59 protein-coding genes (2 of these 59 running past the window's edge) are annotated in these 57671 nt (G+C 23.3%); 24 read left to right on the plus strand and 35 right to left on the minus strand.

The genetic code is table 4. From position 1 onward, the window contains the following. Both AACK83_RS08175 and AACK83_RS08180 read left to right on the plus strand, forming a co-directional pair. A protein-coding gene (locus tag AACK83_RS08175; protein WP_338957628.1) for a hypothetical protein crosses the window boundary here: on the plus strand, positions 1–486 show its 3' portion. Its footprint begins 144 nt before the window's first position; the window shows 486 of its 630 coding nt (coding positions 145–630); the start codon falls outside the window, past its left edge; the stop codon is at positions 484–486. 620 nt (positions 487–1106) lie between these two features. Further along, complete coding sequence (locus tag AACK83_RS08180; protein ID WP_338957629.1) at positions 1107–1847, plus strand: SDR family oxidoreductase; 741 nt, start codon at positions 1107–1109, stop codon at positions 1845–1847. 179 nt (positions 1848–2026) lie between these two features. On the opposite strand, the gene AACK83_RS08185 is transcribed toward AACK83_RS08180, so the two are convergent. From AACK83_RS08185 to plsX, 9 genes are all read right to left on the minus strand, one after another. Next, a complete protein-coding gene (locus AACK83_RS08185) occupies positions 2027–2557 on the minus strand; it encodes a hypothetical protein (RefSeq protein WP_338957630.1) in 531 nt (176 codons plus the stop codon). 613 nt (positions 2558–3170) lie between these two features. Continuing rightward, positions 3171–3431, minus strand: a complete 261-nt coding sequence (locus AACK83_RS08190) for a hypothetical protein (RefSeq protein ID WP_338957632.1) — start codon at positions 3429–3431, stop codon at positions 3171–3173. 15 nt (positions 3432–3446) lie between these two features. Next, positions 3447–3716, minus strand: a complete 270-nt coding sequence (locus AACK83_RS08195; RefSeq protein ID WP_338957634.1) for a hypothetical protein — start codon at positions 3714–3716, stop codon at positions 3447–3449. A gap of 14 nt (positions 3717–3730) precedes the next feature. Further along, positions 3731–3970 carry a hypothetical protein gene (locus AACK83_RS08200; RefSeq protein ID WP_338957635.1) on the minus strand — a complete coding sequence of 80 codons (240 nt, stop codon included), beginning with the start codon at positions 3968–3970 and terminating at the stop codon, positions 3731–3733. Between the two features lie 170 nt (positions 3971–4140). After that, positions 4141–5826: an FtsX-like permease family protein gene (locus tag AACK83_RS08205; protein WP_338957637.1), complete on the minus strand. Its 1686-nt coding sequence runs from the start codon at positions 5824–5826 to the stop codon at positions 4141–4143. 119 nt (positions 5827–5945) lie between these two features. Further along, positions 5946–7679 carry an ABC transporter permease gene (locus tag AACK83_RS08210; protein WP_338957639.1) on the minus strand — a complete coding sequence of 578 codons (1734 nt, stop codon included), beginning with the start codon at positions 7677–7679 and terminating at the stop codon, positions 5946–5948. A 117-nt stretch (positions 7680–7796) separates the two neighbouring features. Then, positions 7797–11360, minus strand: coding sequence for an ABC transporter permease (locus tag AACK83_RS08215; protein ID WP_338957641.1), 3564 nt, complete (start codon positions 11358–11360; stop codon positions 7797–7799). Between the two features lie 2 nt (positions 11361–11362). Then, a complete protein-coding gene (gene rnc / locus AACK83_RS08220; protein WP_174481262.1) occupies positions 11363–12082 on the minus strand; it encodes a ribonuclease III in 720 nt (239 codons plus the stop codon). Between the two features lie 28 nt (positions 12083–12110). Then, positions 12111–13139 carry a phosphate acyltransferase PlsX gene (plsX, locus tag AACK83_RS08225; protein ID WP_338957644.1) on the minus strand — a complete coding sequence of 343 codons (1029 nt, stop codon included), beginning with the start codon at positions 13137–13139 and terminating at the stop codon, positions 12111–12113. A gap of 925 nt (positions 13140–14064) precedes the next feature. Here plsX and AACK83_RS08230 point away from each other — a divergent pair. The 4 genes from AACK83_RS08230 to udk all read left to right on the plus strand — a co-directional run bounded on the left by AACK83_RS08230 (position 14065) and on the right by udk (position 17333). Continuing rightward, a complete protein-coding gene (locus AACK83_RS08230) occupies positions 14065–15885 on the plus strand; it encodes a hypothetical protein (protein ID WP_338957645.1) in 1821 nt (606 codons plus the stop codon). Positions 15886–16007: 122 nt separating this feature from the next. After that, on the plus strand, positions 16008–16169 hold the full coding sequence (locus tag AACK83_RS08235; RefSeq protein WP_338957646.1) for a hypothetical protein: 162 nt from the start codon (positions 16008–16010) through the stop codon (positions 16167–16169). Positions 16170–16267: 98 nt separating this feature from the next. Further along, a complete protein-coding gene (ruvX, locus tag AACK83_RS08240) occupies positions 16268–16693 on the plus strand; it encodes a Holliday junction resolvase RuvX (RefSeq protein ID WP_174481257.1) in 426 nt (141 codons plus the stop codon). Between the two features lie 16 nt (positions 16694–16709). Further along, complete coding sequence (gene udk / locus AACK83_RS08245) at positions 16710–17333, plus strand: uridine kinase (RefSeq protein WP_338957647.1); 624 nt, start codon at positions 16710–16712, stop codon at positions 17331–17333. A 187-nt stretch (positions 17334–17520) separates the two neighbouring features. Here the strand turns inward: udk and AACK83_RS08250 are convergent, their stop codons facing one another. After that, positions 17521–18366, minus strand: a complete 846-nt coding sequence (locus tag AACK83_RS08250) for a hypothetical protein (RefSeq protein WP_338957648.1) — start codon at positions 18364–18366, stop codon at positions 17521–17523. A gap of 410 nt (positions 18367–18776) precedes the next feature. Between AACK83_RS08250 and AACK83_RS08255 the strand changes: the two genes are divergently transcribed. Continuing rightward, entirely contained in the window at positions 18777–20702 is a 1926-nt protein-coding gene (locus AACK83_RS08255; RefSeq protein ID WP_338957650.1) for a hypothetical protein, read from the plus strand. 86 nt (positions 20703–20788) lie between these two features. Here the strand turns inward: AACK83_RS08255 and AACK83_RS08260 are convergent, their stop codons facing one another. Then, complete coding sequence (locus AACK83_RS08260) at positions 20789–21781, minus strand: OTU domain-containing protein (RefSeq protein WP_338957651.1); 993 nt, start codon at positions 21779–21781, stop codon at positions 20789–20791. Positions 21782–22078: 297 nt separating this feature from the next. Between AACK83_RS08260 and AACK83_RS08265 the strand changes: the two genes are divergently transcribed. After that, complete coding sequence (locus AACK83_RS08265) at positions 22079–22546, plus strand: hypothetical protein (protein ID WP_338957653.1); 468 nt, start codon at positions 22079–22081, stop codon at positions 22544–22546. 97 nt (positions 22547–22643) lie between these two features. Here the strand turns inward: AACK83_RS08265 and AACK83_RS08270 are convergent, their stop codons facing one another. Beyond that, positions 22644–25712 (minus strand): DNA polymerase III subunit alpha, encoded by a 3069-nt coding sequence (locus tag AACK83_RS08270; protein ID WP_338957655.1) that lies wholly within the window; start codon positions 25710–25712, stop codon positions 22644–22646. Positions 25713–26079: 367 nt separating this feature from the next. Here AACK83_RS08270 and AACK83_RS08275 point away from each other — a divergent pair, with 367 nt between their 5' ends. Continuing rightward, positions 26080–26319 carry an ankyrin repeat domain-containing protein gene (locus AACK83_RS08275; protein WP_338957657.1) on the plus strand — a complete coding sequence of 80 codons (240 nt, stop codon included), beginning with the start codon at positions 26080–26082 and terminating at the stop codon, positions 26317–26319. A 580-nt stretch (positions 26320–26899) separates the two neighbouring features. On the opposite strand, the gene thiI is transcribed toward AACK83_RS08275, so the two are convergent. From thiI to AACK83_RS08310, 7 genes are all read right to left on the minus strand, one after another. Continuing rightward, positions 26900–28072: a tRNA uracil 4-sulfurtransferase ThiI gene (gene thiI / locus AACK83_RS08280; protein WP_338957658.1), complete on the minus strand. Its 1173-nt coding sequence runs from the start codon at positions 28070–28072 to the stop codon at positions 26900–26902. A gap of 23 nt (positions 28073–28095) precedes the next feature. After that, on the minus strand, positions 28096–29784 hold the full coding sequence (locus AACK83_RS08285; protein ID WP_338957659.1) for a hypothetical protein: 1689 nt from the start codon (positions 29782–29784) through the stop codon (positions 28096–28098). 50 nt (positions 29785–29834) lie between these two features. Continuing rightward, the gene (locus AACK83_RS08290; RefSeq protein ID WP_338957660.1) at positions 29835–30608 is read right to left on the minus strand and encodes a type III pantothenate kinase; all 774 of its coding nucleotides are present in this window, start codon (positions 30606–30608) and stop codon (positions 29835–29837) included. 2 nt (positions 30609–30610) lie between these two features. Beyond that, entirely contained in the window at positions 30611–31285 is a 675-nt protein-coding gene (locus tag AACK83_RS08295) for a diadenylate cyclase (protein ID WP_252320291.1), read from the minus strand. Between the two features lie 213 nt (positions 31286–31498). After that, positions 31499–32029: a hypothetical protein gene (locus AACK83_RS08300; RefSeq protein WP_338957662.1), complete on the minus strand. Its 531-nt coding sequence runs from the start codon at positions 32027–32029 to the stop codon at positions 31499–31501. 189 nt (positions 32030–32218) lie between these two features. Beyond that, complete coding sequence (gene gmk, locus AACK83_RS08305; RefSeq protein ID WP_338957663.1) at positions 32219–32797, minus strand: guanylate kinase; 579 nt, start codon at positions 32795–32797, stop codon at positions 32219–32221. 14 nt (positions 32798–32811) lie between these two features. Further along, positions 32812–33369, minus strand: a complete 558-nt coding sequence (locus tag AACK83_RS08310; protein ID WP_338957664.1) for an RsmD family RNA methyltransferase — start codon at positions 33367–33369, stop codon at positions 32812–32814. Positions 33370–33470: 101 nt separating this feature from the next. Between AACK83_RS08310 and def the strand changes: the two genes are divergently transcribed. Together def and AACK83_RS08320 are read left to right on the plus strand one after the other, a co-directional pair. Beyond that, positions 33471–34061: a peptide deformylase gene (def, locus tag AACK83_RS08315; protein ID WP_338957665.1), complete on the plus strand. Its 591-nt coding sequence runs from the start codon at positions 33471–33473 to the stop codon at positions 34059–34061. Between the two features lie 160 nt (positions 34062–34221). Beyond that, positions 34222–35934, plus strand: a complete 1713-nt coding sequence (locus AACK83_RS08320; RefSeq protein WP_338957666.1) for a ribonuclease J — start codon at positions 34222–34224, stop codon at positions 35932–35934. A gap of 72 nt (positions 35935–36006) precedes the next feature. Here the strand turns inward: AACK83_RS08320 and AACK83_RS08325 are convergent, their stop codons facing one another. From AACK83_RS08325 to AACK83_RS08345, 5 genes are all read right to left on the minus strand, one after another. Continuing rightward, positions 36007–36204 carry a hypothetical protein gene (locus AACK83_RS08325; RefSeq protein WP_338957667.1) on the minus strand — a complete coding sequence of 66 codons (198 nt, stop codon included), beginning with the start codon at positions 36202–36204 and terminating at the stop codon, positions 36007–36009. Between the two features lie 88 nt (positions 36205–36292). Further along, entirely contained in the window at positions 36293–36853 is a 561-nt protein-coding gene (locus AACK83_RS08330; protein ID WP_338957668.1) for a hypothetical protein, read from the minus strand. A gap of 148 nt (positions 36854–37001) precedes the next feature. Next, positions 37002–37301: a hypothetical protein gene (locus AACK83_RS08335; protein ID WP_338957670.1), complete on the minus strand. Its 300-nt coding sequence runs from the start codon at positions 37299–37301 to the stop codon at positions 37002–37004. A 299-nt stretch (positions 37302–37600) separates the two neighbouring features. Continuing rightward, the gene (locus tag AACK83_RS08340) at positions 37601–38320 is read right to left on the minus strand and encodes an ankyrin repeat domain-containing protein (protein WP_338957671.1); all 720 of its coding nucleotides are present in this window, start codon (positions 38318–38320) and stop codon (positions 37601–37603) included. Between the two features lie 69 nt (positions 38321–38389). Continuing rightward, entirely contained in the window at positions 38390–38815 is a 426-nt protein-coding gene (locus AACK83_RS08345) for a GNAT family N-acetyltransferase (RefSeq protein ID WP_338957672.1), read from the minus strand. Positions 38816–38980: 165 nt separating this feature from the next. Between AACK83_RS08345 and AACK83_RS08350 the strand changes: the two genes are divergently transcribed. The 9 genes from AACK83_RS08350 to AACK83_RS08385 all read left to right on the plus strand — a co-directional run bounded on the left by AACK83_RS08350 (position 38981) and on the right by AACK83_RS08385 (position 43393). Next, positions 38981–40180 (plus strand): hypothetical protein, encoded by a 1200-nt coding sequence (locus AACK83_RS08350; protein ID WP_338957673.1) that lies wholly within the window; start codon positions 38981–38983, stop codon positions 40178–40180. Positions 40181–40288: 108 nt separating this feature from the next. Next, entirely contained in the window at positions 40289–40429 is a 141-nt protein-coding gene (locus AACK83_RS08355) for a hypothetical protein (protein ID WP_338957674.1), read from the plus strand. 61 nt (positions 40430–40490) lie between these two features. Continuing rightward, positions 40491–40655: a hypothetical protein gene (locus AACK83_RS08360; protein WP_338957675.1), complete on the plus strand. Its 165-nt coding sequence runs from the start codon at positions 40491–40493 to the stop codon at positions 40653–40655. A 117-nt stretch (positions 40656–40772) separates the two neighbouring features. Continuing rightward, positions 40773–41063, plus strand: coding sequence for a SemiSWEET family sugar transporter (locus tag AACK83_RS10645; protein WP_174481052.1), 291 nt, complete (start codon positions 40773–40775; stop codon positions 41061–41063). After that, positions 41056–41361, plus strand: coding sequence for a SemiSWEET family sugar transporter (locus tag AACK83_RS08365; RefSeq protein ID WP_281748102.1), 306 nt, complete (start codon positions 41056–41058; stop codon positions 41359–41361). Before AACK83_RS10645 ends, AACK83_RS08365 begins: the two co-directional genes overlap by 8 nt. A 42-nt stretch (positions 41362–41403) precedes the next feature. After that, positions 41404–42117: a glycerol-3-phosphate 1-O-acyltransferase PlsY gene (plsY, locus tag AACK83_RS08370; protein ID WP_252319945.1), complete on the plus strand. Its 714-nt coding sequence runs from the start codon at positions 41404–41406 to the stop codon at positions 42115–42117. Between the two features lie 167 nt (positions 42118–42284). Further along, on the plus strand, positions 42285–42551 hold the full coding sequence (gene rpsO / locus AACK83_RS08375) for a 30S ribosomal protein S15 (RefSeq protein ID WP_252319942.1): 267 nt from the start codon (positions 42285–42287) through the stop codon (positions 42549–42551). A gap of 210 nt (positions 42552–42761) precedes the next feature. Then, positions 42762–42914: a hypothetical protein gene (locus AACK83_RS08380; protein WP_338957678.1), complete on the plus strand. Its 153-nt coding sequence runs from the start codon at positions 42762–42764 to the stop codon at positions 42912–42914. 50 nt (positions 42915–42964) lie between these two features. Continuing rightward, the gene (locus AACK83_RS08385) at positions 42965–43393 is read left to right on the plus strand and encodes a hypothetical protein (RefSeq protein WP_338957679.1); all 429 of its coding nucleotides are present in this window, start codon (positions 42965–42967) and stop codon (positions 43391–43393) included. A 72-nt stretch (positions 43394–43465) separates the two neighbouring features. On the opposite strand, the gene AACK83_RS08390 is transcribed toward AACK83_RS08385, so the two are convergent. The 3 genes from AACK83_RS08390 to AACK83_RS08400 form a co-directional block, all read right to left on the minus strand. Then, positions 43466–43702, minus strand: coding sequence for a YneF family protein (locus AACK83_RS08390; RefSeq protein WP_252319938.1), 237 nt, complete (start codon positions 43700–43702; stop codon positions 43466–43468). Positions 43703–43715: 13 nt separating this feature from the next. Then, positions 43716–45722, minus strand: a complete 2007-nt coding sequence (tkt, locus tag AACK83_RS08395) for a transketolase (protein ID WP_338957682.1) — start codon at positions 45720–45722, stop codon at positions 43716–43718. Between the two features lie 291 nt (positions 45723–46013). Continuing rightward, entirely contained in the window at positions 46014–47147 is a 1134-nt protein-coding gene (locus AACK83_RS08400; protein ID WP_338957684.1) for a hypothetical protein, read from the minus strand. Between the two features lie 405 nt (positions 47148–47552). Here AACK83_RS08400 and AACK83_RS08405 point away from each other — a divergent pair, with 405 nt between their 5' ends. Then, complete coding sequence (locus AACK83_RS08405; RefSeq protein WP_338957686.1) at positions 47553–48812, plus strand: hypothetical protein; 1260 nt, start codon at positions 47553–47555, stop codon at positions 48810–48812. 97 nt (positions 48813–48909) lie between these two features. Here AACK83_RS08405 and AACK83_RS08410 read toward each other — a convergent pair whose 3' ends face one another. The 8 genes from AACK83_RS08410 to AACK83_RS08445 all read right to left on the minus strand — a co-directional run bounded on the left by AACK83_RS08410 (position 48910) and on the right by AACK83_RS08445 (position 55469). Continuing rightward, a complete protein-coding gene (locus AACK83_RS08410) occupies positions 48910–49311 on the minus strand; it encodes a hypothetical protein (protein WP_338957688.1) in 402 nt (133 codons plus the stop codon). Continuing rightward, complete coding sequence (locus tag AACK83_RS08415; RefSeq protein WP_338957690.1) at positions 49280–49906, minus strand: hypothetical protein; 627 nt, start codon at positions 49904–49906, stop codon at positions 49280–49282. The genes AACK83_RS08410 and AACK83_RS08415 overlap by 32 nt, the downstream gene beginning before the upstream one ends. Before the next feature lie 140 nt (positions 49907–50046). Then, positions 50047–50196, minus strand: coding sequence for a hypothetical protein (locus AACK83_RS08420; protein ID WP_338957692.1), 150 nt, complete (start codon positions 50194–50196; stop codon positions 50047–50049). A gap of 217 nt (positions 50197–50413) precedes the next feature. Further along, positions 50414–50536 carry a hypothetical protein gene (locus tag AACK83_RS08425; RefSeq protein ID WP_256468302.1) on the minus strand — a complete coding sequence of 41 codons (123 nt, stop codon included), beginning with the start codon at positions 50534–50536 and terminating at the stop codon, positions 50414–50416. A 303-nt stretch (positions 50537–50839) separates the two neighbouring features. After that, on the minus strand, positions 50840–51202 hold the full coding sequence (locus tag AACK83_RS08430; protein WP_252318892.1) for a hypothetical protein: 363 nt from the start codon (positions 51200–51202) through the stop codon (positions 50840–50842). A 24-nt stretch (positions 51203–51226) separates the two neighbouring features. Then, positions 51227–51646 carry an HIT family protein gene (locus AACK83_RS08435; protein WP_252318901.1) on the minus strand — a complete coding sequence of 140 codons (420 nt, stop codon included), beginning with the start codon at positions 51644–51646 and terminating at the stop codon, positions 51227–51229. 51 nt (positions 51647–51697) lie between these two features. Beyond that, positions 51698–53413 carry a hypothetical protein gene (locus tag AACK83_RS08440; RefSeq protein WP_338957695.1) on the minus strand — a complete coding sequence of 572 codons (1716 nt, stop codon included), beginning with the start codon at positions 53411–53413 and terminating at the stop codon, positions 51698–51700. Positions 53414–53429: 16 nt separating this feature from the next. After that, positions 53430–55469, minus strand: coding sequence for a hypothetical protein (locus AACK83_RS08445; protein WP_338957697.1), 2040 nt, complete (start codon positions 55467–55469; stop codon positions 53430–53432). A gap of 305 nt (positions 55470–55774) precedes the next feature. Here AACK83_RS08445 and AACK83_RS08450 point away from each other — a divergent pair, with 305 nt between their 5' ends. The 3 genes in view from AACK83_RS08450 to AACK83_RS08460 are tightly spaced (each overlapping or abutting the next) and all read left to right on the plus strand, a layout consistent with a single transcriptional unit that may run on beyond the window. Further along, positions 55775–57058 carry an aminotransferase class V-fold PLP-dependent enzyme gene (locus tag AACK83_RS08450; protein ID WP_338957699.1) on the plus strand — a complete coding sequence of 428 codons (1284 nt, stop codon included), beginning with the start codon at positions 55775–55777 and terminating at the stop codon, positions 57056–57058. Next, on the plus strand, positions 57045–57503 hold the full coding sequence (gene sufU, locus AACK83_RS08455; protein WP_174481014.1) for a Fe-S cluster assembly sulfur transfer protein SufU: 459 nt from the start codon (positions 57045–57047) through the stop codon (positions 57501–57503). The genes AACK83_RS08450 and sufU overlap by 14 nt, the downstream gene beginning before the upstream one ends. After that, positions 57493–57671, plus strand: the start of a protein-coding gene (locus AACK83_RS08460; RefSeq protein ID WP_256468307.1) for a 5-formyltetrahydrofolate cyclo-ligase. It continues 376 nt past the right edge of the window; 179 of the gene's 555 nt are visible here — the first part of the coding sequence; its start codon is at positions 57493–57495; its stop codon lies beyond the right edge, outside the window. The genes sufU and AACK83_RS08460 overlap by 11 nt, the downstream gene beginning before the upstream one ends.

Below are 57671 nucleotides of genomic sequence, written 5' to 3' on the forward strand. Positions count from 1 at the left end.
GATGTTAATCAAATTAAAGAAAACTTAAATAGTATGACTATTTATATTACTCAACTTTTAGACTTATCACCACTCACTAGAATTTTCTTATTAAAAAATAATGACTATCCAAGTGGAATGTTTGCAGTAAGGGATAGAAAAACAACAATAGAACAAAAATATAACATTATCGCTGAACAAGTAGCATTAGATTATATGCGTAATTTGTTTCAAGCAGCTTATAATCAAGCTAGTATTAATAAAACCTGAGAATGATTCATTAATGATTTAAACAATGTTACTATTCCAAATTTAACAAATTCATTTAAAGAACATTTAGAAAAATGCAGAATAAACGCAATTGAAGTAGGTGATCAATTTTTAAACTACAAAATGAATTATCCAATAACAATAAAGGTAATGATTGAAGGCAAAATTGTTGATGTAACTTCAAGTGAAACTTTTGAATATACTGTCAAAATTGCTGATTTTAATAATAATGATTAGATTCATTAGCTAACTAAATAAAAATACATAAATTCTAATAAATATTTATCAAAAATAATGTTACTCTTATTTTATTTTTTAGAAAATTTAAAAATATAATAATTATATAAAAAACAAATTATGCTTATAGATAAAAATATGGGAGTTAAAAATATTGTAAAAACAACACCACATCTTACATTTGAAATGTTAAATCAATCATTTAAATTATTATTAAATATATCTAAAATTCCATTTATATGAGAAATACTCTTTATATTTTCCCGCGATTAATCCAAAACCATTAGTGACTAATTCTGTATGACTTCCTATTAACACTTTGCTAGTAAGTAAACTTAATCCAATTATCATAAATAAAAACCCAAGAATAATAATTGCTAAAATAAATCAATTAATTTTTTTATAATTTACCATTTTTTACCCCTGTTTCTTTTTTATTTTCTTAAGCAGAGAATTTACAATTACTTAATTTTGTAAATCATTATTTTTTATTTAATTTAATATTCATTAATTATACATACATTTATTAAACATTTCTGTTAAAAGCAATTTTAATTGCATTAATTATTAAAAATAAAAAAATTGATCATTGTTGATCAATAGTTTAGAGGTGAATACACATGAAATCAAAAGTTATTGTAATCACAGGTGCTTCTAGTGGTATTGGTATGGAAACAGCTAAGTTATTAGCAAGCGCCGGTCATAAATTAATTTTAGCTGCAAGAAGAGAAGAAAAACTTAAAGCATTAGTTACTAGTATTAAAAATAAAAATGGTGAAGCAAATTATTTAGTAACTGATGTCACCAAACATCATGAAGTAGAAAAACTAGCACAATTTGCAATTAAAACATTTAATAAAATTGATGTTTGAATTAATAACGCAGGAATTATGATACTAACATCTTTAAAACAAAAAAACATTAAAGACTGAGATGAAACAATTGATGTCAATATTAAAGGAACACTTTATGGTATAGCTGCATCATTACCATTAATGTATCAACAAAATTCAGGTCATATCATTAATATTTCATCAATTGCTGGTCATTTTGCTCATGCTGGTGAAGCAGTTTACTCAGCAACAAAATGAGCAGTTAGAGCGATTAGTGAATCATTAAGAGAAGAAGTAGCAAAGGATAAAACTAATATTAGAATTACAGTAATTTCACCTGGAGCAATCAATACTGAATTATTGAATAGAGTAACTGATAAAGAATTTAGTTCTGAATTTAAAGAATATTATAAAACTTATAGCATATCTGCCGAACGAATAGCACTAACAATAAAACAAGCAATTGAATTACCCGCTGATGCTACTTGAAATGAAATTATTATTAGACCAACCAATGAAATAATGTAAAAATAAAAAAATAAAGAATATTTATCTAATTTTTGAATTTTAAAATACTTTAGACAATTCTTTATTATTTTAGGATAGTAACACGTTAATGTTACTACCCTAAATTTATTATTTTTTAATTTTAAAAGAGAGAGAAATTTAATATTAAGAATTTTTATATTTTTAATTGTTTTAAGAAATTATTCTTTCAAAGTATTGTCACTATAACTTACAATTTTATTATTTAAATTTAAATTTTTATTAATACCAATATTGGCAATTGTATTAAGACTTGATATTGGTAATGTTTTTACTCTAAAAGATAAATCATAAATTTCAGTTTCATTTAAGACACGAAGTTCTCCGTTGATTAAGTATTCATCACCAATTCTAAAGTTTTTAATTCAAGTTGCACGATTAAGATCAGCATAACTAATATCTTCCTCGCGAAAACTTAAAATAGAATTATTATTAGATTTTTTCAATTTAATAATAGATAAGTTATCACCTAATAAGCCTAGGCTTTGCTCATGTTGTTCAATTGAATTTCTAATAATAGGAATTATTAAACATTTTTGATCAGGAGTTTGTGTTCAAATGATAACTGTTTCAAGTTTGCAACCATTACAATATTGATAATTACAATTTATATTTTCACATCTAGTTTCGTTAGTTGTTTTTGTTAATGGCACATTGGCAAAATAAATGCCACAATTTATAATATTCTGCATTTAATAAACCTCATTTTCTAAAGTTTTAATAATACTTTTACTATAAACAAACTTAATTACCATAAAAGAGTAAATTTGACCTTAAACTTAATACTTTTAAATTATAATGATATAAATTTTAAAATGTTTTTAATTATTAGTCTGTATAAATTTTGGTTTAAGGGTAAGTGGGAATATTAATTTATGAAATTGGAATAGATATTAAATTGAGTTTTTAAACTAAATTAAAGACTCATATCAATAAATTAAAATACAAAACCCTTACATGAAAATTACTCATATAAGGGCATAAAGCCAAATTTACAATTTTAAATTAATTAAACTGATGTTTTGTCCTAAAACTTTAGGACTAAAACTTTAGGACAAATATAATAATAACAAATTTAAACCAAATTACAATAGAATCTCATACTGTATATAATATATTTTGATTAATCATTATTATAAATTATTATTAATGCTTTAATTAATTTTATAATATAAATATTATTTATTTTATTATAATTATTTTATTTTAAAAAACAAAAAAAATAAATAAAAGCAGTACTTAAGTACTACTTTTATAATATAATTTCTCTAATTAAGTTAAAAAAATAATATTTTAAACTATAAATTAAAATTCATGCAAATTTAACTTTAAACTAGTAGTAATGTTCTTTATACTATTTTTTTTATCATTAATATTTTTTCATAATTCAGTTAATTTAATTAAATTATTTAACTCATCATTTATTTTTTTTCTTTCTAAACTAATATTTTCAAATATTATTTTTAAATCTGTTCGTTCATTAGTTTTTTCTTGTATTTCCTTTTTATTTTTATTTAGTTTTTTTTCTATTCTTTTATTTTTATTAATACAACCAAAACTAAACATTGTAATAATAAAATTTTAAAAATTGCCGATTTTTTGCTTTTCCAAAAAAACATTTTCTTCTAATAAACTAGTTATTTTAGAAGTAGCATCAGTAATTACATCAATATAATCTGATAATATTATGGTTCTTTTTTCAACTTCTTTATCTAATACTTCAATTTTTTCATTAAATACTTGAATTTGTTCAATTGATAATGATTTAATATCATCTTCGGTAAGTAATTGAATTTGCTCATCTGTAAATATTTTAATTTGTAAATCTTGTTTATCCTTATCTAATGGCATATTTTACTCCTTATTTAATAAGCATTTTTGTTAAGTTGTTTTTTAACTTCATTAATCATTTTTTCTAATTGATTAATTGCTTCTATTTGTTCTGCAATTCCTTTTTTAGTTTCCTTAGAAACAGAAACTGTTTCTGATTCATTTTGTAATTTTATTAATTTATCTTTTTCTTTTTGTAATTTTTCTTGTCCAATTTCTATTTTTGATTTTAACTCATTGCTAGATGTTTGTGTTTTACTTTCTTGCTGTTCCATAAGTTCATCTCCTTTTTAACATAAAAACCCATTTGCTTTAAAATTAAAACAATGGGTTTAAAAACATTATAAATTCATTATATGCCTTTCTGAGTGAAAATCAATTAAAAACATAATAAACTTCCTTTTTTAAATTTTTACTGGAATAAAATTTTTATTAACTAATATCTTTACTCCATAAATGCTCATAACTTATATTTTCTAAAATTTAATAATCAAGTAATAATATAAGCACTAATATAAACAATAATATTAATAGCAAAAGCTAATAAAAAATATCATCAACGAAAAATAATTGGATAAATAACATGACTAAAAGTAATTAACTGTTGTGCTAATATATTAATTAATATTGGACTAATAAAAACACTAAAAACTGAAAAAATTAAAATTAAAGGGACAATAATTATAATAAAATTGTACGATACTTCCATAGTATTATATCCCAATACTTTTAAAATATTAATCAATATTCAATTATCACGAACTAAAATATTAGTAACCAAAGTCATAATCATAAATGATAATATAATACTACAAATTGCAAAAAAACCAATAAGTAATTGAATACTTATTTCATTATTTTCCAATGCTGCTTTTTCATTACCAATTGGAACAATACCACTCAAAGAACTAATAAAACCACTAGAACTAATGTAGTCAGTATTCAAAATTTTAGTTAAATCAAGATTATAATTATTTTCAGTATTAATAAAAGTTAAGTAATGTCGTAACTCATTATCATTAAATTTACTCATTTTGGCATTATTAATTAATAATCCTGTATTTTCATTAATAGCACTATTTAAAAGTGATTGTGATACTAATAATGTTGACATTCCTAAATTCCTAAAGCCATCATAAATAATACCAATTAAATATTTTTTATTACCATTAAAATCAAAATATGGATATAAAATTGCTTTACCAATATTGTTACCATTACCAGTACTAGTATTGGATGCTGGGGCATTAGATGCTGCAATTGGTAAAAAGGTAACATTTGGAGCATTAGTACTAGTAATATGTAATTGTTTTTTTACATTGTTAACATTTTTAGTAAATTCTTTATCTAATCAAAAATCAGAAGTGTTCATTGTATCACTGTTCATATTAATAAATTTTTTAAATTTACTATTAATTAAATTAGGTTTAATAAAATTATTACTATTTGCATTAATACCATAGATAGTTTGTCTTATTGTAACTTCATTACTAAAGCATGAATCATTAAAAGTTTGAGTTACACTATCATAAGTATTACCAATAGCATTGTTATGACTAAAATCCAAATCATAAGAATCTTCAATATTCAATTTAATAAAAGGTAACTCATTTTGTTCTTGATAAGGAATAATACCAAAACTAATTAATAAATCATTATTATTACCACTTTCATTTGTTAAATAATTAATAATATTTATTTGTTTTGCTCACTGTTTTTTAAATGTTTGTGGTAATAAATTTCATGTTGTCGATTTTTCAAAATTTTTACGCATCTTTAATAAATCGCTACCCAAAATATATTTATTACGTAAATCGCGAATAACGGGGGCTGGATTATTAGGATTTATTAAATATGAATCAATAGCATCTTGTAAATCTTGTTTAAGTGATACTCCTGATTCTATTTGTGAAACTGGAGCAATGTTATAAAGCAACTGCTTGTTATTATTAATAAAATTATTTTCAATGTCTTCATAATGATAACTATTTAAATAATTAAAATTAATCCCTTCAAATTGTAATGATAACATATCATTAACTAAACCACTAGCTGCAATTGAAAATAGCATCAATGTGGCAGCAAAAATACTAACTATACTAATGATAACTAATTTACCAAAACTTCGCATGCTAATAGTTATTGCCAATTTATTATGATAACTAATATCGCCAATAACTTTAACACTAATAAAATTAAAAATTTTGCTAATATTTAAATGATGATATTTTTTAAAATTTTTACTACTAATTAAGTCAAGTGGTTTTTTTGTAAAAATAAATAAACTATAAAAAAACTAATAATTACTAATAACAATAAAGGAACAGTTACCACAATAATTGTCATATGCACATTTATATATCATCCATAGTTAATTAGCGCTAAATATAAGTTATGACTATTAATAAGAACATGACTAATAAATACTGATATTAAAACACCAATAATAGCAAAAATAAATAAAGGTCAAATAATAGCTAAAACTAAAGAAATTGTTAATTGTCAATTTTTATAACCCAATGCTTTTAAAATTCCAATTAATTTATGATTATGATGAATCATCTTTCATACTACCATTAAAATAATAACACTAGTAACAGTAAAAATTAATGTTAAAAATATTATACCAACATTTTGTGTTAAATTAATTCGCTCATTTAAGAAAAAAATAGCATTTTCATTATAAGGTCTTCATAAATAATCATCATTTGTTAAAATACTAGCAACATTAGCAAAATTTATACCATTAGTAAGATTTTGATAATGATGACCATATGCTAATTGATTATGTAATATATTATATAATCATGGATTTAAACTACGTTCAGGATAAACGGGATTAAAACTATTTTTTTGTTTATTTTTATCAATAAAACCCTTAAAATCATTATTGATGTTAACCATTGTATTACTATTAACAAAAGCAACGGTTTTATTTTTTGGATCCATCAATCCACTAATATTATTGGCAATAAAAGCACTATTTCGACTAGTAACAAATCCTCTAACAGTAAAAGTACGATTAACAATATTGTACTTATCACCAATTTTTAAATTATTATTATTAGCAAATTGTTCATAAATTAAAATTTCATTATCTTGTAATGGTAACTCTTCCAAACTTTGTTTATAATTACCTACTAAAATTGGTGGATCAATAATATTTTTAGGAACTGTTTGTGTAAAGAGAAAAGATTTACCGGTCATTAATAAATCATTAACTAAAGTATATTGATTTCATTCAATATTTTGAAATAACATGCCATTAATAATTAAAAAATATAGTTGTGATTGCAAAGAAATATCAATTATATTATATTCATGATTAGCGTATGATATTTTATGATAAATTTCATCTTGATAAATTTTTAATGCTTTATCATTTAAAATAAAATAGTTTACTTGATTAATATTTGTCTTTCCATCATAAACATAACTATTAATTAAATTACGCATTGCATTTTTATATTCTTCAGAAGAGTTATAACCTTGATGATAATCATTAGGAACTAATAGTTTAAAATCAACATAATCATGATGATATTTAGTAGATATATTATTTCCAATTTGTAAATAATTATTAGCATGAGAATCACTTAAATCACTACTACCATTAAAAATAAAACGATAAGTATCGGTATTAGCATTAACTAAAGCAATTTGAAAAGTTGCATGATTTAATTTAAAAGTATCAATACTATCATCTTGTTTATAATATGACATATTTTCCAATCATAATCCTAAATGTGTTTTATAATAATTATATTCTTTTTCAAAACTATTTTTTTCAATTGGTAATTCATTTAATTCTTGAAAATTAGTATTTTGACTAATATCATTTAAATATTGATTTTCTACATATTGATCAGAAAATTGAATGCTTAAAAAAGTTATAATCATAATCATAACTAAAAAGCCTAACCCTAAAACTTGAATAATATTTTTTCTTTGTTCACGCAAATAATTAAAAAATATTTTTACCATATTCCACTAACCTCAGTTGATACTTCAAATTAATTTTATCAATTTAAAAATATTTTTTAAAATTAAAACATTTTAATGTGTAATTTTTTATTTAATAGCAGCAAACCAGATTATATATTATTTAGTTAATGTCATTAATTGTTTATTATTAACGTTTAACTTTCAAGTAATAATGTATGAAACTAAATAAATTAAAATATTTATACTAATCATCAATGCAAAATATCATCAACGAAAAACAATAGGAAATGCGATTTTTGCAAAAGTTGCTAATAAATTAGAAAGTACCATTACTAAAGAAGGAACAATAAAAACAGCAACCAAACTACTCATTACCAATGCCGGTATTATTACCAGAAAGAAATTATAAGAAACTTCTAATGCCGTATAGCCTAAACTTCGTAAAATATTAATTAATATTAAATTATCACGAACACTAATATTAGTAACAATAACAATAATCATTAATGATAATATAACACTAAAAATACCAAAAAATGAAATGATTATTTGTAAACTATATTGATTATTCTTCATAATACTACGTAAATTACTAATATCATACACTGATGATAATGAAGTACTAATACCTTTACTTTCCAAATATCCTGAGTGTGAAATTTGTGCTAAATCAATATTATAATCATTTTTATTACTAATAATTGGTAAGTAATGTTTAAACTCATTATCAGTAAATTTGCTTAATTTACTATTAGCAAAATTATTTTCTAATAAATCACTTTTACTACCAAACAAAATCTCATTAAGTCAAAGTTTAGGCATTACTATTATTTTTGGATCTAATTTATTAATATAATCATAAGCAATACCAATTACATATTTTATTTGATTATCTAATCCTTTATACCTATAAATAACACTATTATTAAGTTGTTCTCCACCATTATAAACATTGGCAACCGAAGGTAAAGCAGAAGTAGCCATTGGAATAAATTGAACAGCACTACTATCTGGATTTTTAATTCCTAATTTTTGAATTAAATGATTACGAATATTAATAAATTGTTTATCTTGCCAATTATTAGAAACTTCCATATCAGCTAAATTTAATTTACTAAAAGTAGAGAAATCACTTATACTAAAATTTAGAGATAAAAAATCACTTAAACTATCATCAATACCATAAGCAGTTCTTGGTGCACTTCAATTTTTAAAAGATTCTTTTGATAAGGTTTGTGTATCATTATCAAAAACAGCACCAAGCTGATTAGGAAGTAACAGATTAGCCTTATCAAGTTCTAATTGTGTGTATGGTACTTCATACTGTTCATCATAAGGAATTAAACCAAAACTTACCAATAAATCAGTATTGTTTTTACCGTTATTATTGGTTAAATAATTAAATAATATTTTATTTTTTTCTAAGAAATCCTTAACTATTGGTGGAATCTTTGATGGATTAGCAGCAATTCACTGTTTTATTTTTAATAATTCACTACCCATAATATAACGATTTTGAACATTAATCATAATTGATTTATTAGGATTAAGAGGATCAAATCGTTTAATTGCCGCTAATAATTCTGGATATAATGAAATTTTGCTTTTAATATTATCAACACTATTAAATTGATACATTAATTTATTTTCGTTATTAATAAAGTTAGTTTTAATATTATCATCAAATTGATAACCATTTTGATAATTAAAATTAGTTCCCGCAAATTGTGAACCTAACATATTATTAACTAAACCACTAGCAGCAAGCGCAAAGAATACTAATGTTGCAGCAAAAATAATAGTAAAACACATAATTAATGTTTTACCAAAACTACGTAGTGAAGTAGTAACGGCCAACTTATTACGATAACTAAATCTACCAATCACATATCTTGCAATAAAAGTAAAAGTTGAACTAATATTTATTTTATATTTTTGTTTTGAAATATTATTAGTAATTAAATCTAAGGGTTTACTTCTTAATAAGAATAATACCATTAAAAAACTAATGAAAGTTAAACTAATGATTGGAATAACAAGTAATAAAATAGTGGTAACAATATTAAAGCACCAACCATAACTAATTAAGGCAACAGTACTAATATTAGTAATATAAATTAAATAATGCGCAACTGGAATCGAAATTAAAACACCAATAATAGCAAAAATAATTAAAGGAGCAATAATTGAAATTACTAATGATATACTTAACTGTCAACTTTTATATCCTGTTGCTTTTAAAATTCCAATTAATTTTTTATTACGATCAATCATTTTAAAAGTAATAATAAAAATAATAATAGTAGTCACAATAAAAATCAAAATTAAAAATAAACTAGAAATCTCTTCAATAACATTAATTCTATTATTAATGGAACTAAAAGATCATTCTTGCATACTAGTATAAAATCTAAGATTATTGATATTTAAAGGTGAAACTATTTTATTATAATCAATACCATTATTATAATATTTTGTACTTGCTATATCAGTAGGTGTTTTATAAGTTGCATGAAGATAATTATAAATTCATTCATTGTTTATTTGTGAATCAATATTTTTAGCCAAATCAGGATTAATACCTAAAAAAAAATCATCAATATTACTGCTAAATGCCTTTAAATCGGATTCAACTTTGCGCATCGTATTACCATTAGTAAAAGCGACAGTATTATTTTTTAAATCAAGTGAATTACCAAAATAACGACCAACAAATGCTGCTAATGAGCTTGTAGCATAACCACGAATAATAAACGTTTGTCCAGCAATTACATAATTTTGACCAATATGTAAATTATTTAGTTCAGCAAAATGTTTGTAAATTAAAATTTCATTATCTTGTAATGGTTTTTCTGTTAAACTTGGGCCACCATCTTTGACAATAATTGCTTTATTAACAATATATTCGGGTCCTGTTTCAATAAAAGCAAAATTTTTACTAGTAATTAATAAATCACGGACCATAACAGCATGTTGTCATTCAATATCTTTATATAACATTCCCATTGACATTATTTCATATAACTTAGCTTCATTTTTAATATCTATTTCACTATAGTTTCGATTAGCATATGACAATTGTCCCTTAAAATTATCATTATAAAACTGTAAAGCAGCTTCACTAGTAATCATAAAATTTGTTGCATTTTCTGGATTTTTTTCTGGATGTAATGGATCATATAGATATTGATTTAGCATATTAGCATATTGTTCTATCGTTGCTTTATGAATATCATAAGATGGATAATTAATAGGAATATTAATTTTAAAATCAATATAATTATGGCTAGTATCATTAAAAAGACTATCACCAATAGCAAAATATTCTTTACTACTAGCGTCCCCACCATGAAAAGTAAAACGATATATATCAGGTCTAGTAGCATCTGGTATTGTTAACTGAAAAGTAGCTTTTGCCATCTTTTCTTTATCAATAGTATTATCTTTTTGATAATAATTAATATTATTTAAATAAGAACCAGCTTTATCTTTTTCATTATATTTTCCATCAAAATTAACATATTCTACTGGTGAAAAAAATGTATATTGATCAAATTCATTATGAGCAATATCGTTAACATATTGTTCAAATAAATAATTATTAGAAAAATTTAATGATAAAAAGGCAATAATCATAATCATTACTAAAAAACCTAAACCAAACATTTGTAATAAATTGTTTTTTTGTTCACGAATATAATTACGTAATAATTTAAACATGTTTATCCCTTCTTATGATCACTTATTAATAAATTAGATTTTGACAGTTTTGCTAAAGCTGACTTTGCTGCTTCTTGCTCAGCTTTCTTTTTATTTGTTCCTACTCCTTTCCCCATTAGTATTTTATTATCTAAATACACATGAACAATAAAATAAGTAATATTATCTTTTTTAATTTGTTCCATAGTTTTATAATTAATAGGATCTCTTTTTTCTGCCTGTACTAATTCTTGTAATTTAGTTTTATAATCAATAATTGTTTCTAACTGATTAGTTTTAATCAATTCAAATAAGGTTAAGTCTAAGATTTTTTTCACTGCACTATTTCCTAAATCAAGATATACTGCAGCAAGAAATGATTCAAAAACATCTGATAAAATGCTTTCTCGTTGTTGCCCACCTGTATTTTTTTCACCATTTCCCAAAAATAAATAATCTTGTAATCCTAAAGCAATTGCCACTGCTGCCAATGTTTCTTGTCTAACTGCTTTACTACGTAAACTTGTTAATTGTCCCTCATCTTTATTTGGAAATAAGTGTCAAATGTAAGTTGAAATATTTTCCCCTAAAATCGAATCACCCAAAAATTCTAATCGCTCATATGAATAATCTAAATTATGTTCGTTTGAAAAAGAACGATGAGTAAACGCTTCACGATAATTACGATTAGATTTAATTTTTTCTAAAATACTCGATTTTAAAATATGTTCAATATTAATCATATTTTTCTCCTTAATACTTATTTATAAATTATAATTCTTGAATTTGTTTAGCTATTTTATTAGTAACATCTTGCTCAATAGCACGAATTAAAAGTTTTAAAGTACTATAATAAGATTTTTTATCACTAGATCCATGTGATTTAAAAGCAATGCCATTAATACCTATTAATTGAGCACCACCTGTATTCTTATAATCAAAAGTCTTTTTAATATTTTTAAAAATACCAATTGACATTAAACCTAAAAATTTAGTTCATAAATTTTTTTTATAACCATTTTTAATTAATGTAAATAATAATGATGCCATGCCTTCAACTGATTTTAAAACAATATTACCTGAATAACCATCACAAATAATAATATCAACATCACCACTTAAAACATTTCGTGGTTCAATATTACCGTGAAAATTTAAAAAACTTAACTTTTCATTTTTTTGTGTTAATTGTTTTAGTTTAGCATATGTTGCTTTAGTTACTTCTGGACCTTTGCTTTCTTCAATACCAATATTTAGTAAACCAATTTTAGGACGTGAAATATTTTGAATAGTTTGACAATAAATATGACCCATTAATGCAAAATTAATTAATTCATCAACAGTGTTTTCAATATTTGCTCCAACATCCAATAATACTACTTGTCGATCTTTTATTAAAGTAGGCATAATTGGCATGAATGCCGGACGTTTAATGCCTTTGATTTCGCCTAATAAAAAATGACAAGCACCAAGATAGGCAGCAGTTGAACCCGAAGTTAGAATCCCATCTGCTTTTTTATTTTTAACTAACTGAATAGCTTGATTCATAGAAGAATCAGTCATTCTAATACCAGCGAGTGGACCATCATTCATAGTTATTACTTGGGTTGTTGCTAGTATTGTTATTCTTGATGATAATGGCTTATTTTTTAATAAAATCTGCAAGTTTCCATTAATTTGTTTTTCATCACCAACTAAACAAATTTCAACGTTTTTGAATTCTTTAATAACTTCTAACGCTGCAGCAATAGCGGGCAAACTACCATGGTCTGAACCCATTACATCAAAAGCAATTTTCATAGTTCCTCCTAAAAACAAAAAATAATTTAAGAAACCTTAAATAATATTATATTATAATTATTGATAGTTTAATTATACGTTAATTTTTTTAATTCCTTAAGATTAACAATCCAACTAATACTGCATTTATTTATTTATTTTTAAATATGAATATTTCATTATTTGCTAGTAAAAAGTTAAAAAACAATTTATCTCTAATTATTTTGATATTGATTTTCTAAATAATTGTTTTTATTTACACCAGTTTTTTTAAAGACCAAAACCCTTTTATTTATTTTATTAATAAAAAAAACTTTAAAAGCAAAAAACTAATATAAATATAAAAATATCTTATCATAATTTTACTAAAATCAAAAATAATCAAAGAATTAAAAAAAATATTAAAACATTTAATAGTGTTTATTTTTATTTATAAAATAAACACTATTAATTTGATTATTATTCATAAAAATAAAAATAAAGTTAATTAAAAATAATTTTTATTGTATTTTATTTTAAAAACTTTAGAATTTAGTTACTTCTTATTATATATCTAAGAAGGTATTGGGAAAAAATTAATAACACAACTAAAAACTTTACTTATAAACAGTAATTTTTTGGATATGATTTTAAAATACTTATAAATTGTTATAGTAAAACTAATTCAAAAAAATTAATACTACTGCTTTTGAGGATCTTGTAATATGATCCTTTTTAAAATATATAACTACTGTTATTAACAGTAAATTAATATATATTAAATAAAACTTTTATAATTAAAAAGGAGTAAAAATGAGAAATTTAAAAAAAAATAAAATTAACAAAAAATAACAATCGGTTTGGTGGAAAAACAAAGAAATGAAAAAATAATAAAGGAGAATGAGAATATAAAACTGAAATTAGAAATAAATCTAATGAACTTGATTCACTTATTTATGAATCCTATATGACAATTTATGACAAAAACAAAAATGATTTTAAATATTCAACTAAAAGAACTGCCTTTCCAAATAGTCAAATTATTTTTGAAATATTTTTAATTAAAAATAATAAATTATATAAACACGTTAAAAAATATGAAAACATTGACAAATTATCAGATGACCTAAAGAATAATAAACTTTTAGATTCCTCTCCTATCAAAGTTAAAGGAGGCGAAAAATCAAATCTAAAATATTATTATTATTTAGAAAACGCTACTATAAATTCTATTAATAATATAGATATGTTTATAAAAAATATTACCTCATTTAATCAAGAATTAAGTATTAATATTAATTATGATAATTTATTAAAGTTATATCAGTATTTAACATATATGCAAAAACTTATTGATAATCCTACTTCATCTAGCAATATTTCAATAAGTGCCAAAATTAAAAAAACATTACCTAATTTATTGTTAGGATTACTACTAGTTTATATTGCATTTACTGGAAAAAATGCACAAAGAATAATTTCTACATATATTTTTGATGAGCAAGAATATACATCAGAAAATTATCTTTATGGAATATTTCAAAATAAACAAAACTATTTCACAACATTCATTGATACTATTTTAACGACATTTTTTACCTCAGCAATTGCTGATTGATCAAGAAATACAATTTTAAATATAATCCAAAGTCAAAAAAGTAATCCAATAAATGATTTTAAAATTAAAAAAATTCCTATTGAACCATTTAAAAAATATAAGCATGAATTTTTAACCCTTTTATATGAAGAAAATGAAGTAAAATTAAAAAATAATATGACACGAATAAAACATATTAATAATTTAATAAAAAAACTTAATAATCTTCCAAAACCTACAGATTTTGAATATCATCCAAATTTTAAAAAAGAAGTTGAAAAAATTAGTGACTTTAATTGTTTAAAGAAGCCTATTGATAATACTATAATAAAAGAACTAACATCTTCGGCAAACAAAGTGATTGATAATTTAAATAAATTAAAAAAATCAAATTTAGATACTTTAGAATGAAAAGAAAGAATAAATTATTCATTATTTGATTTATTTTTAGAATCAGTAACATGACTAATGGCACATTCTATAATGACAGGTGCAATAGCAAATGCTATACAAGAAAACTTTAAAATAAGTGATTGAATTAAATATTTTACTAAACCAAATATTATATTAGCAAATACAATCACTTATTTTTCTATACGACCAGTTAATTCCATATTTAAATGAGGATTAGAAACATTAAAAATTAAAACTAATATTTGTCCTCAAATAATTTCAAACTGAATTACAAAACAATCAAATTATGGAAAATTTTCAATGGCAATTTTTTTATTTTTTTTCAATGCTGTTTTTACTAATATTACTAAAACAACAACACTACTTACTAAATATGAAGTTACAAAATCTCATGACCTACTTGAATTAAAATTAAAAAAATGAGAAACATGATTATTTTTTTTCTTAGCAACAGGTTCTCAAATGATTTCTCTTTCTATTTCAAATTTTTATAAAATTTTTAATTTTGAAACTTTAATAAAAAAAATTAGATATTTTCATAAACCAAACATAAGTTTACTAGAAGAAAAATTAATAGAACTAGAAAACAATAGTAATATTCCAATTTTTAATAAATCAGAAGTAATAAAAATACAAGACAGCATAAATGAAGTAAATAAGACTTATAAAGTAATATATTCAAATACAAAAAAAATTGATCCAAAGTTAATAAATAGCACTGATTATGATTCAGATCAATTTCCATTATTAAACAAAAAAATGATTTTATTTGCTTAATTCATAATATAACTTAAAAATATATTTTTTTTTAAAAAATATTTATACTAATTTATGGATATTTTTAAAAAAAAGAAAAAAATAATCCAAAGTTTAACATTAGAAAAGAGGAACTTTTTATTATGGATAAAGATAAGGAAATTGAAAAGTTAAGAAAACAAGATGCAGAAAATAAAAAACAATTTGAAGAAGAAAGATTAAAAAAAAGAATTGAAGAAGCTGAAAAAGAAAGAAAAAGAATTGCAGAAGAAAAAAAACAATATAAAAAAGATAAAAATTTATAGACATAATACATTTTTATTATAGTTACAATATAAAAAATATTTTTTTATAAAATTAATATATTATTAAAATTAAAAAAAATATTAAGTATAATAAATTTATGAAATATTTAGGCATTGATTTAGGTAGTAAAACATTAGGGCTTGCTCGTGGTGAAGGAAAAATTGCTTTTTCTTGAAAAACTATTCGTTTCCCAGAGCATGATTTTAATAATGCTATTATCCAACTCCAAAATGCTATTAAAGAATATGATGCTGATATTCTTGTTTTTGGTTACCCTTTAAACATGGATAGCACAGTCGGCCCCAGCGCAAAAATTGTTTTAAATTTTATTGATAAATTTAAATTAACACAAAATAATGATAAACTAAATATTGTTTTACAAGATGAAAGAAGAACTACCTATTCTTCGCAGCAAATATTAATTAAATCTAATGTTTCTTCAAATAAAAGAAAACAAGTTAAAGATCAATTGGCTGCTGCTATTATTTTACAATCATACTTTGATAAAATAACTCAATCTTAAATTTTAGGAGATAAATGTGAAATATAAAAAAATTAATTTAATCGCTATCGCTGGCGGCAGTGCTTCAGGAAAAACAACAGTAGCAGAAAAAATTGCTGAAGCTTGTAATAAAAAAAATGTCATTTTTGTACAAATGGATAATTATTATCATGACCTTAGTAACTTAAAAGTTGAAGAAAGAAAAAAAACTAATTTTGATCATCCTAATGCTATTGATATGAAATTATTAATTCATGATTTAGAACAATTATTACTTGGCAATGCTATTGAAGAGCCTATTTATGATTTTAAAATCAATAGTCGCAGTAAAAACACTGAGATTATTGGTCCGGGTGATGTTATCATTCTGGATGGTATTTTTGCTTTAGAAAATCCTATTATTCGTGAATTATCTACTATCAAAATTTTTGTTGATACTGATAGTGATACTAGACTACTAAAAAGAATTAAACGAGATGTTAGTTTTAGAAATCGTACTCTTGACAGTGTTTTACAACAATATGCATTAACTGTTAAACCTATGCATGATGCTTTTGTTGAACCAACTAAACGTTATGCTGATATTATTATTCCTTTTGATTTTCATAATACTGTAGCTATTGATATTATTGCTACTAAAATTAAAGCAATTATTAAATAATTGCTTTAAGCTTTAATTTTTAAAATAACAATAAAATGCATCTTAAAGATGCATTTTTAAATTGTTTTTTATTGTTTTTTAAGTTAACAAGAAGATTATCAACTTAAATAATCAATTTTATTTTCATTTAAAAGAGATAAAATATTAAATTTCTGTATTTGCATTATTTGCTCATAAACACTATTTTTTATTTCATATTTTTTTCTATACTATCAATATTTAAAACTTCAATTACTGTATTTCCATTTTCATGTGTTACTAAACCAAGTTCATTATTTAAATTAAATAATGTTTGAACATTAATTGATAAATCTAATACATAATTTACTTTATTACTATCTAAATCACTATAATATAATTTTGCTTTTTTACTTGCTAAATTTAAACTATAAAAATATATTTTACTATTTATTTCTGTTATTAATACTGTATCGTTAATGTTAAAAAAATCATCTCCAATTATTGGTTTGGCTTCAGATTGACCTTTTTTTATAATTAACACACTATAACTTATAGGTTTATTTATAGATTTATAAATAGCAAGATAAATGTTTTCGTTTTTATCAATAAATATAGAATTAACCATTAGATTGTTTGGTAAATTTATTTTTTCAGCAATTTCAGTATTAATATTATATTTATAAAAACCATCAAAAGTTGTTACATAAATATTATTTTTTAAATAAGTAATATCAGTTACCATACCCGAAACTAATGGCATAGTTTTAAATTTATTTTTATTATTAAGAATTATTACTCCACCAGCAGAAGTTAAATAAATATTACCTTTAATATCAATTATCATGTGAAAAGAACCTACTTTGAATTCTTTATTTTCTCAATAAATTTCATTATCTCTGGTACTTATATTATATTTTCAAATTTTTTGTCCAGGTATATGAAGATCAGAACTATCAAAAGTTGTATAATACAAATTACCATTGTCATCCTGTGTTTGTTTTACATTTTTTGTTGATATTATATTTTTATAATTAAAGTTAGTATCTTGATAATTATCATATATTTTTTTCATTATATTGTCCTCTTCATTCTTTTTTTAAAATAGTTATTTTTATTATTTCTTCTTTTAACTACACATCAATAATTCTAGTAACTAAAATCGATAAACGATATCACATGCTTACTAGAACTTACTATAAAAGAAAAATAATTAGTAGTTTTTTATTTTTTATTATCCATTATATTTTTATATTTCACATTATTTGAGTTAAACCTTGTTTACTTTAAAAATTAAAGTATCAGTCAAAAAATTCTATAAATTTTATAAAAATAATTATATTTATTTATTTTCTATAAGTCAAATTTTAATAAAAATACAAATACAAATAATCAATAATAGTCATCAATATTTCTTCAATCAATTGTTGTGATTTGACATTAAGTTAGCAAAAATGATAAAATAACACGTTGGAGTGGTTAAATATGAAAAGAAAACTAAATTATAAAAAAATATTAATTGCAACTGGTATATTAGTTGTCGTTGCAGCAGCAACAACAATAGCTGTTGTCGCTACAAAAAGCACAAAATCAGAAGCAAAAAAAGAATTAAGTTCTATCATTACTAAGTTAGAAGTTGACGGTAACAAATTTAATACCGAAGAAACAGTTCTTAATGAAATTATTCGTTTAAATGAAGAAATAACATCTGAACATGTTGAAATTAAAAACTTTATTACTGCATCAGAAATTAAAAATGGTTCAGCAGAACTACATGCTAAAGCTGACAGTAAATATACAGGACAAGTAAATATTACAATTACTGCAAAAGACAAAATCGCTTTAGACAGTAAAATTACTAACAAAGAAGTTGACGGTAACAAATTTAATACTGAAAAAGCAGTTCTTGATGAAATCATTAAACAAAATAAAGATGTAACTGCCAATGACGTTGAAATTAAAAACTTCAAAACAGCATCTGAAGGAACTGCTGGTTCAGCAGAACTACATGCTAAAGCTGACAGTAAATATACAGGAAAAGTAAACATTACAATTACTGCAAAAGACAAAATCGCTTTAGACAGTAAAATTACTAACAAAGAAGTTAACGGTAACAAATTTAATACTGAAAAAGCAGTTCTTGATGAAATCATTAAACAAAACAAAGATGTAACTGCTAATGACGTTGAAATTAAAAACTTCAAAATAGCATCTGAAGGAACTGCTGGTTCAACAGAACTACATGCTAAAGCTGACAGTAAATATACAGGAAAAGTTAACATTACAATTACTGCAAAAGACAAAATCGCTTTAGACAGTAAAATTACTAACAAAGAAGTTGACGGTAATGACTTTAATACTGAAAAAACAGTTCTTGATGAAATCATTAAACAAAACAAAGATGTAACTGCCAATGATGTTGAAATTAAAAACTTCAAAGCAGCATCTGAAGGAACTGCTGGTTCAACAGAACTACATGCTAAAGCTGACAGTAAATATACAGGAAAAGTAAACATTACAATTACTGCAAAAGACAAAATCGCTTTAGATAGTAAAATTACTAACAAAGAAGTTAACGGTAACAAATTTAATACTGAAAAAGCAGTTCTTGATGAAATCATTAAACAAAACAAAGATGTAACTGCCAATGATGTTGAAATTAAAAACTTCAAAGCAGCATCTGAAGGAACTGTTGGTTCAGCAGAACTAAATGCTAAAACTGACAGTAAATATACAGGAAAAGTAAACATTACAATTACTGCAAAAGACAAAATCGCTTTAGACAGTAAAATTACTAACAAAACAGTTGACGGTAATGACTTTAATACTGAAAAAGCAGTTCTTGATGAAATCATTAAACAAAACAAAGATGTAACTGCCAATGATGTTGAAATTAAAAACTTCAAAGCAGCATCTGAAGCAACTGCTGGTTCAGCAGAATTACATGCTAAAGTCGACAGTAAATATACAGGAAAAGTAAATATTATAATTACAAAAGTTGATACTGAAGAAGAAAGATTAGAAAAAATTATTAAAAAAATTAAAGTTGCTAATGATAAAGAAAGATATGGTAAGGAATATGTTGAAGCATACAAGGAATATTTTGCATTTCTTGAAAAAACTATGGAAGCAAAATTTAAAATAGATCCTTGAGTTACAGATCAAGAACCGACAGATTCAAATAAAAGTTCAACTTTTTATAAATTAGAAAATTATATGAGAGAAATTAGAATATCACACTATAGACTAGGTTTAGTAGAGCAACGTATTAACATATATTATAAAAAAGATAGAATTATAATTAATAATGAAAATAAAACAATAAGTTTTAATAGTATAACCATGAATATGTATAAAACAGAAGATAGTTCATATTCAATTACAGCAACTATTAAATACCAAGTAAAATAAATTTAAAAATATACTAAAAATAACCAAATATTTGGTTATTTTTTATTAATATAACAAATCAATAAATACAAAAGTGATAATACTAATTAATTAGTATTTGTATTAGTACTTTCTTTTAATAATTGTTGATCTCCTGTTTTTGAACCATTAATTATTGGTTTAATAAATGATTCAAAAACAAGATTAGGATTTGTAAATAATTGTTCTTGATTATTTAATTCAAAAATAGATTTTTCTAATATTTCATTTTTTTGATGTGCTGGTACTTTAATTATATCTTCAATAAAAATATCAATTATAGCATTTTGTGTTTCTTCATTAATTTCTTTATCAGACAACTGATTTTTAAGTTTCAATCTAGCATTAATTAAAAAATCAGCACTTTCCTCTCTTGGAAATGAAATACTTTCTTGAAAACTATTATTACTTGAATTAACTTCAAATGAAGGTGTTACTACTTTTGTAGTTTCTTCCTCATTCCTTTTTGTTGGTGTTTGATTAGTAACATTTGAAAAATATTGATAATGTCGAGCTTGATAGTATAACTTCACTTCATTATTATCATTATTAGCAATTACATTATCTGGTTCAAATCTTTCCCTACTTGCAATATCAAAATCTTCATTAATTCTAATAATATCACAATTTAAAATATTACAAATTGCTTCAATTTCAACAGAACCTGTTATTTCACCATTTTTTCTCATTTGTTCTAAACTTTTTCTTATTTGTGTATCTTCACTATTGTTAGGATATAATTCTTTATTTTTTTTATTAATTTCACTATCTAATAACATTGATCTAAAATTAGCTTTATTATTTGGACGTTTTGTATCTAAATTTGTTTCAATATAATCACAAATACGATTACGAAAGACTTTAACTAATTTTTCATTTTCTTTATCAGCAAAATTAAAATCAGCAAAATTAAAAATTCGTTCTCAACCGACTTCTATACCAAAAAGTGATTTATATCTTGTCTTAAATTGGTTTTTATTAGTTTTAACTTGTTCTAAATATGAAACGATTACTGCTCATAATAAACAATTACCATCTCTTTGTACATCTTTAATTGCCATGGTGATGTGTGCTCCTTTAAAAGAAAAACAGTTACTTTAAAAATAAAATAATAAACTGAAATTTTGAATAAATATATTGGGGTTTTAATCTTCGTTGCTTTGCAATTCATCGTAAATTGGTAATAAATATTACTACTTATAATATAACAAAAAAACAAAAAAATAATAGCAAATCATTATTAAAATATTATATATAAATATTTCATAATTTAATTTTATTTAATAAAAAATATATTATAATACTTTCCTAACAAAATAAAATTAACCTATAAATAAAATATAAGGAGATTTTTAGAAATGAAAATTCAGAAACTTAAAAAAATAAATTTAATAACACTATCACTATTGATTTTAACTATTTTGGTTATATTTACTTCTTTAACCCTAATAGATTTTTTTAACATAAAAAATGATATAAAATATATTCCTTCTTTCTATAATCATTATCGAAAACAAGAAATAATAACAAAAGAAAATGGTTTTAATTTAATAAAAGAACATGGTTTAATTTATATGTTAACTAATAATAAATTATATTTTTGTAAACATTACCTCTTCCAAAATATTGTTGAAAACTATAATCTTAAATCATTAGTACAACTAAAAATTGGAATTGTTTTTGCTATAATTTTAAGTCCAATTTTATTATTTATAACTATATTACTAATCTTTTTAAATATTTATTTAAAAATAAAAAAAGTAGATAATAACTTTTGAGATGCTATTGAAAATTGTGAAATTATTAATAATTACTATGTTCATTAATTTTTTATTTATTATTAGAAATTAAAGTAAGAAATTTAAAAACTATTGATTATATTTATTATTTAATATAGTAAGCATAGATAAAATTATATGCTTACTATAAATTTTTAATTACTCTTGATAAAATTAACTGAATATTATCATTATAAATTTCTACCTTTCCTTCCATTAAAATTACTTTATTAACTTGTAAATATTCTTGGTATATTTGATATAACTTTTCAAAAACCGTTACTTCAATAACATTACTATCATTTTGCATTTCAAAAAAAGCCATTAATTTTTTAGTTTTAGTTTTAATTACTCTAATATTATTGATAACTCCATATACTCTAACATGTTGATCAACATAATTATTAATATATGCTAAATCAATAGCTTTATTATGAGGATCTAATTGCTCTTTTCATAGTAATTTAGGATTATATTTTAAATAAAGTCCTAATGCACGATGTTCATTAATACTATTATTATTTCAATCATCTTCTCTTTGTAACATAATTGGTTTAGCAATTAAATTAAAATTTAATGATAATTCGCCACTAGTTTCATTTTTTACCTGCACCATATTGGCATATTCTAATGCAGCATCCAAGTTTAATAATAACATTGTTCGATTTGATTGAATATCATCTAAAGCACCAGCAGCAATTAAATGTTCAATGTTTTTACGATTCAAACCAATAAATATTGCTCGAGCACAAAAGTTAAAAAAATCTTGAAAAAATCCATTACTAGTACGTTCTTTAATAAGATTACTACAACTACCTTGACTCATTTGCTTAATTGCTTGTAAACTATAACGAATAGCTTTTTTAGCACCATCAATTAAAAAATCAATGTCAGAAAATTGAATTGATGGTGCTAAAACTTTAATTTGATATTTTTGACATTCATTCAAATATTGTAACATTTTTTGATCATTACCAATAACGCTACTTAATAACGACACCATAAATGCCAATGGATAATTTGCTTTTAAATAAACTAAATAATAACTAATTAATGAATAAGCGACAGCATGAGATCGATTAAATCCATAACCAGCAAATTTTTCAATATCTTCTCATATTTTCTTAACAACTCTTGGTGAATAACCTCTATTAACAGCACTTTTAATAAATGAGTTTGCTTGTTCTTTCATAACTGTAGTATCTTTTTTACTAATTGCACGACGAATTAAATCAGCTTTTCCTAATGAATAACCAGCAACTTTCTGTAAAATTAATAATATTTGTTCTTGATAAATAATAATGCCATAAGTTGATGCTAAATAAGGTTTTAAATCTTCATGAATATACGTAACTTTTTGTTTTCCTAATTTACGATTAATATAATCTTGAATGTACTCTTGTGGTCCAGGACGAAATAAAGAAGAACTAGCAATAATATCTTCTAAGTTATCAACTTTCATTTTAATTAAAATTTGACGCATTCCTAAAGATTCCAATTGAAAAATACCGGTTGTATCACCATTTTTAATAATGTTAAAACTTTTTTCATCATTTAAAGGAATTTGAGATAATTTTAAATTTAAAAAATAATGTTTGCTTACTTGTTGTAAAATATTTTGCAAAATAGTTAAATTACGTAATCCTAAAATATCCATTTTTATCAAACCAAGAGTTTCTAGGGTTTGCATTGGAAATTGCGTTTGATAAATACCTTGAAATCCTAATTGTAATGGAATAGCAGTAACTAACGGTGCTCTTGTAATAACGATTCCTGCTGCATGAGTACTAGTTTGTCGTGGAAAACCAAGAATTTCTTTGGTTAAAATAAACAATAAAGGATACTTATTTGCATATCATGCTAATTTTGGTGATTGTTTAATAGCCATATCTATTTCAAAATTATATTGAATTGGTATTAATTTTGTCATTTCATTAATATCTTCAATATTAACTTGAAAAACTCTTCCCAAATCACGAATTGCCATTTTACTAGCAATTGTTTGAAAAGTAACAATATATGCAACATGTTCTTTGCCATATTTTTGATGAATATAATTAATAACTTCATCTCTTCTTGTATCTTCAAAATCGATATCAATGTCTGGTAATGATATTCGTTCTGGATTTAAAAATCTTTCAAAAATTAAATTATAAGCAATAGGATCAACACCAGTAATTCCTAAAACATATGCCACTAAACTACCAGCAACACTTCCTCTACCTGGTCCAACCATTATATTCTTGCTTTTTGCAAATTTAACATAATCATTAACAATTAAAAAATAATCAGCAAAACCCATTTCATTAATTACTTGTAATTCATATAAAACTCTTTTAACGTATGTTTCAGGAATTTCACGACTTTGAAAATGCGCTTCTAATCCCTGCTTACATAATTCTTGCAAATATAAATTACTAGTAAGATTATTAGGGCAAGTAAATTTTGGTAAACTTAATTCTGCACTATTTGGCTTATTTTTAGGAAATTTTAAATTACATAATCAAATAACCTTTTCAATATTTTCAATAATTTCATTTGGATAATGTTGCATTAAATCTTGTTTAGTTTTATATAAAAACTCATTACTTTTTGATAAATCTTCTGATTTTAATGTTTTTTGTTCTTTAATAGCTTGTAAAATTTGATAAGTACGATGTTGTTTTTCATCTAAATATAAAACCAAATCAATTGGAATAATATTAGATGTAATCGATTTTAATAAAGTAATATTATCCATATCACTAGGTACTAAACCAAAATAAACTAATTCATGACCTGTTGAATTTAAAATATCATAATTATTTTTAATATATTTAATATTTTTATTATTAGCATGAATAATAACTAAAACTTCACGTGTTTGATTAAGATATTTTTTTACATCATTAGTAGTAACAATATTATTATTAGTACTAATAATAGTAGAAAGCTCTATTAATCTTTGATAACCAGCATATGAAGTTGCCATAATAGTTAATTCAACTTTATCAGTAGCACTTTCTCAAACACAATTTAAACCAATTAATGGTTTAATATCATTCTCTATACATAAATTACAAAATTCATAAGCACCATACATTATATTTTTATCTACTAAAGATAGAACTTTTAAATTATTTTTTTTAGCAAATTCAATATAATCACTTATTTTAATAGTTGATGAAAGAAATGAATAATTAGAACGAACATTTAAATTAACTATATATTTCATACTATCCCCTACAATTCTTGAATGACTTATATTACAAGTTAATTTTAACATCATTTTATCTTGCTAGGTTATTCTTAAGTTATTGTTTTTAATACAAAACTATTTAAAACACTTAAAATCAACTTTTTTAGAAATAAAATAAAAAAATAAATTTTATTTCTAAAATTTATATTAAAAAAGAAAAAATAAACATTATTTTTTTCAATAATTAATAATTAATAATTTGGGAAAAATTATAATATATTTTTTTACATATTAAAACCAATAATATGTTAAAATCTGCATAAACTTAATACAAGTTTTCAACTTATTACTTCATTTTAAAGTAAGTGAGTTTGTTATTTTTAATCAAATAAGGAGAAAAAAAATGGATATTCAAAATATTAATTTAATAAAAGCTGCTAAAATCAGTGATCTACAAGTAATTAAAAAAATAATTAAAAATGGTGGCAATGTTAATTATATATGCGATGATATAACCGCTTTAATATGAGCAGCGCAAAATGGTCATTTAGATGTAGTTAACATCTTAATAGATAATGGTGTTAATATTTATCATGTAGTTAAAAATAGTGGCCAAAACATGTGGACTTGCATGGATAAATAATTATAGCCAAATATTTAAAAACAAATGGTTATTATAACTATGCTAATCTTTTACTAGATACCATTGAAAATGGTGATACAGCTTTAACAATAGCTGCTAAAACAAACACCCAAAAATAGTTGAAAGATTAGCCTACGAAATTTATGAACAAGAAATAAAGCAACGATATAAATTTGGATTACCTACTATTCTTAATGTTACAACCAATAAAAATAATTTTGAAGTTAAATCTCTTCAAGAATTAGCAAATGAAGTACAAAAAATAACAACCAATATTGACTTTAGAGAACCAAATCCATATCAAAAATTACAAATAAATTTAAAACTTGCTCAATTAGAAATTGATAAGAAAAAAATAAATGAAATCAATAAAAGAATTGAAAAAACAAAATTATTAGTAAATGAAATAAATGCAATTGATTTACAAAATCAAACTTCAACAAGTAATCAAAATACTTATTGTAATATTTTATAGTTTACTATTAAAAAATAACAAAAAGAGTGAAACTTCACTCTTTTTTTATATTTAAAGTAAATAAACTGTAATTTATTAAAACTATTAAATTATTAATAAATTTATTTATATTTTTTCAATATCTTTAAAACTATTTATTAAAATTTGTTCTCAATCAATTATTTGCTTTAAATCATTTTCTAAAAGTTCACATTCTTTATTCTTTGGTTGTGTAACAGGGTTTTTGGGAACAAATAATGAACAACAATCAGCGAATGGTAAAATTGATGTTTCATAAGTACCAATTTTTTTAGCAAGATTAATAATATCAACTTTATCTTCGGCAATTAAACTACGCAAAATTGGTAAATTGCTAACAATATTAATAGCATTAATACTTGCTAATGTTTGTGAAGCAACCTGACCAATCGCTTCACCGGTTGCTAATGCTTGAATTTTATATTTTTCTGCAAATAAACTAGCAATTCTAATAAACATTCTACGCATTAAAGTAATACGATAACTTTCTTTCTTAATATGACTTAATTCATTTTGCAAGTTAGTAAAATTGCAAATATATAAATTTTTACTACCAGCATTATAAGGTGCTAAAATTTGAACTAAAGTTTCTACTTTTTTTAATGCTGTTGGTAAAGTAAAAGGTGGAGTAGCAAAATGTAAATATTGAACTTGTAATCCTCGTTTCATTAATTTATATGCTGCTACAGGGGAATCAATACCACCGCTCAATAATAATAACACTTTCCCTGAACTACCTACTGGAAATCCACCAGCACCAATAATTTTATTTGCAAATAAATAAATATCATCCTTATTAACTTTGATATTTATTTTTAAATCAGGATTAGTAACATTAACTTTTAAATCTGTTTTTTTTAAAATTATAGAAGCTATAATTTTAACTATTTGTTCTGAATTTAATGAAAAACTCTTATCACTACGACTAACAAAAAGTTTAAATGTTTTAAAATTTGTTAGATCTTGACTTAAAATTAATGATATTACTTTTTCTGATAATATTTCCATATTTTTAGCAATTCTAAAAGCAGGTGATAATGAACTAATACCAAATATTTTCACCAAAATATTAATAACATCATTCATTACGTCAAGAGATAAATTAGTTAGTTCCATCCGATCATGAAAATGAATAATATTTATTTGTTTATAATCACTAAGAGCATACTTAATATTTATTTTTAATTGTTTAATAAAATCAATCCGATTTTTACTTTTAGTTGTTAATTCACCATAGCGAATAATAATAATTGGTACCATTTAAATTTCCTCTTTTTTAAAATTTATTCCATTAATTCCAATAATAATGTTAATGCTTTTTGATTATGATTATTAGTGATATTATTTTCAATTTCATTAAATTTACTATTAAGTTGCTGATTAATTGAACGATGACGATTAGCATAAACAAGAGTTAAATGTGATAATTTATGAATAGTAATTTCCATTTTTAATTCAGTATAAAGATGAAAAATTTTATTTTGTAAATCATTAAATTTACTAAAAGAAGAATTATCATAATTTCCATTTTTAAAATTTAAAATAGTATCATTTATTAAATATTGTAAATCACTAAACTTTTCTTTATAAATTTCATTTAAATAATAAAAATTAATATTATTTAAAATATTATCAATTTGTAACATCATTGAATTGATTTTATCAACATAAGTTTTAAATTTAATTTTTGCTTTATTTTGTTCATTCAACAATTTATTATACTCTTTTAAACTATTAAAAACAACAATACTATTTTCAAATAACGCCGCTAATAACATCACTAATGTTTCATAACTAGTATTTTTTATTGATTTTTGATGTTCTATGATTAATAAATTATCAAAATCATTAACAGTAGCAAGTTGTTTATTAATAATAGTTTCTAAGTTAGTTATTTTGCTATTTTCTATCATTTTAGAATTAATTTTATTTGAAAGAGCAATTTCATTTTTAATAGTTTCAAATATTTCATTAAAATTAAAACTCATAACTAAAAATTTTTCATAATTTTGTTTAAAAATATTATAAAATATTTGTTCTTTATCAATTTTATTACTAAAAGTGGCAATTAATTTTAATATTTCTTGAGTGTTAACCTTAGCTTTTTTGTATTGTAAATTATTAATTTGTTTATTAATAAAACTTAACTTTTCATCAACGTTTGCTACTAATTGTTCGTATTGTAAAAGTAAAGTATTATTTATTTTTATCATTTGATATTTATTTTTTAAGGCCGCCATTTTTTGTTTAATTTCATATGTTATAATATAACGAAGTGTTGGTAAATTATCTAAAATTTCTGCCAATGTTACAACAGCAATCGCAATCTCACTTAAAATAGTAATAATTTGACTAACATTAATAGCATTAATATTTGTTTCTAATTCTTTAAACATATCATTAATTATTTTAATAACTTCATCTAATTGTTCTCGATTAAGATCATTTTGTAAATTAATCTTGATCATTTGATCTTGTAAATAATTAAAATTTTGTTTAAAAAATAATTGATATTCTCGTAATAATTGATCAATACTAATAAAATAATCTATTTCAATTGTTAATAACTGCAATTGATTTTTTAAATTATTACTTTTATTATGCATTCTATACATTAATTTATATCTTTTTCATAATTCTTTATTATTTTGTAATTTTAAAATTTGAATATATTTTTTAAAAACCTTATTTAAATCTTTTTTTAAAAAAAGATTATAACGACTAATTCAAATCCCTAAAATAGAACTATATTGTTCATTTGCTTGTACCATTTGATTAATACGATTTAATCTTTCTTTAATATTAATATTTTGAATATATTGCAAATTTTTATAAACCATAAATTGTTTATTTTTATATGAACTAAAAATTACTAATAAACTTGTTAAAACGATAATAGTAAAAATTAATAAACTAATAATAGTTATTATAATAATTTGTGCACTAGTTAATTTATAAATTTTTATTAACATCAACATAGTTTTATTCTCCTTTCCTTATATTTTAAATATATTAAAAGATATTAATCTTTTATTTTATTATTACTTCTAAAATATTTAATAATATCAACTAAACCTAAAAATAACATTTGTGGTTCATAAATATAAGAAAAATCAAAAAAAGATTTTAAAATTGGTACACTACCTCCTGTTAAAATTACAGGTAAACTAATATTTGTTTCATTTTGAATTCTAGCAACTATACTATTAATCATTGCACTAAAACCATAACCATAACCAATTGATAAAGCATGATTAGTATTTTTACCTAACATTGATTGATAATGTTGCATTTCAAAATCAACAAGTAAAGCAGCATTATCAATCAATGCATCTTTACTTGTACTAAATCCAGGTCCAATAATAACACCAACCAAAACATCATTAACAACAACACTATAGGTAGTAGCAGTTCCCAAACTAACAACTATCGCATTGTGATACTTAGTATAAGCAGCATATGATAATGCTATCAAATCACTACCTAATTGACGATTTTCTAAATTAAGTTTTAAAGGTAAAGAACTTAGTAAATTAAAATCAACAATTAACGGTTTTAAATTATATGTAAAAACAATTAATTTTTCTATTATTATTAAAAAATTTGGAACAACACAACTAATAACAGCTTCTTCAAAATGTAATTTTTTATTTAATTTAAATGCTTTTTTCAATTGAACAATTGCAGTTTTACTTTTGGTTTCTATTACTGCTCATTGTTCAATAATTTCACTATCATTAATCATAGCAATCTTAATTAATGTATTACCAATATCTACTAATAACAAACTTTTCATTATTATACTTGTTGAACCATTTCTTTAGTTGAAGCTAATTCATCATATAGTGTACGAACAAGATTATTTAAGTTTTCAACTTGTAAAAACTTACCACTACGAGCTATTGAAACAGAACCATTAGTTTCACTAACAATAACTGATACTGCATCGGTTTGCTCTGATATTCCAATAGCAGCACGATGACGTGAACCAAATTGACTAGATATTTTTTTATTAGTTAGTGGAAAATAAGTAGAGGCACATTCAATACGACCTAAACGAATAATAACTGCACCATCATGCAATGGTGAACCTTTAATAAAAATAGATTGTAATAGTTGTGAAGTTACTTCACCATCAATTTTTACTCCCAAATCAGTATATTCATTTAATGAAACATTCCTTTCAATAGTAATTAGTGCTCCAATTTTTTCTTCTGCTAATTTAATCACTGCTTCTGCTAAAACACTTGCTAACATTCTTTTTTCTGAAGTTGCTAGTAGTTTCATATGAGATTTATTTCTTGTTGTTCATCAAACTTTTTTACCACGAATAAAGGTATTCATAACTATTAAAATAAGAATTGTCATTAATAAAGAAATGGTTATTCCAAATAAAACCGCTATTTCAGCAATAACTGTTCCAATATCTGCTGAAATTACAGTCGAAATAATATTTAACGGTAATACACTCATATTAAATACCACCATTCCTTTATTTTTTGATTCCACTACTTTAATTATAAAGTAAAAAAATTATTTTTGATATTATTAGTATAACAACTTATCATAATTTACAAAATACTCCTTTTAAATTTATTTTTAAAAGGAGTACTAATATTTTTGATAATTTTAGATTTTATCTTATATAAGTTTATAAAATTATTATTTGTTAATTATCTTTATTAACTATAAATTTGGTACAGTGTTATGAACATAATTTTTATTTACTACGGATAATGTTGATAAATTCTTATTTACTTCTGCTTTTATTAAAAAATCATTATCACTATCTTTACTATTTTCTCTTGAAGATAATTTAGTTTGTAATTTTTCAATTAATTTTAGTGAATTTGATAGTTTTTCCTGTAATCATACTGATGCTACTGATATATCTGTGATTGTTACTGTTGCTGGTTCTGTTTTTAATTTTTCTAATTTTTCTGATGCATTTGATAATTGTTCTTCTAATTTTTTTAAAGATTCTACTAATTCTTTTAATGTTTCATCTTCTCATACTTTTTCTTTTAATGTTTGTAATGTTTGTAATACTTTTAATGCTGTTAATACTTTTGTTTCTAATGTTTTTACTTGATTTTCTATATTATCTTTTGCTTTATTTTTTCTCTTACTGGTTTTGATTGATTCTTTTCCTCCAGATATTACTTTTCCTAACCCGACTAGTGTTTTTAGCAAGATTGCAATTGATTTAGCGTCCATATTTTATTCACCTTTTCTAATTAAATAAAAAAATCTATTACTTTAAAATTAAAGAAATAGGATTTAAAATAAACTTGATATTAAGTTTATAAAATTATTGTATTATAGTTTTCTATACTATTATATTTTTATACAAATTAACATCGTTAAATGTTTTTAATATTTAATTCTAAACTATCAAATCAAAAACTAATTAATATTATTTTTAATAATATCTGTTATTTCTTTAACAGCAATATCTAAGTCATCGTTAATAACAATATAATCATATTCATGTTGAACTTTAAATTCTTCTTTTGCTTTATTTAACCTTTTCTCAATAATTGCTTCTGACTCACTAGCACGCATACGAATTCTTTGTTCTAATTCTTGATAAGAAGGAGGCATAATAAAAATACTCATAATATCATTGCGATGTTCATAATTTTTTAAAACTTGACTAGCACCATCAACCTCAATTTCCAAAATAACGTTATAACCTTGATTTTGCAAATTTAAAACATAACTCTTACTAGTACCATAGTAATTACCAATAAAATTTGTATATTCTAAAAAATCATTACCTTTAACATGATTTAAAAAAGTTGATACATCAACAAAAAAATAATTAATGCCATCTTGTTCTTTATTACGTGGTTTTCTTGTTGTCATCGAAACTGAATATGCTAAATTTAATGATTTATCAGCAAATAATTTAGCAATAATTGCACCCTTACCAACACCACTTGGTCCAGAAAGAATAATTAATTTTCCTTTTTTTTGTGCCATTTACATTCTACTTTCTACTTTTCATAAAATTGAATTATTTTAATATATATTTTACCGTATTTTTTATTAGATACTACTTTAAAATGGAAATTTAATTGTAAATTTTCAAGTGGTACATTTGTTTCTAAAACAATTAAAGCATTATTAGCAAGTAAATTATTTTTATAAAAGAAATCAATAATTCACTGTTGACAAGTAATATTTGCAAACGGTGGATCAATAAAAACAATATCACACTGTTGTACTAGTGTTTTACTAAAAATTTGATAATCCAAATTACTTAATTTAACTTGTTCTTGTAAATTACAAGCAAAACAATTTTGATTAATAATATTACAAGCAGCTTTATTAATATCATTTGCAAAAGCAAATTTTGCCCCTCGTGATAAACTTTCAAGAATTAAATTACCACTTCCAGCAAATAAATCAACAACAATTTTATCTTCAAAACTACAATAATTTAACATAATATTAAAAATATTTTCTTTAATTCGATTTAATGTTGGCCGTGTTGATAAACCATCTAAAGTAATTATTTTTTTTCCTTTTAATTTTCCAGCAATAATTTTCATGTTTTCTCCAAAATTTAGTTTATAATAACTTTATCATTAAATTTGATAAAAGCAAATTAGTTTAATTTATTATTTATTACAAACTGATGAAAGGATCTGCAATGTTAAAAAAATTACAAAACGAAGTACCATCAGCATCTTGAATTACTGAAGATACAAAACCTAGTTTATTAAAACCTTGTGCTGATGTTATTTTACCCTTAACACCTAAAGATGAAAATATTATGAAACGTATGATTGATTGAGTAAAAGCATCACAAGATAAAGAATTTAATTCTAACAACATTTTAACCGAAGCTATTGGTATTGCTGCACCACAAATTGGAGAAAATATAAAAATGTATTATATTTTATTACCAATTCCTGATAAAAATGAAAAGATTATTTACTATGAACATGCATTAATAAATCCAAAAATCATTGGTAAAAGCGAACAAATAGCTTATTTAAAAAAAGGTGAAGGTTGTTTAAGTGTAACTAATCACCCTCATGAAGGTTTAGTTCCACGTAGTTATAAAATCAACGTTACAGGTTATGACTATTTAAAAAAGAAAAAAGTAACTTTAACTGTTAGAGGTTATGAAGCAATTGTTTTTCAACATGAGCAAGACCATTTAGAAGGAAAACTCTTTTATCATCACATTAATAAGGATAATCCTTGACTTAATGATGATAAATGGATTATGATATAAAGTAGAATGATAAACTTAAGTTTTTAAATTGTTTTATTATAGTTAAATATAATATACCAAATAAGTAATAAGTAAAAACATGATTAAATTCATTACATTTTTTTATGTTATGTTTTATGTTATTTCCTTATAATTTTAAAATGAATGAAGGAGAAAAAATATGAGTGATACACCCACAAAAAATACTATGCCAGTTAAAAAGTTCGTCACGAAAATCTTTGCGCTTGGTGGGCTAGAAGAAGTTGGAAAAAATACTTATGTAATTGAACAAGATAATGAAATTATTATTATTGATGCTGGAGTAAAATTTGCTGATGCTTCTATGCCAGGAATTGAAGCAGTAATTCCTGATTATAGTTACCTAAAAGAAAATAAACATAAAATTAAAGGAATATTTATTACTCATGGTCATGAAGATCATATTGGTGGTATACCATACTTATTAAAAGAAATTAGTGATATTCCAGCTATTTATGCTCCTAACTTAGCAGCAGCTTTAATTCGTCATAAAATTAAGGACAAAGGAATAAAATCAAAAATAAAAATAAATATTGTTGATGGTAATAGTAAAATTAAAACTAACAGATTTATTATTAGTTTTTTTGCTGTTAATCATTCAATTCCTGATGCATATGGAATTTGCGTAGAAAATTCAAATGGAACTGTTGTAACAACAGGTGATTATAAATTCGATTGAACACCTTTAGGTCATAAAGCAGATATTGATAAAATGGCACAAATGGGTCAAAAAGGAGTAACATTATTTTTAGCAGATTCAACGAATGCTGAAGTACCCGGTTATACAATGACAGAAATGCTTGTTGTTAAAAGAATTAGTGAAATATTTGCTAAAGCGAAGGGCAGAATTTTAATTTCTACTTTTGCTTCTAATGTACACCGTTTACAACAAATTATTGAAGTTGCAACAAAACATAATAGAAAAGTTATTGTTGTTGGAAGAAGTTTAGAAAGAATAGTTAATGTTATTCGTCAAATGGGACATTTAAAAGTTCGTGATAGTTCATTTATTAAAGCAGAAGAAGCTAAAAAATATGATAATAATCAAATTGTTATTATTTGTACGGGTTCCCAAGGTGAACCAATGGCAGCATTATCAAGAATTGCTAATCGCGAACATCGTCAAATAAAAATTATACCCGGTGATACAATAATATTCTCTTCATCAGCAATTCCCGGTAACCGTGCTGACGTTGAAAGAGTAGTTAATAAACTAACACGACTTAGTGCGATTGTTGAAGAAAATTCACCATTAAATTGATTGCATACTTCTGGTCATGCTTCACAAGAAGAACAAAAATTAATGTTAAATTTAATTAAACCATCATACTTTATGCCAATGCATGGTGATTATCGAATGTTAAAAGTTCATAAAGAAACAGCTGTATCAATTGGAATCCCTGAAGAAAATATATTTATTTGTGCTAACGGTGATCCAATTATTATGGATAATGGTAAATGTTCTTTAAGCGATAAACGCATTGCTGCTGATCCTATTTATGTTGATGGTGGTAAAGATATGTCAGGAGTAACAACTGCTGCAGTAATCCGTGATAGACAAATTCTTTCTAAAGATGGTTTAATTGCAATTGTTGTTTCTATTGATTCACAAAATAATAAATTATTAGCACCACCAACGTTTATTTCTCGCGGTTCTTTCTATGTTCGTGATGCAGCACCTTTAGTATCTGAAGCAATATCATTACTAACAAAAGCTATTAATGAAGTATTAAAAAGTGAAAGACCTACTTTTGCTACAATAAAAAATGCTATCAAATCAACATTAGCACCTTATATATTTAAAAAGAAAAGAAGAAACCCTTTAATTATTCCTGTTATATTAAATAAAAAATAGTTTTAAAAACTATTTTTTATTTTTTTTGATATATTTTATTAAACATAATTAGCATTGAATATGATGTTATTATTAAGGGTTAACTATTAATTCTTCTCCTACAAGAATCATAACTTCACCGATTTTAAATCTAACTGTAATTTTATCATTGGCCATAAAATTACCTGTTGATTTATCATTTTTTGTTACTAATAATTTTAGTGATCCTTTATTTAATAATTTTTGGATTCCAAAGATTGTTTTAACATTATCTTTAGAATTATCTAACATTGAAGTCAAATCACTCTTAATTTGAAATTTACTTACTGATTGACCTACTTTAAATTCACTTTGAAAATTACTATTAAAATCTGTTTTTTTAATTGGAAAAATATCATGACCAACTACTCCGTTTGGACTTGTTTATAACTACTTTATATTTATCAGTTTTTGTAACACCATTTGTAAACATTATATTATATGAACCTTTTACAATGTAAAAATCATTTTTGTCTGTTACTGGATTTAAATCAACATTAATATTTGAAATAATAGTAGTTACATTATTTAATTCTGTTTCATTAAAAATAGCATCTTCTAATTTTGTGCCACTATCAATTTTAATATTTAAGGCATTTTTTAAAAATTGAAAACTTTCTTCATCTTTAGCTTTTTTATCATTTTTAATCAAATTTATTACCTTAATATTAGTTGGATTGATTTTTCAGGTTACTTGTGATTTATCATTTTCATCAATATTAATAGTAGGCATTAATAATCCTTCACCAGTAGCATTAGTCAATTTTAAACCTTGTGAAACTTTTGCATTTAATAAATTTTCTTCGAAATCTTGATTATCACATGCAATAACTGAGCTTGTGCTAACTGTAGTTAAAGTAACTGCTGACATTAATCTTAATACCGATTTTATAATATTCATATTTTTCTCCTTAATCTTTAAATCTTTTTTACTATACCTATTGTATACAATTTTTGTTATATTACATTAATTATTATTTTATTATGATTTGAGTGTTTACTTAATTAATTGTATAAATTTAATCTGTATAATTAAATGAAAATTACCTTTATATTTGTAAAGTTTGTTTATTATTAATTGTTAAAAAATTATTATCATCTTCAATTAAATTTATGTTATTTTTAAAATAATCAAAAGCATCAATAGCAACTTCATCAACATCATAATAATAATTTATAATGTTAAATCTATTTTTATTAGCATTTTTATCTTTTTTATCTAAAGGTTTAATAAAACAAGATTTTTTTCTTGATAATAAATCAATATTTTTTTCTAAAAATATTCTATCTTCTTCATTTATTTGAACTTTTGATTTAATTGCTAAAGCATTTTCTTTTTTTAGTAACATACAAGCATGATTTCATGCTGAATTCCCCGAACTATCTTTATAATCAATATCAACTGGTCATTCATTTATTAAATAAGTTACTAATTTTTGTCAATCATTTAATACTGCTATATGTAATAATGAATAATTTTCTTTTCCAAACTTGATAATATTAATAAAATCTTTTTTTAGAGAATGATTATTAAGTTCTGAATTAATATTTTTAAGTTTTTGATTTAAATTATGTTCATAGTTATCAATGATTTCAATAATTTCTTCTTGATTATTTTTTCAAATTTCATTATCATTTTGATTATCTTTTATTTCATTAGTTTTTTTAGTTGTTCATTTAAAGCCTTATTAATGTTTAGTATCATTTCTTTAGCATTTATTAAATTTTCTGCTTTTAGTTGATTTAGTTGATTTATTTGCTCGATTATTCTTGCTATTTTTATATGGTTATTTTTATTGGCCATCATTAAAGCTGTATTACCATTTTGATTTGCATAATTAAGATTAGCGTTATTTTCTATTAAAGCATTAGTAATTTCTAAAAAACCATTTTCAGCAGCTATCATTAAAGGACTATAACCAGATTGATCTGAATAATTAACATTAACATTTTTTGTTAGTAAAGTGTTAACTATTTCCAAATTTCCATTTTCAGCACTTAAAATTAAAGCAGTATTACCAAATTGTTCCTCACAACTAAAATTAGCATTATGTTCTAATAACAGATTAACTATTTTTGTATAATTTTTTTTAGCAGCTAAGATTAAAGCAGTATTACCATTTACAGATATGTAATTAATATTAGCATTATGTGCTAATAAAACATTAACTATTTCTAGATAACCTTTTTCAGCTGCTCACATTAAAGGCGTATAACCAGTTCTATCAATATAATCAATATTAATATCATATTTTAATATTTTATTAACTAAATCTAACTTTTTATTTTTAATAGCATCTATCATTTTTGCTTCTTTGTTATTAATATTTATATTTATTCCAAATATTTCTCTAACTCACTCAAACATATTTTTTTCCTTTCATTGTTTTTAAAAAAACAATGTATTTAAAATATTATTCTTTAAAATTTACCTTCATTATATATTTTTCTCCATTTTACAATGTTTAATTCCAGCGTCCAAAAATATTTCAGAACAAACTTTATAACCCAAATTTTTATAAAAATTTAGTGCTTGAATTTGGGCATGAAGAGATATAACTTTAAATTGATTTTTAATTGCAACTTTTTCCATAAATTCCATTAATTTTTTACCAATACCTAATTTACGATATTCTTGTAATATACACACTCTTTCAATTTTTACAATATCTTCAACTTTTCGCATTCTACTAGTAGCTATTGGTTTATTATTATCATCAAAAACTAAAAAGTGAATCGATACATCTTCAAATTGATCAATTTCTTCTTCAAAAGGAACCTTTTGTTCATTAACAAAAACTTTTTTTCTAATCAAAAATGCTTGTTCTAACATTTCAATATTATTAACTATTTCAATTTTCATAGTTTTCTCCTTAAATATAAATAATATTTTAAATTAATTATATAATTAATTTTTAAATTTAATCTAACAATTAGTAAATTTTACCAATTAATAAGTGAATTTTTAATTAGTGCTATAATTTAAGTAAGCGATTTTAAAAAATATTTTTTTTGGGGGGAATAAATTTTGGAAGGACAAAAAATTCAATTTAAAAAATTACGACCGCATAATTTTTTGGGAGGGCAATATTTTGTTTTATTATTTTTTTGAATAATATTTATTACATTACTAATTACTGCATTAGTCTTATTTTTAAATGAAAGAACAAGAATTGATAAAGAAAATAATGTTAAAGAACTACTAGAACAAATTGCTAATGCAAAACAAGAAAGTGACAAAACTCCTTTCTATAAAAAATTAATGGATATTTATTATCCATTAATTGATTTTTCATTAATGTCATTTATTTTTACTAAACATGATGATTCACCAATAAGTGACTGAGGAAGCGCATGAACACAACGTTTAAATAGCATTAATACTGCTTATTCATATATCTTTATTACAATTTTAATCGCTTTAATCGCTTTACTTTTTTATATTATTATCATTATTAAACTTTATCGTCGTCGAGCATTTCAAAGAAAATATGGTTTAACAACTCAATTTGCAAATGATTATCCAATTTATGATATTAAAATGTATCTAGGTTTTACAGTTAATTTAGCTATTGTTTTTAGTTTTTTCAATTTTCTAACAACTATCATTGTATTAATTTATGGTATTATCTTGGTATTAACTTCTTATTTCTTTTGATATATTTTAAAAATTAAAACAGAAATATTAATTATGCATAAATGATGAAAAACACCAAACTTTGCTTTATTTTTATCTGTTATTTTATTTCAAAATGGTTATACTTTATTAAAATCAATATTTGCTCAAAAGTTTAATGTTAACTTAGACTTAATTTTATCAATTATTTTACCAATTGGAACAATTACCATCTTCATTACCTTATTAATCAAAAATATGCTTAATTCACAAGTTACAGCAGTAAAAAATGCTATTAAAACAATTGCTGCTAAAATTAGTGCTTTTCAAATTTTCTATTATACACAAAAAGAAAAATCTTTAGAAGACTACATGTTTGTTAGTCAATTGCCAACACTTGTTCGTATACCATTACAAAATAATAGCATTAATACCAAACAAGCAGTAACGCTAATGGCAACTATTGATGAAACAATAATATTTTTTAAAAAACACTTTCATAAACCAAAAGAATTAAACTATATGCTTTTTCACTTATTTAATAGAATAACTGATATTGAAGAAATTGAAGAAATCAAAAATAATATTCTTAAAATAGAAAAAAATAATTAATCAAAATTTAACAAAAAAAGTTTTAAAAATAGTTAATACCATAGAAAATAATAAAATTTGTTATAATTGAGTAGAGTAATTATGATATGAGGAAAGGAAGTTATATACATGTGACCATTTAAAAAAAAGGATAAAACTGTAGAAGCAAAAGATCAAAAAAAATGTGATGGTTGTGGGAAAATGAAAAATTCATCTGAATGTACTAAAGCAGCAGATGGTAAATGTTTGTGTAAAGATTGTGCTAAATAAATATATTAAATAAGTGTGTTAATGACACACTTATTTAATATATTTAGAAAGGAAGGATATAATGAAATGATTCAATAAAAAAAACAAAAAAACTGATGATGAATCTTTAACAAAAACTGTAAAATGTTTTGATTGCGGAATGATGTTTGAACCTTTTGACATTCTTGATATAAAAGAAGGAAAATCTTTATGTAAAAAATGTTTCATTAAAGAAGAAGAAAAATAAATTAATGATGTGTTTAGCAAAACACATTTTTTATTATTTAAAATAAAATAAATAACTATTTTCACAATATTTTATTATAATTATTATGATAAATTAAATTAATTAAAAGGAGAAAAAATGAACATTTTTATAGAAATATTGGGGTATCTTGCAGCCATTTGTATTCCTTTGGCATTCTTACCACAAACTATTAAACTAATTAAAACAAGAAATACTTCAGGTCTTTCTATTTTTTCATATAGTATCTATCAACTGGGGGGTCTTACTTTTTTAATATTTGGCATACTTCGTAATGATATTCCCATGATTACTTGTCAAACTATTACTGCTACACTAAATTTCATAATAATTGGGATTATTGTTAACAATTTAATTAAACAAAAAAATAAGGAGGAAAAAAATGTCTAATATTGCAATTGATATTATTGGATATATAGGTGCCTTTTTTATTTCAGTTGCCTTTTTACCACAAACTATTAAACTAATTAAAACTAAAAACACAAAAGGTTTATCGTTAATTTCTTATAGCATATATCAAATAGGCTTAACTTCATTCATAATTTATGCTAGTTTAATTAAAAACATTCCCTTACTAGCAGCAAATGCCTTTGGTACAGTTATTAATATCATATTATTAACATTAATAATTTATAATTTATATTATAATAATAAAGATAAAAAGAACAATTTAACTTCCAAAAAATAAAATTTTTATTAACATAATACTTGCACAAGAATGGAGAAAAAAATGGCACATATTAATCTATTAGGAACTTTTATTTTTATTATCATTGGTTATTTAATTGGCTCAATCTCACCTTCAATTATTATTAGTAAATTAAAATTTAAAACCGATGTTAGAGATTATTACTCTAAAAATGCTGGTGCTACTAATTCAACACGAGTTATGGGTGGTAAATGGGGAGCTATTATTTTAATTATTGATGGTTTTAAGCCCGCTATTCCTATTTTAATTGCATACGGTTTAACCTTTATTGATATTACTAATCCTAATTATGAAACAATGTTTAAACAAGCATATATTTATCCAACTGGTCTTGCTGCAATTATTGGTCACTGTTGACCACTATTTTATGGTTTTCGTGGTGGTAAAGGAGCTGCATCTTCATTAGGAGTACTATTAATGATTAATCCTATTTATTGCGTTATCACAATTGCTAGTTGATGATTTATTTTATATTTAAGTAGAATGTCATCTTTATCTTCAATGTTAATGATGATACTTGCTTTTATCTTATCATGAATACCGAATATACCACTGCATTCTTTTCTTTCCCAACAAGACACTCAATACTATATTGTTAATATAACTATGGCTCTAATTTGAATATTAATTATTATTCGTCATTGAGATAATTGTAAAAGAATTCTTAATCATACTGAACGTAAAGTGACTATTTTTGATAAAAAAAATAAAAAAGCAAATGAAGAAAAAAAATAAAAAATCATCTCTTTATACAAACTCAATAAAAATATTTTTTAAAAAAATACTTGTTTTATGTTTAAAATTAATGTACTATTATAACCGTGTTGACTTAACATTGTTAATATTCTCTCCGATATTAGCTTTGCTTAAGCCGAATTATATTTAAAGGAGAGTTGTCAAATATGGAACAAATTAAACAAGATGAATTGATTAAAAAATTTCGCTTAAATGCCAAGGATACTGGTTCTTCTGCAGTTCAAATTATTAACTTAACAAAAAGAATTTTAGAATTAACAGCCCATCTACAAGTACAAAAAAAAGATATTACTGCAAAACGAAGTTTGTTAAAAATGGTAGCAAGCAGAAAACGTTTCTTAAAATACTTTAAAAAACAAGATGTTGCTACATACAATAAATTATTAACAGCACTATCACTAAAAGATAACTAATATTAAATCAGTATTTACTTATTAATACTGATTTTTTTATATACATCTAAATAATATTAAACATAGAAATAGATTTACAAATGATTTAAACAATAATAAAATTAATACTAAAAGTGTTATAATATAGTTATTAATTATTATATGTTTCTAACCCATTTATTTTTTACTAAAATAAATGGGTTTTTGATTTCAAAAAGGAGGAACAAAATAATGAATGATAAAGATATTAATGGTGAAAAAATAATATCAGTTATTTTAAATTCTGTCACTTCATATCAAAATATTACATATTTTAATTATTGGGATTATATAATTAAAGAAGAAAAAAATAGTTCTGAAATAAAAAAAAGATCAATAATTTAATAGAAAAAAATACTAATATAAATTATACAAACGAAAATGGTGATACGGCTTTGACAATCATTATTAATAATAGTTTATTTTATGATAAAAACATAAAAAATATATTAGAAAACATATTTTATCAAGAATATGAAGAATATATTACAAATAAGGCAAAAGTAGAAATTATTAAATACAGACCAGAATTTTCAAATAACTCATTATTTCATGATATTAAAGATAATATATTAATACATTTAAATACAAATAATTCAGTAAAAAATATAAAAGAAAATTTAATATTAATTGGATTAAAAATTGATAAGAAAAGGATTTTAAAAATTGAACAAAAAATAAAGAAAATATTTAAATGTAACATTAATAAATTAAATATTAATCAAGAAAAAGAAAAAAAATGACAGAAAAAAATTAAACAAGAATTAAAAGAAGAAAATTATCCACAAAATAAGCCATCAACAAGTGGATATATAAAACATTAAATTTATCAAAATATAATGAATAAAAATAGTTACCATTATGGTAACTATTTTACAATTTATATTTAATAAAAATTATCGTTTTTTAGTAGTACTTTGTTGACGTTTCATTGCTTGCATTACTGATTTAATTTGAGATTCAGTAGGTTTACGCCCCATTTGTAAATACATTGCACGAATCATATTTTCATTAATAGGAGGATTTTTCTGTAATTGTTTTTCGAAAATCTTCTTAGTAACAATAAAACCAACTAATCCACCAATTAACGCACTAGCAATGCCAATGATTAATACTGCTCACCAAACCATCATTATTAATTTCTCCTTACTTACTGTTTAAAAACTTATTAATTTTATCACACACTTGATTTGATGTAAAGCCATATTTTTCTAGTACTACCTTATCAGGAGCAGAAATACCAAAAGTACTTACGCCAATAACAAAGCCATTACCTGCAACATATTTATATCAACTATCTTTAGAACCCATTTCAATAGCAACTTTTATAATATCATTAGGTAAAATTCTATTTTGATATGTTTTATCTTGTTTATCAAAAATAAAAGTAGAAGGCATTGAAACTACACGAACATTAAGTTTTTGATCGTTTCATAGTTGTTCTTGACTAGCAATAGCTAATGAAACTTCACTACCGGTAGCAATAATAATTAAATCTAAAGCTTTACTACTATTCTCTTTACTAATAATATAAGCACCTTTTTGAACTGCCTCAATATTACTATTTGCAAGTTGTGGTAAATTTTGTCTAGTAATAATAATAGCACTAGGGTTAGTTTTACTAGATAATGCCATTAAATATGCACCAATTGTTTCTTTTGTATCAGCAGGGCGAATTACATTAAAATTAGGAATAGTTCTTAACATTGTTAGTTGTTCAACTGGTTCATGGGTAGGACCATCTTCGCCAACTGCGATACTATCATGACTAAAAATAAACAAAGATGGAATTGACATTAAAGCTGCTAATCGTAATGCAGGCTTTAGATAATCACTAAACACAAGAAAAGTAGAACCAAAAGGAATTGTGCCTTGATGTGACGTCATACCGTTAACAATAGCACCCATTGCAAATTCTCTTACTCCATAATGAATATGTCTTCCTGAATGGTCAAGAGGTAGAAAGTCTTTGTCTGTTACTAATGCTTTAGTTGAGCCAGCTAAATCAGCACTACCACCAATTAATGTTGGACAATGAGCTGATAAAAGTTTTAAAATATTACCAGAGTCTACTCTTGTTGCTTGTGGATTTACCCCAATAATTGAAGTTCAATCAATTTTATTTAATTGATAATCTTCATTAAAAATTTCATTTTTCAATGCTGATTTAATTTCTTTATACAAATTTGGATATAATTTTGCATATTTTTCAACTTTTTGATTTCAAACTAATTCTATTTTAGAACCATGATTAAGTGCTGTTTGTGTGAAGTAAGTACTTACTTCTTTTGGAACAGTAAATTCAGGATATTCTCAGTTTAAATTTTTAGCAACTGTTTTAATATCTTCCATTAAAGGAGAGCCATGAACACTCGGTGTTCCTTGTTTACTAGCCCCATAACCAATTATAGTTTTAATTTCAATTAAAGTTGGTTTATCACTAACTTTTGCCTTTTTAATAGCTTCAGAAATAAGTTTATCATCTTCACCATCTTCAACTTTTAAATAATTTCACTCTAATGCTTGAAGACGCATTTTTAAATTTTCTGAATATACTAATTTAACAGATGAATCTAATTGAACATCATTTGAATCATATAAAATAATTAGTTTATTTAATTTAAAATGTCCAGCAAAACTAAGTGCTTCTTGTGCAATACCTTCTTGTAAATCACCATCACCACAAATTGCATATGTATAATGATCAATAATATTAAGATCTTTTTGATTATATTTAGCACTAAGAAAACTCTCAGTAAGCGCCATTCCAACAGCATTAGCGATACCCTGACCTAATGGTCCAGTAGCCGTCTCTACTCCATAGTCTAAATGATATTCGGGATGACCAGGTGTATTACTATTTAATTGACGGAATTGTTTTATATCATTGATTGTATATTTATAACCAGCATGATGTAATATTGAATATAATAAAGCACTACCATGACCTGCTGATAAAACAAATCGATCACGATTAAATCATTTTGGATTTTTTGGATTAAAAGATAAATGATTTTTGAATAAAGAAAAAGTCATTGGTGAAGCACCTAAAACAATACCAGGATGGCCACTTTTAGCAGCATTAACTGCTTGTACTCCTAACATACGAATTGAATTAATAGTTAATTTATCTAAATTAATTTTATTTTCCATAATTTCTCCTTAAATTTTTAATAGTTATTATTTAATATAATATTAACAATATTCTTAATAAAATAGGTAATTTTTTAAAAATAATTAAAAAAGTATAAATAATAATGACAAAAAATATAATTTTATTTTAACTAAATTGAATCTTTGAACAAATTAAAAAAGAAAAGGTCACCCCAAGATAAAAAAAATAATATTTCATCTTAAATAAGATAACTCTTTTCTTAATATTTTACATTTGTGATGTTCTTGGTTTATTTAAGTTTATTAATGGTAGGTTTGCTGATTCATTGTTTACTTGTTGTTTATTAAAATCTTTTCCAGATGATTTTGAAAATAATGTTGGATTTGTTTTTGGTTTTTTACTACATGATTCTGATATTTTTTTCATTTTTGACTAATTTCTATTTCAATTTTCTTATTTTTATTAATTTTTCCAAAAGTTACTAATTTAATTAAGAAATTTAAAATTTTATTTATTTTTTGTTGTTCTAAAACTTTAATTTCTTCTATTTCAGATTTTTTGATTACTTGCATTAAATTTGATTGTGTTTTTGCTGATTTTTCAAGTTCTTCTTGTTCTTCTAAATATAAACCAATTGCTTTATTATTTCTTTCCTGTCTTTTTAATGATAAAGCCTCTAATGTAATCGCTCTATCAATATCTTCTCTTTCTTTCTCAGATACTTCTTCTGATTGTAAGGATAATGGTACTGATTTTTCAAGTTCTTCTTGTTCTTCTAAATATAAACCAATTGCTTTATTATTTCTTTCCTGTCTTTTTAATGATAAAGCCTCTAATGCAATCGCTCTATCAATATCTTCTCTTTCTTTCTCAGATACTTCTTCTGATTGTAATGTTTTATAAGGTTCATCAACAACTACAAAACCAAATTCATCATCTTCATTGGTTGCTTGTAAATCTAAACTACTTTCATAAAGAGATGGTGAAATGGTTGGTTCGGAAATTATTACCTTTTCTTGATGACTATTATTTGTACGTTGAATTTGAGGTTGAATAATCTTACTTCCTTTGGGTTTTACTCCTTGTTTTAGTATTTCCTCTTCAGTAACTAATTTTATTTCTGTCTCTACTTTAAATGTTTGTGATGAGGGCATTGATGTTTCTTTAAATTCTTTTACTATTATGTCAGATTGTTTTTCTTTTTCTAACAATAATTTTTTTGCCAGTTCCACTTGTTCTTCTTCTTCTGATAATCTCATGGCTTCAGCAATAAGATCTGGATCAATTGCAAGTTGTTCCATTTGTTCAAGTGTAAATGTTCTCATTTGTTCCATTGTAAATACTGGTGTTTGTTTTTTATCAATCGCTTCTCTTTGCTCTTTTGTCAATGAACGGATTTGTTGTGTTGTGAATGCAAATGTTGGCGATAATTTTAATTTTCTAATATAAGTTTCAGCTGCCATTATTTTTTCTTCCTTTCTAAAAATAAAAAACCCATTTATTTTAAAATTAAAATAAGAGGATTAAAAAACTTTATATTCTTTTGTAGAATATTATCATAATAATAATATTTTTCCAATAAATAAATTATTATTTTTTTCATTGGGTTATAAATAAATATTATAACTTAAAAAAGAACTTATTTAATATGCAAATTATTAATATTGAAACATATTGTAAAGTACATTTAATACACATTATTTATTTAAATTTTTTAGTTTTTGCTAATTTCAAATAAAATGTTTATAATTAAATCAACACTTTTTAATGACTAAAGTGTTATAAAATATATAATTATTAATTTTTTAAATAATTATTTAAAAAATAGAGGTATAAAATTATGAATAAATATTTAATTTTTTTTAAGTGTGATACCACCTTTAACTTTTTTAGGAAACAATATTAATAATAAAAATATTGAAAATACTGTACTAATAAATCAATTAGAAGAAAATAATACTTCATTCAATAACCAATTTAACTATTTAAGCAATAGTGAGTGAATTACTAATCAATCAATAACAGATCATAAATTTTATAGTTATGATACATTATCTTTAGCAAAATACACTTTTCCTAAAGCAAGGAATACTTTTTTAGTAGATAACTATGGTAACCTAGTTTATAACCCTAATATAAATATTCCTGATAAAGATAAAGTAAATATTGAAAATACAAAACAAGAAATGAACAGCCACAAAAAAGTAACTATTATTAAAGATGATTATAATCCATATAGTAAAAGTGAATATTCTGATTCATACTTTACTGGTTATAATAATTGAAAATATATTCAACAAGGTGATATTGAAAAACATATTGATATTTCTAATCAAGCAGGTGCTGATAAAGTTGAACATAGCAATAATCTAAATGAAACACTAGGTTTATATTATATTGCTAAAGCAACACATGATAATAAAATTAGTAAGACAATAGCTAATAACTTAGCAGTGTATTTTATTAATCAAACTAGTTTAAAAGGGCAAATTAACAATCAATTAACTAGTGACATTATTAATTTAATTATTGATAATCAAAATGTTTATAATTTTTTGAATAAATCACCACTAACATTAACTACTAAAAACTATTCATTAAATTGAATTTTTGATAAAAGTAATAATCTAGTGGCTATTTATTATAATAATTGAAAAAACACTAATAATATTATTAATGATAAAATAAATTATTCTTTTTCAGATTGACATAATGGAACATCAATCGCTACTGATAATTCTAATGTTTATAATATTCTTAAGTGAAGCAATTACGCGAGAGACTGAAATACCTTCACTAATATGTATCCAACTTTTTCTTTTATTAATTCATATTTCAAAGTATCAACTTCAACAGGAATTGAAAGTAGTCCAACACTAGCAACTAATACTGCAAAAATTGAACAATATAAAAACCCTGGTAATGCTAATGTTCTTTTTATTGCTTATATTAATACTAAAGATGGTGGAGGATGAGGAACAGAAATTGCTCTTAACTTAGATCTTTGACATTATAATGATAATATTTACTTTCAATGGTATTGTTTTTTAAATTCTTCATTTGGTCGTATGACATATGTTAACATTGCATTAAACAATATTAATTTTCATAACATAATGAACAATTAATAACTTTATTTACAATTTTTAATTAATAAACAAAATTAATAATAAGGACAAAGTTTATTTTGTCCTTATTATGATTATAAAGATATATTTTTTGTTATTATAATAATTTAAGTAAATCTATTCGAAAAAATTTATCTAATTTTTCTCATCCAAGATCACGATTTTGTTCAGGAGTCATTATTCAACGACCAAAAGCTTCTGGAAATAAATCAATATATGATGTTCTTCCATATCAACTTCTAACAATACCATAACTTAAAAGTTTTTGATAAGATTTGTTATTAATCTTAGTTCCGTTTGCTAATGATGAAATCATATATTTTCTTGCATCAAAATTATTATTTTGTTTATTACGAATTAAAGAATCCAAAATATGACCATATTCATGTACCATAACTTCCATTCCATACTTTATATCTCTAAAAATATCTGTATCAAGTATTATTTTAGTATTACACATATTATCATTACAAGAACCAAAATATGCTTCTCCTGACATATTTATTTTTAGATTGTTCTCACAACTTTTGATCTAATTCAATTTTTTCTAACATTTTAAAAACATTATTTTTTCCATATAATTGAGCTAAAATATTATAAAACCGACATATTCCTGTTTTTAATTCATCAATGTTTGCATTTATATGATAATTACTAATTGTTTTAATAAATGATTCAAAATCAATTTTGCCATCAAATAAAAGATGATGATCATTAAATTGTTTTTTTAAATCTTCAAAATCTTTAAAATTATCATTATTATTTTCTAACTTTTTAAAAGCATTATTTGATTCTTCACTTGCTTTAAATTTAACTTGTTCATTTAAAATATTAATAAAATCATTTACAGCAGGTAAATTTTTAAATTCATTATCATTTAAAATATCATTTTTTCCAAATAAAATTTCTTGATGATGTTGATAAGAGTAAGTAGGAACTTGTTTATCTCTTATATTCAAATCAGGAACAATATAATCTAACGTTACAAAAGATCTATTAGGACTATACTTAAGCTTTACTGTTCCAATATAGATATCTTCATTTATTGAAGTAATTATTGCTTCATTTTGATTAGTAACAATTTTAATTTCCAAACTAGTTACATCTATATTATATTTATTACTAAAAATATCTATAATTTCTTTTTTTACTTTTTCATCATCATTTATAGTAGTTATGTTTTGTCCAATATAAATTTTACCTAAATTTCTTTTTCCTTTAGGAAAAATTATTTCTAAGTTTTTTTCTTTTCAATTTCAATTTCTTCTTCAATATTTTCTTCCATTTCAGAATTATATAAAATACCAGTAGTTGCACCACTAATTAAAACCGCAGAACTAATTATTCCAGCAATAATTTTTGAATTTTTATTTTTTTTAGACATATAATACTCCTCCATATTTTGATTTCAGAAATAAGTTCTTTATATTCTTGCCTTTGATATCAATAGATATAGACTAGTATTGTTTTTAATTCTAATTTGTTTTATTAACAATTAAGATGAAAATTGTTTTAGATTTCTAAAACAATCAGTAAAAATTTTTAAAATTAGTTGATAAGGGCTATTGATAATAGTATAAATTTTATTAATAATCAAAAAATTATTGATTAGCACACTCTGGGCATTTCATAATTTTTCTTGCTGTTTTTGAGTTTGAAGCTAAATCATTACCATTAATTTCTTTATTACAACTTGAACAATGTAACACTTTTCTTTTTTTCATATCTCAATCTCCTTTATCTTTTTTTATTAATGCTTAAAATTATAGCATCATTAATAAAAAATGCTTTTTTGATGAAAACAAAAAGGTAGTTATGCCACTCATCAATTAATAATTTTTATAAAATTTGATAATAATAACTATTATAATATTTTTTTCTTATTATTTATGTTGAAAATAAACTCTAAAAATATTATTAATTATTTATTAAAAATTGATTTAATACTATTTTCAACCAAAATTATAAAAAAAATATTGGACAATATATTATCCAATATTTTAAGTTATTAATAATTATTTTATGACTTATTTACTATTAAATATTCATAAAATAGAGCCAAACGCCATGATAATATGTGGTAAAGCATTAATATAAGTTCATGTTGACTTATAATCTACATCTTTGCCAACAAATAAACCAATAACTATTATAACTGAAAGAAATGATATAAATAGTGCTCATAGTCTTGATCATAATCCGGGTTTAACTGAAAATGGTATTAGAATATAAATAATACCTATTATAACTAATGTAGCTCCATTTTCATTTCAGCCATAGAAACTATAAGTTATAACTCCCGCTGCATACAATAAACTAAAAACAATAATTCATACAGCACCAATTAGCATTAATATTTTAGGTAAAGTTAATAACTTAAGACTTTTCATTTTTTTCCTCCTTAAATATTTGTTTTACATTAATTGTGATTTTAGTATTTTTTTAAGATTATTAATATCATCAATTGTAACATTTTCTTTTGTCCTATTAATTAAAAACCCTTTTTCACGAATATATTTTGGAATAATATGAACATGATAATGAAATACTTCTTGAAATGCTTCGCTACCATTATTAGTTAAAATATTAAATCCTTTAATTTCGGGAATAGTTTTTATTAGCAAATTAGCAATTTTATGAGTTGTGATACTAACATCGCTCACTATTTTAGGTGTAGTATCAATAAAAGTTTCAAAATGTTGCTTTGGAATTACTAGAATGTGTCCTTTAGTTACGGGATTGATATCCATGAATGCTGCTGTATTTGTATCTTCAAAAATTAAGTTATTTGTATCTTTAATAATTGTACAAAAAATGCATGCTTTATTTGTCATATATTTCACCTCAACTTACTTTATAAGTAAAACTTAAAATATTAAGTATTATTATGGATAAAACTCTTTTACCTTATTTCAAAACTCTTCTTCATATATATTATTTTTTGGAATATATGTTGGAAATAAATTTTGGGCAGCGATTTTAAAGTTTTCAGCTGCTGGTGAATCTTTAGTTGCAGAATCACTAGCAGATATAGAATATAACATTTGTCAAAATATATTTCACTTTGTTTCTTGGGTAATAGTGCTTTCCTTACCATCAGCTCTTATATACTTAGAGAAATCTGTCTTAAGACTAGCATTACCACTAATGTTTCATGAATGAATTAAATTACTAATTTCTGGAACTCAGCCTTCGTTTTTATTACTTAAAAAACTAAAATCTAAATTTTGTAGAAGGTTTAGGAAATAAATAGGAGCAGAGTAAGTAAATGTAGCAATATTATTATTCGTAGTGTAATGTAATCCACCATTAGATACTCAACCTGCAGCCAATTGATTATTAGTTGCAGTACTTAAGAAACCATTAGCACCAAAATTAGGATCAATTTCACTAATAGTTGAGGCATTACCGCTTGTTAATTGAGTAAAAAAATCAGAATTTAAAGTTTTTCCTTTTCCTGAATCATCATCTTTAACAATTGACTCTCACTTTGGAGGTTCAAAAGGACTACTATTTCATTTTTTATCAATGCTTTGCGCATTTGCTAAATCAGTAGTAAAGTTTCAATTTACATTATAGTTACTCTTTTGTCAACCAGTAGTATCTTGTAATTGACTTATGTAAAGGTTATTTGTTTGGGTTGAAATTATAGGTTTACCTGCTTCATTATCTTTAATATCAACAATATTGTCTAAAATATAAGACATTGTAAATAAAGTTTGATTTAATGCTGGTAAAATTTCATATTGATAATATTGTTGATAACGAAAACGTAATCATCATTGGAAACGTTTTAAATATTTTGAATAAGTTGGAATATCAGTACCAGAAAGACTTTTTTGTGTTTTATTAATACCAGCACTACTATTTCATTTTTTAGCATCATTTGGTAATAATTTACCAATTTCATTACTATAATTGTCATCTGGATGTTTAGCAATGGCAGCTAATTGTTCATCAAAAGCAGCATCTTTATCACCATAATCTTTATATAAACTATCAGGAGTAAATATTTGATCAGGATCATTAACTTTACCAGTATCTTTATTTTTTTCTTTATAAAAATCTACATTTTGATAATTAAATTTACTTGTACCATCCTGATGTCAACTTTGATTTTGAAATAATAACTCATTATTATCTGCTGCTGATACTTTATCTAGTGAATTAGCTGTATTAATACCACTTAAGTACTTTTGAGTTAATAAACTTAATCCTAAATCATCTTTAAGTTTTATAAAAGCTTTATTGGCTTCTCCCATTATTGCAGTAGTACCATCTGCATTTTTTGTGTCTTCACTATAATGAAGTTTCTTATGAAAAAATTCATAAAATTTTTGCTGAGCAATTGTTCCTTCAACATCTTTTAAAATAAAATCAAGACCTTGTGAATAAGTATTCTTAAACTGAGCAGAAATCGTTTCATTAAAATTTACTCCTAAAAAATTAAATAATACACGATTTTTATAATCATCAGGAATTTTACCACTAGGTAAATTACTCATATCACGTTCATTATCACAAGCAACTAATAATAATACAGGGCCAGATAAAAGAGTAACTGAAGTTAATAATGGTAAAATCTTTTTTATCTTTTTCATTTTTAATACCTCCCGTCTAAGAACTAATGATACTTGGATCATATCATCATAATGTTCGTTTCCCAACAACATCTAGATAATTAGCAATATTAGTATCCATACGAGCAACTGGTGCATCTTGTGTAAAGCCATCTCATGTATTATTAGTTTTTATAATATTATCCTTAAATGTTGCATTAATATTAATACCTTGTCTATTGTTTCAACGATTTTCTTTAGTTTTATCAAATCAACTTTTCATTTTTTCAACAAAGCTATTAATTTTCGTATCAGTTGGATCAAGAGGACTTGAACCAAATATATCCTGTAAATTTCAATGAATTAAACTCGAGTTATTATTAAAGTATAAATTATAATCTCATCAAGTTGCATCACCAAGGCTACCAGTACCTCCAGTAAAGGCTGTTAATGCATCATTTAAATTAAAAGTAAGAGTTGTATTTGGAGTATATTTTTGTAGTAAAAAACCAGTTTGTAAATAATCAAGATAAGGAGAATCAGATAATCCACCTGGACGCTCAGATAACGGTGCTAAGTCTTTTCACTGATAAGTATCTTTTCTATGATTTTTAAATGTTTTAATTATATTATAAGTTGATTCATCGCTTTTAGGTTTGTCTTGCTGTTGATATGTGATACCTGGCGTTTGAATAAAATGAATACCACCAGTATCAATAAAAATGCCAACTCCAGGTCCATTATTAACTGCAGCATCAGGAAGTTGTGGTCCTTTTATATCTTTCATATAAACTAAATCATTATATTGGCTAGTACCATCTTTACCTTTATCTTTAATACTATCACGGTCTATATAAGGAATTAAGTCATCTAAACCCTTTTCCTTGTCAGTTGGTGAAGTAAATTGTGTTAATTTATATGGTTGAATACCATCAACATTTTTACCAACACCTTCAGCACTAGTTACATAACGATATAAGTAATAATAAAAAGGACTATTCTCTTGTGAAGATTTAGTAATATCCATTAATCCTAAATCACCAGTTTTACTAACATCAGTAGTAGCGGCCCCTTTTTCTTCAGTGAATGTTTGATCAAAACCATTAGTTCTAATATTCTTTAAAATTTCATTAATTTTAGTTTTATTTTGAGAAAACTGAGAAGCACTAACCTTTTCTTGTAAAGGTTTAGCAGTAGAATCAAAAGGAATAACAATTTGACGAGTTCAAATTAATTCTTGATTTCTTAACATTACTTTAGCTATTTTAGATTGATTATCACTTAATAAGCCATCAATAGTATTGTATGAATCTGTTTCATAATTACTATCATTCTTATCATCACTAGTTTTTACAACAGGGAAACTAATATTAACACCAGTTCATGTTTTAGCAGCTTTAACAGCATCATCTAATTGTTTAAAATCAGTAAGATCAGGATTTAAACTATTGGCATTAGCAACAACTCAAATTTTGCTAGAATATTTACCAGCATCAGTAATACTTGTTTTACCATTAATGTATTGTTGTACACTATCATAAGTACCATTTGGATTGTTTTCACTCTTTACTTGTTCTCATAAATCCTTTAATCAAATATTAATTTCATTTTGATTGTAGTATTTATAATCCTTATAATTACTAGTAACATAACTACGTTGAATAATACCTAAAGCACTCTTTTTTAAAATATTATCAATGTAAGTATTAACATCATCATCGCCCAATACTTTCTTTCATTGTTTTTCTCATGAACGACCATATTTTGCTTGTAATGATTTTATTTTATTTTCCATCTCAGATTGAGCTGCTGTCAAAGCAGCAAGATAATCATCTTTATATTCTGGAGTATTTTTTAAAATTGAAAGATTAATATATTGATTAATATCAGTATATAATGTTTTACCTCATCCACTATTGGGATTATTTAATAAGTAATTAAAAAAGGTGTCAGTCGTAGTACTTGTATCTATAAAAGCACTATTTCAGTCGAAAACATTAGTTGTGCCTCTTTCATTTGAATTATTACAAGCTATAATAGACATAGTTGATGTTGATGATAACGTGAAAGCTGCAACTAAGGCAAGAATATTGCGCACTTTATTCACTCCTTTTAATTAAATCTATAGCAAAAAAAGATTTTTTAATTTATTTTACTAAGATATCTTAACATAAAATTTATATTTAAGGGATAGTTTTTTCTAATTAATTTTAAAATGAAATAACTAATTACCAATTATTTATTTTAAAAAATTTAAAATATTAATTTTTTTAAATATTATTACTTTATAGTGCACAAATAATATTTTATTCATTTTTTAATTTTAAGAAAATTAGCACAAAATTAAGTGTATAATCATTAGTATAAGTATATTATATTTGGTGTAATGATATAGGAGTAAATATGAATAAAAAAATAAACATTAATGATAATACCTTTAAAACTGATTTTCCCTTTTTTAAAAATAATCCTGATTTAGTTTATTTAGATACAGCGGCTTCTTCACTAAAACCACAAATAGTTATTGATGCTGTTAGGGATTATTATGAAAAATATTGTATTAATCCACATAGTCAAGATTATCAACTTGCTGTTAAGGGAAATGATATATTTGAAGATACTAGAAAAACAATTAGTAAATTTATTAATAGTAACGAAAACGAAATAGTTTTTTGTCCTTCAGCAACTTTTGCTTATAATCAAATTGCTTTTGGCTTAGAAAAATATTTACAAGAAAATGATGAAATTTTATTAACCACTTTAGAACATAGCTCATTACTCTTACCATTTTATCGTTTGATACAAACTAAAAAAATTAAAATAAAATTTATTGAAACAAATAAACAAGGAGTCATTACTGTTGAAAATTTAAAAAAAGTTTTAACACCTAAAACTAGAATAGTTGCTTTTGCAAATATTAATAATTCTTTAGCAATAAAAAATGATACTGAAACATTAACTAATTTTATTAAAGAATATGGTAAAAAAAATGTTAAAAGTGATAATTGAATTTTTAAAAATATTTTAGTAATAATAGATGGTGCACAATCAATAGGACATATAAAAACCGATGTTAAAAATTGAAATATTGATTTTTTTGGATTTTCTGGTCATAAAGTTTTTGGTCCAACTGGAATCGGTGTCTTTTGAGGAAAAAACGAATGATTAAATATGCTAGATCCACTAATATTGGGTGGAGGCATGAATGGTGATATTTATGAAAATGGTAAATTTAACTTATTAGATAGTCCTTATCGTTTTGAGGGTGGAACACAAAATATTGCGGGTGTATTTGGGCTAGGTGCAGCTATTAAGTATTTATTAAACATTGGTATTGAAAATATTAGAAATCATGAAATTTTACTAAAAAAATACGCAATTGAACAATTAACAGCGCAGTTAGGAAATAACATTGAAATTTATAATATTGATGGCAATAGTAGTAACATAATATTTAATATTAAAAAAGTATTTGCACAAGATGTTGCTAATTTTTTAGGAACACAAAATATATGCGTACGCAGTGGAACTTATTGTGCTAAATTATTACCTAATATAATTAACGCTGAAGTAACAATTCGTCTTAGTTTTTACATATACAATTGCAAAAAAGATATTGACTTATTAGTAATAGCTTTAAAAAAAGGGATTAATGAAGGAGGAGATTTTTTAAATGAATTCTTTTAATAACAATCAAGACTATTATCGCAAACTAATTGTTGAACACTATAGTAATCCAAAAAATAAAGGTTTTAAAAATTTACCAAATAGTTTGACATATCATCAAAACAATGAATCATGTGTTGATAATTTTCATGTTGAAATTTCTATTAAAAATAAAGTTATTAATAGCGCACGCTTTACTGGAATTGGGTGTGCTATTTCAACTGCAGCAACCGATCTTTTTTGTATTTTAATTGAAGGTAAAACAATATCACAAATAAAAGAAATTATTATTAATTATCAAGCAATGTTATCAGAAAAGCAATTTAATGATAAAATAATTGAAAATATGATTGCTTTTAAAAATGTACCAAGACAACGTAATCGAATTAAATGTGCCCTTATTGGTATTAATGGTATTAATAAAATAATTGAGAAAGAATGTGAAAAAAATGGAAATGGAAATTAAGGATAAAATTAGTTTAAGAACCATTTATTTAAAAAAATTAAAAAATGTTTCTAAAAATAATTATCAAAAGTGAAATAAAATTATTTTCAATAAATTTAATGAATCACATTATTTTAAACAAAATAATGTATTTGCTCTTTATAATTCCTTACCATATGAAGTAGAAAC

The sequence above is a fragment of the Spiroplasma endosymbiont of Tiphia femorata genome (genome assembly GCF_964020225.1).
In the GTDB taxonomy this organism is placed as follows: domain Bacteria; phylum Bacillota_I; class Bacilli_A; order Mycoplasmatales; family VBWQ01; genus Spiroplasma_E.